We start from the raw sequence: 57671 nt of genomic DNA, 5'->3' as shown, positions 1-57671 counted from the left end.
GGGTATTGTATTATTTGACAGGCATTTTTGATGCTGTGGTATTTTTTGAATTTATTTTTTGAATTGTGAGAGGGACGATGCTTATAATTTAAAAACCCTCTTTTTACTGCAGTTTTCTCATTTTGAATTTTATCCCGGCGCAAGTGATAATCAGGTCATATGACTTAGTTTTTGGATTTAGTACAAAGTTGTAGCTGTTTTGTACTTCTGAATTCTCAAAAAATAAGGTCTCGCTGCCGGGAAGAATTATTTTGTTCCAATCGTTATTTGCTATAAAGAGCCGGTTGTTTTTTAGTGAAATAACAATCCGCTGTGAGGGGTCTGTGTCAAGTACAAATATGCCTGTATAACGCTGCAGTATTGTATCCTGAAGCCTGATTATTTTTTGTTTCCCATAAGAGGCATCGTTTGGGGAATTTTGATAAAAACCTTCATTGTAATAATAGGCGGCATATTCATAAGAACACAGATTATAGATCCATGTGAATCCAAATAAGGCAAAAGAGATAGTTATAAATTTAAAGAAAGCCATGATGCTCCACCTTTTCATTAAACTATTGCTGTAAATTCTACTATCTCTCATGCTTTTTTATTGAATTACCATGCTTTTGGAAGCAGTGGTATGGGCAGAAAAATAACCTAATGCCCCGTTGTTTATATTACTTGGCGGATTGGCGGGGGTCACACTGCCCCCCGGGCCGCCGCCGCCGGAGATCTGGATCAGGGCACTGTAATAGGTATATATATTTTGATCGATACACTGCATCTCTACATTTATAATATCACCTGGTACAATTTCGTCATCGTCGTCCAGGGACGGCATTATAGTTCTTTGATTTACCATACCGTTGTTGATATTGTCGGAAAACACCTGAAGGGTTTTATCTGTTTTGCCGTCAATGGTCAAAATGAACAGATAACGGTTGCCCAGAAAAGAGGGATCGGTATAAACAGGCAGAATATTATAAGTGGTTTCACCTGCTATGGTAATGGAGTCCTGAATCAGGCCGTCAAGGGTAACAGGGGAGGGCATTGTGCTTTGTGCAGTGTAATTTACCCCGTCAATAAGGACATTGAGCGTATAGGTATTACCTGGGCTTGAAACCAGACTGCTTGTCTTGTAGCGCCCGTCTCCTTCATATTGCAGAGTTTCACTCTGTCCGGTATTGTCACTAATGGTTACTACAGCATCAGTAATAGCCGGGTATTGGTTATCTTCGGTAAAAGCCACCGATCTGGTGATACGGACATAGTAAGATCCCTGCTGGTCTGTGATATTTCCTTCAATGACAATGGTGCCGCTTTTGTCATCCAGCTGCAAATCTATTTCTTTTTCACAGCTGCTGAAAAGCAGGGCGCAGAATAGTATAAAAAGTATATTTTTCATTTTTAAAATTTGAAGTTATAAGTTACGTTAGGCACCCATCTAAAGAGTGATGTCTGCATGGCACGGGTCGTGCCGGGCTTATCAGGATTGTCTTCAAAAGTTATGGTGTATGCATTCTCACGACCGTAAACATTGTAGAGGCCAAAAGTCCAGGAGCCGTGGAATCGCTTTTTTTTATTTGGTTCGTAGGTAGCGCTCAGGTCCATTCTGTGATAATCCGGCATCCTGTCTGCATTACGGCTGCTGTATTGAAAAACCGTCTGTCCGTTAAGTTCGTATTTTCCGGTAGGAAAGGTCACGGCATTTCCGGTGCTGTAAACAAAGAGTCCGGACAAAGACCATTTAGGATTAAGGGTATAAGTGGCTACTACAGACAGGTCATGGGTTTTATCCAGACGTGTATTATACCATTTATCACTATTAATACCGTCTATCTTTCGCTCTGTTTTTGATAAAGTATAGGATACCCATCCGGTTAATTTTCCGCTTTTCTTTTTTGCAATAAGTTCGACACCGTAAGCCCTTCCTTTACCAAAAAGCAGTTCGCTTTCTACATCTTTTCCTGCATCAAAAGTGATTTCTGCTCCATTTTTATAATCAATCTGATTCTGCATATCCTTATAATACACCTCAGTATTTATCTCGTAGTTGTTATCGGAAAAGTTTCTGCTGTACCCCACACTGAACTGATCGGCAATTTCAGGTTTTACTGTATAACTGCTTCCTATCCACTGATCCGAAGGACTGCCCGAGCTGCTGTTGCTTAATAAATGCAGGTTTTGTGTATTTCGGGAATATCCGGCCTTTACACTGCTGAGTTCATTAATACGATAATTGGCTGTCAGACGCGGTTCAAGATTAAGGTATGTTTTGCCCAGAGTGCCTTTCTCAAGTACCCTGCTGTCGGTAAGCTCGCCATTTTGATAAATATTATAGGTATCCCCGCCGATAACTGTAAAGGCAGAAAGCCTTAATCCGTAATTGACAGTCAGCTGCTCCGAGGCTTTGAAATCGTCATTAATATATAAGGCATTCTCCCATGAGTACCTGGTTTTTTTAGGGTAGCTGTCCACACTGGTACCTGAAGACTTGCTGGGTGTTATGCCGTGATATATGGACTGAAGCCCAAATCTAACGGAATGTTTACTGCTGGCAAACCATGAAAAATCCTGTTTGAGGTTATAATCTTTAATTTGAGAATTAAGCCCCAGATTACTGCCTGCACTTTCAAAATTTAATTTATAGTCGTAATTGCTGTATATGAGTGAAGTATTTGAAAAGAGCTGGCTGCTGAGAATACTGTTCCATCTAAGTGTCGCAGTAGTATTTCCCCAATCGGTGCCAAATGTACTTCCCAGTCCCAGTACATCACGTCCGAAATAACCCGAGAGATAGATACGGTTATTGTTGTTGATCTGGTAGTTGGCTTTGATATTAAGGTCATAGAAGTAGAGTTTGCTGTCTTTGAAATCTTCGCTGCCCCTAAGAAATAAATCAGCATAAGTCCTTCTGCCTGATATTATAAAAGAGGACTTGTCTTTTTGGATAGGGCCTTCTACGCTCAGTCTGCTGCTGATAAGTCCGATGCCGCCCGTTACATTGTAGTCCTGATTGTTCCCATCTTTCATCTTCACGTCCATAACCGAGGAAAGCCGCCCCCCATATTGTGAGGGGCTGTTTCCTTTTATGATGCTGGCATCTTTTAAGGCATCACTATTGAAAGTGCTGAAGAATCCCAAAAGGTGGGAAGCATTATAAACGGGGGCCTCATCAAGTAAAATTAAATTCTGGTCAGCGGCACCGCCCCTGACGCTGAAACCGCTGCTGCCTTCGCCATTGCTTTTAATGCCGGGAAGCAGCTGAATGGTTTTCATTACATCCTTTTCTCCGAAGAGCACCGGCAGTTTTTCTATTTTTTTAATGTTTAGGGTTTCAATACCCATCTGGGCCTCGGAAAGATTCTTGTCTTTTTTAACAGAACTCACTACCACTTCATCCAGTGTATTTGTTGCCGGGGTGTCCAAAAGCCAGTCTAAACGTATATTTTTATTCAGGATAACGGACTTCTGCTGCTGGTCGAACCCTGCGTAACTGCAGAGTATGGTATACTCGCCCTCCGGCATTGAGAGGGAATAGAAACCATATTCATTGGTTATCGCTCCAGCAGCAGGATTTTCCGCTATCTGTACAGCAGCCCCTATCATGAGCTCACCGTTATTTTTATCTTTTATGGTTCCGCTTATGGTGTATTTCTGGGCCATTGCCACAGCGGAAGAGAAAAGCATTGCAGCTAATGCAAAATGCCTTATTAAAAATGTTTTCATTTATTACTGTGTTTTACAGCAAAAATGAAAAAGCATTACTAAGTTTTATGGATATTTTAAATGAAGTGGACAGAAAGGCATATAAAGTGGACAAAAAAAGTAAAATGCATCAATTTTGGGAAAGCCACTCCAGAAAGTCTGTAACTTTTTCTTTTCCTACGAGTATTTTTTCGGGAAAATCAATGTTTAAAGTCAGTATTATTTTGCGGTGAAAATACTGTGAAGCTGAATTGACAGCTTTGCGGTTAATCAGAAACTGGCGGTTGGCCCTATAGAAAAAAGGAAAAAATTTCTGCTCCAGGATATCCAGCTTTGGCCCCAGAACCCAGGTTTTTTTATCAAAAGTATAGGCAATAACGACATTGTCCTGAATGTAGAACAAGGCAATGTTATTTCCTGATATCGGAATGATTCTTTCTCCCTGATAAACAATAACAGAAGGCATTGACTGTGTTTTGAAGGTGCTGATTATTTTAGCAAAGTCAAGGGATGCTTTAGGCTGTAATAATTTAAATTTCTGCAGAGCTTTTGCAACGGCCTCATTAGAGAACGGTTTTATAATATAATCGATACCCATCGAATCAAAAGCTTCAAGTGTGTATTGATTAAATGCCGTACAGAATATAACGGGAACCTTATTGTCGACTTCTTTGAATATATCAAAACTTAATCCGTCTCCGAGTTTGATATCGGAAAAGATCAGGTCAATATCGGGCGATTTGGACAGGTATTCAATACCTTCTTCCACCGATGGTATTACGGCTTTAATAACGGCTTCTGGCATAATAGATAAGATTGTTCTTGAGAGATCTTCTGCCAGGGGTTTCTCATCTTCAATTATTATAATTTTCATCTATGGTATGGTTGGAATTATGACTGTGAAATTATCCTCAGTCTGATTTATTATTATTCCTTTATCGGTTATAAGAAGGTACCGGTTATTGAGGTTTGAGAGTCCGGTATGGTTTTGTTCGACATGTTTTGCCGGGATTTTAATATTGCTTACCATTAAATTACCCTGGAGATATGTAATTGAAAAATGCAGAGGCCTTTTCTTTGTAAAATGATTGTGCTTGAAAATGTTCTCAACGAGTGTCTGTAAAGCAAATATGGGAATTTTGTGATGGAAAACTGCCGGCGGTATATCAATGCTGCAGGAGAAGGCATCCTCAAAGCGTACTTCCTGCAGGGCAATATAATCCCTCACAAATTCAAGCTCTTTTTCCAGAATTACTACATCTTCTTTTTGGGAATGAATAGAATACTGCAGAAAATGGGACAGCCGTATGGTATATTCAACTGCTTTTTTCTCATTTGTAGAGATGAGCGACTTTAAAACCCCAAGGGCATTGAACAAAAAATGGGGCTGGAGCTGCTGTGTTAAAACCAGTTTCTGCGCCTCACTGTTTTGAAGTCTTAGTTCCTGAACTTCTTTTTCGGCAGCGTTTCTTTTAAAATCAGCCACTATAGTCAGGCATAAGATCATAATAACGGCATTAGGGAGCAGCGAGATGAAAATACTGTAGGCGAGATGCTGATTTTCTATAGAGTATCGGGAAAGATCCTCAAAAGGCAGCATAGCCTGGGAAATCAATCTTGTTAAAAAAATGACAGTATGGGCAATTAAGAATTTCCATACCAGATGCAGATGAGGAAGGTTTAATGCTAAATAGATATGGGCTGCCCACAGTATAAGGGTGGCAACGGTAATAATAGCAAAAAAAAGAAGGGAGAAGCTTAAACTGAGATTATCTACAAAATATGCCGGGCTTGCCGCATATAAAGCAATTATCGGAGATATAAGGAAAGCATTGAGCCAGAGTTTCTTTTTCATAGATTTGATTATCAAATGTGACAAAATTATACTTTTCTCTTAAATATTGCTTTTGTTTAAGAGAAGATTAACCATAAAGTATTGTTTTGTATTTATCTGCGGAATTTAATTTTTAATTACCTGTTTATTAGTGTGTTAATTGTTTTGGTTCAAATTAAAAAACTTTTTGAAATCGATATAGATTTAAAATTTTCATAAATTTGAGATATAAGTTTGCAGAATAAAATTAATATTCGACATTTGTGTCGAACAAAAAAGTCGAACACTATGTTATATGATGAATCTGCTTCAGATACCAAGACGCTGATTAAAATTGCGGCAAAAAAGATATTTGTAAAGAGAGGTTTTGCCGGGACAAGGTTAAAGGAAATTGCAGATGAGGCTAAAATCGGGCGTACAGCCCTGCATTACTACTTCCACAGTAAGGAGAACCTTTTTGCTGAGGTTTTAAAAGATTTTTTCTCAGCGATTGGCTCCAGAGTTACCAATTACGGCGATCTGGACAGGCCGGTTATTGACATTATGAAACAGTTTGTAGGGGGATATATTGAAAGTGCGATACACACACCCGAAATAGATTTATTTATGCTTAATGAATTTAATGAAAATCCTGAACTTATGCTCATGGCAAGAGACAGTGATGATAAGGACCTTCCAAGTTATTTGATGAGCGCCATTCAAAAAGCCTGCGCTAATGGAGAGCTTAAAGGAAATCCGGAGCAGATATTTATTTCGTTAATGTCAATGTGTATGTTCCCATTTGCCGGTATGGGAGCGATAAAAACCTTTATGAAGCTCACTGATGAAGCTTATATTAATCTGATGAATGAACGCAGGGAATACCTGCTTAAGTTTGTTGAAACGGCATTTCTGCCGTAATATTTTTTTGCTCTGTATTCGACAAAAAAGTCGAACAAAAAAGTCGAATATTACATTTGACCTGTAAGAAGAGGCAAAAAATTTTTATACATAATTCGACAAAAAAGTCGAACAAAAAAGTCGAACCTAATAAACCCAATAAATAAAGATTAAAATAGTATGAAACACAAGATTTACATCTTCTACTGGACTATCTTATCTACGATAGTGATAAGCGGAAGCCTGCAGGCTCAGGAGACTTATACCCTTGAGCAGTGTACAGCCACAGCACTCAGAGAGAGTCTTCAATTAAAAGCAGATGCCCTGGACCTGGATAAAACAAATGCCTCCATAAAGCAGGCGTACAGTGCACTGCTTCCCAGTATTAATCTCAACGGAAGTTATCAATATTCCCCTAAGGTGCAGACTTCGGTGCTGCCGGGAGAAACATTTGGGGGGCAGGCCGGGACTTACTCCGCTGCCCAGCTGGGTGTAGCCCAGAATACATCGGCTACTGCAGAGCTTTCCCAAACCCTTTTTAATGCTTCTGCAGTGATAGCCTTAAAGGCGGCAAAACTTCTTGTGGCGGGCAATCAGCTTCAGATTAAAAGCAGCCAGGAAGATCTGGTGTATAATGTGGCGGCTACTTATTACAGTATCCAGTCGCTTTTAAAACAGGAAGAATTAACAGGGCTCAGCCTGCAGAACACGGAAGCGCTATTAAAAAGCAGTATGGATCAGCTCGCAGCAGGGCTTGCCACAGAGACAGATGTGGACCGGCTTACTGTAACCCGTGATAATACCAAAGCAGACCTTGCCGGACTTCAAAACAGCAAGGAAAAGTACTATAACCTGCTGAAAGTTTTAATGAATATGCCGCTGGACCAAGTGGTGAGAGTTTATCCATTTAAGGATGAAGAATTGATTTCAGCATCATTGAATGACTTTGATGCGGCGCAGAAAACCAATTACCTGCAGCTGGTGCAGAACAAAAAAGTTTCCGAACTGGAGTATAAAAATATTAAAGCAGGCTACCTGCCTACACTTTCGTTTTTTGCCAATTATGGTGTAAACGGCTATTATAATGATTTCAGCCCTTTTAAGAATATAAACGACAAATTCTATCCAAGCTCTACTTTGGGCGTGAAATTAAAAGTACCTGTTTTTGACGGCTTCAGCATAAAGTACCAGGCGAAACAAAAAGAGATAGAAATCAGCAAATTAGAGGTACAGACTAAGCAGACCCTGCAGCAGAATGAGAAGGATGCGGCTAATGCACTGGCAGATTTAAACAGTAACCTCATTACGTATCAAAACCAAAAAAGAAATCTAGCCCTGGCACAGAAAGTAATGAATGATATCAATGTACAGTATCAAAGCGGGCTTGTAAAAGTAAGTGATGTGATTAATACCACCAGTGACCAGCAGACAGCACAAAACAATTACGTAACGGCGCTTATCAACATTAAGCAGGCTGAACTGGACCTTAAAAAAGCAAAAGGAAAACTCCTGCCTTGATAGGGACAGGCATATAAATTTTAAACTAGAAGCATTAAAATAAATATAAAAATGAACAGATCAACCAAATTAATTATTACAGTAGTGATTGCAGGGGGCATGCTTGCCGCAGTGGTTTTCAAGCTTATTAATAATAAAAAAGAAGTAGTTTCAAAAGTATACCACCCCGATGTGAATACGGCTGTAATTGTTCAGGCCGATACAGTAAAATCCGGCCGTTTTGACCTTACAACCTCTTTTACGGGGTCATTCAGTCCAAACAGGGAAGTGATTGTCGGCTCGGAGATATCAGGAAAAGTGGTTAAAGTAAATGTAGAAGAAGGATCCCATATACAGGCCGGGCAGGTCATCGCCCAGCTGGACAATGATCTTATCCGTGCCCAGCTGCAGTCTGCACAAGCCAGTTATGATAAAGCTTCCAATGTCCTGAGACGTTATCAGCAGGCCGTATCAGGGGTTACACAGCTACAGATAGACAATGCCAAAACAGATGTTTTGACCTCTAAGGCCGAGATCGACCAAATGAAAAAGCAGTTGAACCAGCATACCATAAGGGCGCCCTTCAGCGGTATTATCACTACCCGTAATTTTGACCTGGGGGCTATAGTGTCGCCAAGTATGGAAATGGCTGCTTTAATAGATATCAGCTCTGTAAAACTTGAAATTAATGTTCCTGAGAAGAGCGTTTCCCAATTCAGATCAGGGCAGAGTATTTCAATCAGTACCGATGTGCATCCCGGAATCTCTTTTCAGGGAAAGGTTGACCTGATTGCATCAAAAGCAGATGCTTCGCATAATTTCATGATACGAATCCTTGTCCCTAATGCCAAGTCTTTATTAAGATCGGGTATGTACGGCACTGTTTCACTGCAGAGCACAGTCTCGGACCAGGCCCTTACAATTCCAAGATCAGCCTTAATCGGATCATCTATAAAACCGCAGGTATATGTGATCGAGAACGGGGCGGCAAAAATCCGTAATATTCAGACAGGCGGAGGAAATGAAACCCGTATAGAGGTTACTGCAGGACTCGACAAAGGCATGCAGGTTGTATCGGGCGGGCTGGTGAACCTAACCAACGGGACTAAAGTATCCATTGCAAAATAAGTTTAATTGTACAGGCCGGATGCACCGGTATGTATCAAAAGTTAAAAAAATAACAATATGACATTAACCGAAATATCAATCAAAAGACCGTCGCTGATTATTGTAATCTTTGCGGTTCTTCTTTTAGGCGGGGCCTTCTGCTACACCAAGCTTAGTTATGAGCTTATGCCCGATATGAGCCAGCCTACACTTGTCGTTACGACCCAGTATCCGGGAGCTGCACCGGTGAATGTCGAGCAGACCGTAACCAAGGAAATAGAGGATGTACTGAGCGGGGTTGACGGGATTAAAACAATATCCTCTCAGTCACTGGAAGGAAACTCCATTATCACAGCTGAGTTTAATGTGGGAACAGATATCGACAGCAAGGAACAGGAAGTCCAGAGAAAAATTAATAATATTTTAAGCGACCTTCCTGATGATGTAAAAACGCCGAGTATCTCCAAGGTTACCCCGAGTGATTCTCCTATTATGCAGCTTACCGCTACTTCGAACCTGACCAATGCGGCGTTTTATGATGTTATGAAAAATGAGATCAAACCCCAGCTTCAGCAGATTGGAGGCGTAGGTGAGATTACTTTAATTGGAGGCCAGGAAAGGGAAATTCAGGTAAATGTCATTAAGGACAAACTGGATTATTACGGTCTTTCGATATTATCCATTACACAGGCGATCAATAATGCCAATGTTGAGTTTCCGGCCGGTAAAGTTAAATCTGAAGGCAGTATTGGGCAGATGACAGTGCGCCTTGCGGGAAAATTTACCTCAGTGGAGCAGTTAAAAGAAGTTATTGTTGCACTTCCTGCTGCGGGAAGCCCTGTAAAATTAGGTGATGTAGCTACGGTTTCCGATGTCACCAAAGACCCGAGTTCGGTCTTCCGCTATAATGGGCAGAACGGGATTGGGATTTTAATCAAAAAGCAGGGTGATGCCAATGCTGTGGATATCAGTGAACAGGTAAAGCAGAAGATCGGCACGATAGAGAAAAGATATTCGAAAAGCGGGGTAAAATTCATCATTGCAGATGATTCGGCAGATTATACGCTGGATTCAGCAGATGGTGTGGTGCATGACCTTATAATTGCGGTGTTTTTGGTTGCGGCCATTATGCTGTTATTCCTGCACAGTCTCAGGGATTCGCTTATTGTACTGGTTGCCATTCCGACCTCGTTAATATCCACTTTTATAGCCATGTACCTTTTTGGGTTTACACTAAATCTTATGAGCCTCTTGGCATTGTCACTGGTTATTGGAATTCTGGTTGATGACAGTATTGTAGTGCTGGAGAATATTCACCGGCACCTGCATATGGGCAAAGACAAACGAACTGCGGCGCTTGACGGGCGAAATGAAATCGGTTTTTCAGCCCTGGCCATCACAACAGTAGACGTTGTGGTATTTGGCCCGCTGTGCCTGATACAGAATACGATAGGGGATATACTGCGTCAGTATTCCGTTACCATTGTAGTTGCCACCTTAATGAGTCTGTTTGTATGTTATACACTCACTCCCTGGCTGGCATCACGTTTTGGGAAGATTACTATTTTAAACAATGACAATTTTTTCCATAAACCTCTGGTATGGTTTGAAAAAATAATTGATGCTCTGACCCATTGGTATGTCGGCGCCCTTAAATGGACACTGCAGCACAAGTTAATTATGAGCGGTTTTATACTGGGGCTTTTTCTAAGTATCACTGCAGTTCTAAAGCTGGGTGTTATCGGAAATGAATTTGTTACCCAGAGTGATAAAGGGCAGTTCAGGCTTGCTTTGGAGTTTGATAAAAACCTGACGGTAAAACAGAATAACCTGCGCAGTCTTGAGATTGAAAACTACCTGCGCAGACAGGCTGATGTAACCACAGTTTTTAGTAACGTTGCCGGAAGCAGCACGTCTTCTGTTGTAGCGGGAGTAGGGTCAGATTACAAAACTGAGCTCACAGTAACGGTGATTGATAAAACCCAGCGCACCAGCAGCACCGAGCAGCTGATGCTCAAAAAAAGCCAGGAGATAGCGCAGCATTTTCCGGGAGTGAAGGTCAGCCCGAGTATGGTGAGCATGATTAACGGGGGAGACCCGATCCAGATTGTATTAAACGGAGAAGACAAGGAAAAATTAATGGAAGCTGCCAATGAGCTTAAATCACGTATAGCGGTAATGCCCGGGGCCATAAGCGCGAGTCTGAGCGTGGAGGCTGGGAACCCGGAGGTTGAGGTAAAAATTGACCGTGACAAGATGGGGCAGCTTGGCCTTACCATCAACAGCGTGGGGGCTACATTGCAGAATGCCTATGCAGGGGACGACGAGGCAAAATATCGTGTGGGAAACAATGAATATGACATCAGGGTAAAATTTGATGATTTCAATAAACATGATGTGGAGGATGTCAGAAACATTTCCTTTATTAATGATTCAGGAAAACTTATAACCTTGTCACAGTTTGCTGAAATCTCCCAAACCAGCGGCCCAAGTGTATTGGAGCGTAAAGACAGGCGTTCTTCTGTTACGGTAAAAAGTAATATCCTTGGGATCACATCGGGAGAACTGGTAGACCGTATCAATAAGTCGCTGCTGGAGAAACCTCTGCCGGAGGGTATCGATATACGATGGACAGGGGATGCCGAGCGTCAGGCAGATTCTTTCAGCTCACTTGCTGCTGCCATTGTAGCGGCTTTACTGCTGATGTATCTGGTAATGGTGGCGCTTTACAACAATTTTGTATATCCTTTTGTAGTGTTTTTTGCCATACCTGTGGCTTTCCTTGGGGTATTCCTTATTCTGGCACTGACGAAATCTTCTATGAGTATTTTTACCATACTGGGTATGATTATGCTTTTGGGGTTAGTGGCCAAGAATGCGATTTTGATTGTCGATTTTGCCAATCACCGCAAAGAACATGGTGATACTACCTGGACAGCTCTGGTAGAAGCCGGCAGAACCAGACTCCGTCCTATACTAATGACTACCCTTGCTATGATTATCGGGATGCTCCCAATTGCGACAAGCACCGCTGCGGGAAGCGAATGGAAAAATGGACTGGCATGGGTAATTATAGGCGGACTTACAACAAGTCTGTGTCTCACTGTTTTTATTGTTCCTATGGTTTACTATTGTGTGGACCGGGTTCGTGAGAAATGGGCAGGAAGATTTTCTTCCTAAAACAAAAATGTACCGGCGCAGCATCAAATTTACTGTTTTGTGATAATTAAGTAGCGCTAATGACTGCACACTGAGTCTGGATTTGAAAGTACGCACCGGTATGTTTTATTTCGGAGGGATGAAAATCCTTCCGAATTTTTACTTCTATGATGTTTTAAATTAATATGAATTTTAATTAATAATCAGTAAATAATGGAAGAGCTTTCTGCAGACAACAATTATCAAGAGCTGTACCGGATAAAAAAGGAACCCAAAAAGATGCTGCATACTTATATGCGCAACCAGAATAAATCGTATATCAATTCCTTCAATATGATTGACCGCAAGGCAGCTATTATGATTAGGATGAATACAACGGTCATTTCAGCTGTTATGTTTTTTTTCAAGCATATTGTGATTATTCCATATGGAAAATTCATTGGGATTTCCCTGGCTATAACCTCAATTATTTCCCTTGCATTTGCCATGGAAGCTTCCCGTCCTATGGTCTTTGATTATATCTTAGGATTTAAAAAGAAAATGAAAAACCAGTATCAGAGACTGGAAGAAGATGTTTTGCCATTGGAATGACACCGGAAGTGTCTTTAGAACAGCACGAGCAGGCCTATGATAAGCTGGTCAGGAGCCAGGAACTTCAAATAGGGGCACAAGTAAGGACTATGTACCTTTTTGAAAAAAAAATAAAAAAATCATTCATTACAATGGAGCTTTCTTATACACTTTTCATTTTTGGATTTTTCATTGCAGTGACGGTATTTGTAATAGGGAATTTATAGAAACCGGATTTATTTTTTAAGACCCAAAAAGACCCTGCAGGATTTACTTCGAGGGGTTTTACAGCTGCACTAAAACGTATAAACATTATAATCCATAATAACCCCAAATCAGCAAATAGAGGACTATTATGAAAAAAAAGATAATCAGCAAGGCCTGTGAGCTGTTCCTAAAACTTGGGTTCAATAGTGTTACCATGGATGATTTAGCCAGCGAATTGTGTATATCCAAAAAAACACTATATAAATTTTTTATCAATAAAGAAGTGCTTGTGCAGGAAGCCACTTATATTTTGGAAAAACAGTTTTATGACAAAATCAATCAGGTTATGAGCCTTAATTATAATTCTGTAGAAGAACATTTTGAAATACACAGATTGTTTAAAGGACTCGTCAAGACTGTAGGAGCCCTGCCCTTGTATCAGCTAAAGAAGAAATATCCTGATATATACAAGTATGTTATATCGAGCGAGCATAAGATGTTTAATTTATTTATGCGAAGGAACCTTGCACGTGGTATTGAGCAGGGATATTATCGATCCGATGTTGAAACAGAGGAGTATATCGGCTTTTATTACACAATAAGATTTCATATTAATGAGAATGTGACAGATACAGTACAAGTGGACAGGCTTGAACTTTCGGCCCTTGTTTACCACATTCAGGCAATTACTACCGAAAAAGGCAGATATGAACTTAACAGGCAGTTATCAATTAATGTGTAATACATTTCTAGGAACAAAAACGCAGCCAGTTCACATTGTCTGACTTTCTGGGACACCTAATATGAGGATTCTCAAATAAAACAGCCAGATGTTAGCGTGTGCTACTAGTTTGAAAAACATAATGTGCTTTTTATAAGATGTTTACTTTTTCATATTTCATGATTCAGTTAAGGTTATCACTAATGAAAATTATGATATTAAATACGCAGATTATCAAGTCAGCTATAGAGGTCAATGTATCATTGAAAGTAGTTTTTGTTTCAGTGTTTCATCATAATCTGCTGAAGTTTTTTAAGAGACTGCCTTGCTCTCCGGTTTCTTTTCTGTCGGAAATATCATTTTTGATTAGTATTGATAATTTTAAAACTGGCAGCTATATGGGATTGTGTCAGATAGAGTATCAATATTATTTTTCCCAAAGTAAAAGTAGACACTCTAGATATATTTTTTAATTATTTAAGAAATGGTCTAACAGTCTTTAATTTCGAATTATTTTCTTTTTTCTACAGGACGGATAACTATTTCAAATCCAATTTGGGTTTTTTCAAATAAAGCATCAATATCTGAGCGTCTAATTAAAGTTTTTCTTTTTGAAAAATTATAAGAATTAATTTTTTTAGCGTTAATCAATCTATAAACCGTTCTGATTGAAAATCCTAATAATAAAGAAAGTTGCTTTACTGTTAAAAATTCCTTGAATTTAAGTTCTGTTAGAGGTTGGTTTTTGATCTGAATAGTTTGAAGATTTGAGTTCGCAATTTTCTCTTCTTTTATTCTCTTTTTATATGCTTTGCTTGAACATCTCAAGGAGCAATATTTCGTTGTGGTTGTCTTAGCTATGAAGCTAGAACTACAAAAACTACAGATTCTTTCTATTTGAATATTTGAGCTCATTTTCCAAATTTTTGAATGGAAATATAAGAAGTTAAAAACTGGTTTTAAATATTTTATTAAGTTGATCTAAGAGTAATTAAGTGCCATAAATTGCCGAATAAAATAATTAACAAATATTTTTGTTTTTGAGGTACAATTTAGATACAAAAAACATGTTAATTGTGATTTTTTAACAATTATTTGTAGGTTTTAAAGTATTATTTTATCTTAAATTTAACTATTTTTAACATAATTTAACATTTTATTTGCCGATACAGAAATTAGCAAAAATATTCCCCAACAGCTCGTCGTTAGAAACCTGACCTGTAATAAGTCCAAATTGATATAAAGCCTCACGAATATCAAGAGCAATTAAGTCACTGGAAAGATTGATTTCAAGACCAAATTTTACTTTTTGTATTTCATCTAAAGCTTTTAGTAAAGAATCATAATGTCTTGTATTTGTGATAATAGTTTCGTTGTTGCGTAAAGCCCCGGTATTTACAAAAGACAGTAGTTTATTCTTTAATTCATCAACGCCAATGTTTTCTTTTGCACTTAAAAATATTTGTTTCAAGTTTAAAGTTTCAAGTTCACGCTGAACATTTTGAAGTTGGTTTTGATTAAGCTGATCAATTTTGTTGCAGACAATTAAAATTTCTTTTCCAGGATATTTGTTTTTAATTCTTTCGATTTCAACTATAAATGAAGAACTTGAAACTTGAAACTTTAAACTATCCATTAAGTATATAACTAGCTGTGCTTGTTCAATTTTTTCGAAAGTTTTTTTGATTCCAATGCTTTCTACAACGTCTTTAGTTTCGCGGATTCCCGCTGTATCAATAAATCTAAAACCAACCCCGCCAATTACTAATTCGTCTTCAATAGTATCACGCGTTGTTCCGGCAATGTCAGAAACAATAGCACGTTCCTCATTTAATAAAGCATTCAATAAAGTCGATTTACCAACATTAGGCTCACCGACAATGGCAACCGGAATTCCGTTTTTAATAACATTTCCAACCGCAAACGAATCTATTAAACGTTTTAAAACAAATTCAATACGGTTTAATAATTCATGAAACTGTGTTCTGTCTGCAAATTCAACATCTTCTTCAGCAAAGTCTAATTCCAGTTCAATTAAAGACGCAAAATTCAAAAGTTCTTCACGTAATTTGGCAATTTCATTACTGAAACCACCTCGCATTTGCTGCATGGCAATTTGGTGAGACGCTTCATTATCAGACGAAATTAAATCGGCAACAGCTTCAGCCTGAGATAAATCAAGTTTCCCGTTTAAGAAAGCTCTTAACGTAAATTCACCCGCATCGGCCATTCTGCAGCCTTTTCTCAATAATAACTGAATAATCTGCTGTTGAATATAAGTAGATCCGTGACAGGAAATTTCAATAGTATTCTCGCCTGTATACGAATTAGGGGCTTTAAAAACAGAAACTAAGACTTCATCAAGTGTTTTTTCATTATCTACAATATGCCCCAAATGCAAAGTATGGGTTTTTTGCTTCGTTAAATCTTTATTTTTTATGGATTTAAAAACAGAATTTCCTATTGAAATGGCTTCAGCGCCAGAAATACGGATTATAGCAATAGCTCCCGCTCCGGACGGAGTTGCTAATGCCACTATAGAATCTTGATTTATCATGCCGCAAAGGTAAGAAAAAAGCAGAAATTTCTAAAGTCTTAATCATAGGTTAGTTATCCAGATATACAGATTGAAAACGGTAATTTATTAAGAAATGATTAACTGTTAAATTCCTGATAATTATCAGGTTGTTTTGTGTTTAGAATGATTAAATTTGAATAACAAACCTATAATCTGAAATAAAATGAAAAAGATATTATTTCCTACCGATTTTTCTGAAGCCGCAACAAACGCTTTTGTACACGCTTTAGAATTTGCAAAAGTTGTTAAAGCGGAACTTATTTTATTGCATACATTTGAGATTCCGGTTTATGACAGCCAGTTTTTTCCAGAAAATTATGCATCGATATACAGTTCTATAGAATTGGCAAAATTTGAAATGTTTAAGGATGAAATCCCAAAACTTCGGGCTATTGCAGCCGAACGCAACCTCGATGATATTGTAATAAAACACCGACTGATGGATGGTGATTTGATTTATAACCTGAGAAACGCTGTTGAAGAAGACGAAATTGATTTTGTAATAATGGGAACCACAGGTGTTTCTGACTGGACAAAATTCTTTACCGGATCTAATACAAATTCGGTAATTTCAGAAGTAAAAGTTCCGGTTTTATGTGTTCCGATTGATGCTAAATTCAAGAAAATCAAAACAATTGGTTTTACAACAAGATACCGAGAAAAAGATAAAGCCGAACTTAGAAAAGTACTTAAAATTGCAAAAAAAACAAATGCAAAGGTTAAAAGCTTATATGTTAGGTCTTCTAATACTGATGTTTCTGATATGACTATTAAAGAATGGGAAACAGAATTTGCCAATGAAAATGTAGAATTCCTGGTTTTACCAAGTGATGAAGTAAAGGAAACAATTCTTGATTTTATATTATTCAAGGATATTGACATCTTAACGACAATTACCCATAAAAGATCTTTTTTTGAATCTATTTTTGATACAAGCTTTAGTCGAAAAATCACAAAAGAAGTTTCTATTCCTGTTTTGGTAATGCATGAAAATTGAAATTCTACTTTAAATGAATAGCTTTTTTGTAAGTGTAAAACCTATATTTGTATTTCATTAAATTTAAAAAATGGAAGTATATTTAAGTAAGGTCGAACATTATTCAAAAGTTTTTAATCAAACCAGCAAAAAGTACAACAGCATAAGTCTTTTAAGGCTTTTAAGCATATTTTTTTGTCTGTTTATGTTGTTTTACTACATCAAAACTAATGAAACAGGGTATGCCGTAACTGCTTTTTTATTTTTTGCCGGTTTTCTTTTTTTAATGCGGATCCATTCGAAACTATCTTTTAAAAGAGAGTTGACAAAAGCCATTTTAAAAATCAATGAAGATGAAATATCCTATTTAAAAAGGGAAAAACTTCCCTTTGAAAACGGAATTGAATTCAACGATTTTCATCACCCGTATGCGTATGATCTGGATATTTTTGGAGAACATTCCTTATTCCAAAATTTAAATAGAACGGCAGTTTTTATAGGCAAAAAAACATTAGCAGAGAAGTTATTAAGATTATCATCTAATGAAGTTATTCTAGAAAATCAGGCAGCAATAGATGAATTAAAAACTAAAATAGACTGGCGTCAGGATTTTGAAGCTCTTGCTATTGTCAGTACTGACAGTAAAAGTTTTTACGACTCATTAATTCATTGGATTTCATTTAAAAATAATTCTTTATCTAAAGTTTTAATTTCACTTTCTATTATTTTCCCAGCGCTATTTTTTGGTTTTGTAATTGCTTATTTTATCACTTCAAAAGCAATACTGTTATCTTATGCGACTTATATTTTTATTTTCAATTTGATTATTTTGGGAAGATCATTAAAACGAATCCAATCTGAAATTGCAAAGGCTGATAATATTGATAAAACTATTAAGCATTATAGTCTATTAGTGCAAAAAATTGAATCGGAAAAATTTGAATCTAAAAAGTTAATTGAATTACAAAAACAGCTTGTTTCTAAAAATGCTTCGGCGAGTTCTCATTTAAAACAATTATCAGAGCTGTTCTCAAGAATGGACACCATCAGTAATTTTGTGACAGCCATTGTTTTCAACGGATCGTTTTTATTTAATCTGCATGTTTTAAAAGCCCTTTTAAAATGGAAAGAAGATTATGCGCATGAACTAGAGAACTGGATTAACATTATTGGAGAATTTGAAGCCTTAAATAGTTTGGCAAATTTAGCGTTCAACAATGCAGATTTTGTTTTTCCGGAAATCAATTCAGAATATAAAATTGGATTTGAAAATTTAGGACATCCGTTATTAAATCCTGCGACAAGAGTAGGGAATGACACTCATTTTTATCCGGAATCTTTTATGATTTTAACCGGATCTAATATGTCCGGAAAAAGTACTTTTTTAAGAAGCTTAGGAATCAATATGGTTCTTGGTGGAATTGGTTCAGTTGTTTGTGCTTCAAAAGCTAATATTCATCCACTTCCAGTATTGGTTTCAATGCGATTATCAGATTCTTTGGCAGACAGCGAATCGTATTTCTTTGCTGAAATTAAACGTTTGAAACAAATTATGGATGCTTTGGAAGAAGGTCCTGCTTTTGTTTTATTAGATGAAATTTTGAGAGGAACAAATTCTGATGATAAACGTAACGGAACTATTGAAGTCGTGAAAAAAGTAATAGCTAAAAAAGCAATTGGTGCGATTGCAACACACGACATTGAAGTCTGCTTAACTACTAATGATTATCCTGAAACTTTAACGAATCAATGTTTTGAAGTTGAAATTCAAAATAACGAACTGCATTTCGATTATAAACTCCGCAGCGGAATCTGTAAAAACAAAAGTGCGACTTTTTTAATGCAGAAAATGGGAGTTATTTAGAATTTTAGATTTTAGAATGTAGATTTTAATTCCGAACTGAATGTTTTTTTAATGCAAAGCACGCTAAGGGTTTACAATAGAAGGTTTTATAAAAAAACAAAGTTCAAAAAGCTTAGTCAGTACAAAGCTTTGCGAACTTTGCGTATTCTAAATACAATCTATTGTAAACCCTTAGCGTGCTTTGCATTAAAATTGCACATCAGGATTGAAACTTGAAACCTCAAACCTGAAACAAAAAAAATACTTATAAAAATGCCTGACGAATACTAATATTCTTCAGGCATTTTTTTTTTGCAATTTTCGGACAGTTTTTACTTTATTTTTAAAATTCCCTAAAAATTAAATTAAATATTTTTTATCGTTTTTTTTAAAATGACATAAAAGAGCAGCATTTTACCACATCAAAAACTCATCAAATCAGCATAAAAACCATCAAACTGATATTAAAAGTCAAAATGACAATAACTAGATAAAATCCTGTAATTACTGATTATTTCGTTTTATTTTGGCAATAAATTAACGATTTATTAAAAATAAATTTTACTAAAACGTTTTTGTAAGTTTCGTTTGCTATATTTGCGATGTACTAAAATATGCAACAATAAATATAATACCTGATGAAAAAGATTACAATTAGAGATATTGCTAAACAGGCAGAAGTATCTATTTCTACAGTGTCTTTTGTTATCAATGGAAAAGGGGAGAAAATGGCGATAAGTCCGGCTGTAATAAAAAAAGTTCAGGACGTAGCACAAAAACTTCAGTATAAGCCAAGCATGATTGCCAGCAGTTTGCGAACCGGAAAAACGAGGTCAATTGGGCTTATTGTTGAGGATATATCAAACCAGTTTTTTGCAGATTTGGCCAGAGTAATTGAAGATGAAGCAAAAAATATAGATTACAGGGTTTTTTATTGTAGTACCGGCGATGATAATCACCGTTCTGAAGAACTGGTTCAAAGTCTTCTGCAGGCAAATGTTGAAGGTTTTATTATTACACCAACCAGAAATTTAGAGAAAACAATTGGCATGCTTTTAAAAATGCAAAAACCCGTTGTATTGATCGATAGGTATTTTGCTAATCAAAAAGTAAGTCACGTTTTGATGGATAATTATGAAGGTTCTCATTCTGCTGTTAAATATTTGATTGAAAAAGGCCGAAAAAATATAGCCGTTGTAAATAATAAATCTGGAATGATCCAGATGAAATTAAGAGAAAAAGGATATATAGAAGCGTTAAAAGAAGAAGGAATTTATAATGAGAATTATACGCTGCAATTAGATTACCACTCGAGTGAAAAAAATAGAATTGATGCGATTATAAGTTTTTTTAAAGAAAACCCGGGGATTGATGCCGTACTATTTTTGGCCAATTATCTTGGGCTTGCAGGACTTCAGGCTTTTAGGACTTTAAAATATAAAATTCCAGATGATATTTCTGTTATCAGTTTTGATGATCACGACAGTTTCAAACTGCATACGCCTACGATCACAGTGATTGCTCAGCCCATAGAAGATATAGCAGTTAAATCAATACAACTGCTCATGGGACAAATGACAAATTATGATGATTTTAAAATTGAAAAAATCCTTAAAAAAGGAACATTGATTATAAGAGAATCAGTTTGACATAAATAAAAAATGGCAGAAAAAGTTAAAGCTTTTTTTTTAATCATTTTACTAAATCGTTTTAGTGAAAATATTCCTAGACTTTACTGTTTTTTCAGCAGGATTTTTTAAGAATTATTTATATAGTAAAAACCGTAAAATAACTGCGTTTTTTGAATATTCATCGCATTATTACATGGTTTAATATCCAAAATTAAGTTCAAAATTTTATTAATTATTTAAAGCAGACAAAACAAAAACACAAACGAAACAAAACAAAATCCAAAACCAATAACCAAAAAGAATGCTTATGAAACGAATATTAGCAGTGTTAGCAATGGTATTGTTGAGCAGCTTAAGTGCAGCAGCGCAAAACCGATTAATAACAGGCATAGTAACAGATGCAGAGAACAAAGGAATTGTAGCTGCATCAATTGAAGTTCAAGGAAAACCATTTAGTGCAGTTACAGATGCCGAAGGGCGTTTTAGAATGAATGTTCCTGAAGGTAAAGTTACCCTAAACGTATCTTCTATAGGATTTGAGTCAAAGTCAGTAGTACTTCAGGAAAATGAAACAAGAGTTGCTGTTACATTAACAGAGACTACACAAGAATTAAAAGATGTTGTAGTAACTTCTTTCGGGGTAAAAAAACAAAAGAAAAGTTTAGGTTACGCCGTAGGGGAACTTAAAGGCGAAGACCTGACAAAAAATAAAGAAATTAACTTAGGAAACGCTTTGCAAGGTAAAATTGCAGGGGTAAACGTTTCTGCGCCGGTTACAGGACCATCTGGTTCTAGCCGTGTTGTTATTCGTGGAGCAACTTCTGCATCAGGGCTTAACCAGCCATTGTATGTCGTTGACGGAATTCCGATTGACAATACGCAGCAAGGAAATGCCGGAATGTGGGGAGGTGCCGATAAGGGTGATGGTATGTCTTCTTTCAATCCAGATGATATTGCTTCAATGTCTGTATTAAAAGGTAGTGCCGCTTCTGCTCTTTACGGGTACAGAGGATCAAATGGTGTTATCTTAATTACAACTAAAAAAGGTAAAAACAGAACAGGAATAGGGGTTGATTTTAGTACAAATTCAACTTTTAATACTCCGGCGAGCCTTTTGAACTGGCAGGACCAATATGGTGCGGGAGCTCCGAATGCAAGCGGCGTTCCAACAAGATTTGCTAATTTACAGGAACTTAGAGATTCGTACTATTTTGCCTGGGGTGACAAATATGACGGAACACCTTCTATAGCTCTGGATGGTTCGACAAGACCATACAAAGCATACGGAAAAGATAATGTTGAAAATTTCTACAGAACTGGATATTCTTTCAGTAATACGTTAGCAGTTTCTGGAGGAAATGAAACAACAAATTTCAGATTGTCGTTCGGAAATACTAAAGACGAATCTATTATGCCGGGAACTACTTTTGGTAGAAACAACGTAGCATTAAGTTTAAATTCTTCTCCAAATAAAAAAATTACGGTAGAAACCAATGCCCAATATATTTCTGAGAAAAGTCATAACAGGCCTTATTTAAATGACTCGCCAAGAAACCCATCTTTCCCAACTACTTTCATGACACCTGGTACAGATATTAGATGGTTAAGTAATCCATACGATGCAAATGGTGGTGAAGAAGATTTCTTAGGGGCAAACGTTTATCATACAAACCCTTATTTTGCTGTAGATTCGCCATTAAATGATGATCTTAGAAAGCGTTTTATTGGTTCTGCACAAGTAACTTACAACATTACAGATAAGATTTATGCAAAAGGTGTAATTGGAATTGATGATATCAATTATGAATATACTGAAATTGAGCCTACAGGAATTAATTACAGCCCCGGAGGATCTTATGAAAACAGAGTAGAAAACCGTTCAGAAGTAAATGCTTCAGGATATTTGGGATACAAAGGTGATATCGTCAAAAATCTTTCATTGGATGCGTTTGTAGGAGCAAACCGTCAGGATAACAGATACAGCGGTATCAAAATGAAAGGAAATAATTTTATTGTTCCGTTTGAATATTTCTATGCTAATACACAGCCTGACAGAACTGAAAAATTATTTTCTGAAAGACAGGTAAACTCTCTTTTTTATTCGGCAGATTTAGGGTATAAAGATTTCTTATATCTTAGTTTGACAGGCCGTGAAGATTGGTTTTCAACTTTAAATATTGAGGATAACAGTATTTTTTACCCTTCTGTAAGTACGAGTTTTATTTATTCTGAAGTTATTAATTTACCAGAATGGATGTCTTACGGTAAACTTAGAGCAGGATGGGGTAACGTAGGAGGCGGCTTGCAGGAAGCTTATGCCTTAACATTGACTTACACTACGCCAGATGGACAAACTGATTCATTAGGACAGCCAATTTTAGGTATTAATGGTGATACAGTTCCAAACAAATACTTAAAACCTTATAATGTAAGTACAATCGAATTTGGTTTTGAAAATACATTCTTTAATAATAGAATTAGTACTGATTTGACTTTCTATCAAAAGAAAACAACAAAAGATATTGCTGATGCAGATATTTCTATGGCTTCTGGTTTTAGAACTACAAAAATCAACGTTGGAGAAATCATGAATAAAGGGGCGGAGTTTGCTATTACTGCAAAAGCAGTTAAAACACCAAATTTTTCATGGAGTGTAGGGTATAATTTTGCTTATAATGATAGTGAAGTTATTAGTCTTTCTGATAAAATTACAACAAAATCATTAGAAGGAAACAGAGACGGAAGAGCTTCTGTGGTTTTAGAAAAAGGACAGCCTTTTGGAGTAATTAAGGCTTATGATTATTTAAGAGATGCAAATGGAAATATTGTTATTGATACAAATGGCAAGTTTATGCGAGGAAATTTAATCATTGCCGGTCAGGGTGTAGCGCCTGCTTCAATGGGACTTTCGAATGATTTTTCTTATAAAAATTTTACACTTTCGGTTTTTGTAGATGCTAAATTTGGAGGAGAAATTTATTCTGCTACAAACCAGTTAGGAACTCGTTACGGATTATCTGAAATTACACTTCCTGGTCGTGAAGGCGGTGTAGCGGTAAGTGGAAATGATGTTAACGGAAATTCGGTTAACACAACAGTTTCTGCCTACGATTACTGGAGAAGTTATAGTGATGTAACATCAAACTTTGTATACGATGCTGATTTTGTGAAATTAAGAGCGATTTCTTTTGCTTATAATTTTCCAAAAATGTTTTTACAAAAAACACCGTTTCAGTCTGTTAGTTTAGCATTTTCGGCTCACAATTTATGGACAATTTATGACAAAGTGCCAAACATTGATCCAGAGTCAAACTATTCTAATAGTAATGCACAAGGTATGGAGAGAGCTTCAATGCCATTGACAAGAAATTATGGTTTTGCTCTTAATGTCAAATTCTAATACTAAAAAAGATGAAAAATAGATATATCAAAATATTTTGTGCCGCAATTGTTGGTGCTTTAACATTAGCTTCATGCGATAAAGGGTTCGAAGAAATGAATACGAATCCAAATGCCTTAACAGATCCGGCTGTAAAATCAATGTTTACACTCGCTGAGATTTATGTAGACGGACAGGATTTTTCTAACACAAGAGGGAATAACATATACGCAGCGCAGATTGTACAGCAATTTTCGTCACCTACAGGTGCAGGTTCAAAGTACACTTATTCTTCTGAATATTCTGCCGCGCTTTTTGGTGAAACTTATGGAAAAGGATTAAATCAGATTTTCCAATTGTTATCTGTTCTTGAAGATACGCCTGAGAACTCAAATATGATTCAAGCTTGCAGAATCATGAAGGTTTTCTTGTTCCAAAAATTGACAGATACTTACGGTGAAGTTCCTTATTTTGAAGCAGGAAAAGGATATAACGGAAACGTTTTTTCTCCAAAATACGATACGCAGGAAGCCATTTACAACGACCTTCTAAAAGAATTAGATGAAGCTGGAACTGCTTTAGATGCGACTAAACCTTTTGTAGGCAATGCTGATTTGTATTACCAAAGTGATGTTGCAAGATGGAAAAAACTTGCAAACTCTTTAATGCTTAGAGTTGCAATGCGTTTGTCTAAAGTAAATCCTGCAAAAGCAAAAGAATATGTAGAAAAGGCCTATTCAAAAGGAGTTTTTACTTCAAATGATGACAGTTTAGTTTTGAAACATGATGCAGGTCCTGCTGGGGTTAAAACAAACCCAATTACTTCTTCATGGGTTAGAAATGACTTAAATGGTGGAGAATCAAACATCAAATTCAGTAAAACATTTATCGATTTATTGAAAAATACAAACGACCCGCGTTTAAGAATTTATGCAAAATTAGAAGCTACAGGAGATAACAATCCGGCAAGTCAGCAAGGTCTGGCAAATGATGCAAAAGAATTTCCGGGCGGAGACAAAAAAATATTCTCAGATCCTAATACATCAACAGTATTACGTTTAGATGCACCTACCTTAATTATGTCTTATGCAGAAGTACAATTTTTATTGGCTGAAGCAGCAGTAAAAGGCTGGAGTGTTGGCGGATCGGCACAGACTTATTACGAAAACGGTGTAAAAGCAGCGATGAACATTTTAACGATTTTTGGGGACAAAGTACCTGCAGTTACACCAGCAGAATACAATACTTACATCACAGCGTATCCTTTTAAAACTGCTGGAACAGATGCTCAAAAAATCGAACAGATTATTACACAAAAATGGATTGTTTTATTATTCAATGGGTTTGAAGCTTTTTCAGAATACAGAAGAACTGGTTATCCAGTATTAGTTCCGGTAAATGACCCAACGGGAGAGACAAATGGAACCATCCCAAGAAGATTAATTTACGATCAGTCAGAGCTTGTAACAAACGCGGCTAATTATAGAGAAGCAATTCAACGTCAAGGTTTAGATTTAATGACTACTAGAATCTGGTGGGATAAATAATTTTTAAATTGGTTGGTTAGTTAAGATAAGTCGGGCATGAGCAGGCCCGGCTTATTTTTAAATCTCTTTATTAATAATCCTAAAAACAGCTGCTATTAAATGAGTTTGATTTGTTGATCTAAATGCCTTTTTTTTCGCAGCAGCAAAGAGTGCTTCTGCTGAAAAAGATGGGATTATTTTCAAAAATTAAAAAATCTCAAAAAAATACAGATGTTTTAAAGTTCATTTATAATCAGATTTAAAATAACCCGCATCACATTAAATAAAATATAAGGCGGTAGTAAAGGAAAATATTTCGAGTTGTTTTTTGAGTTAATAACGAAAAATAAATTCTAAGGAGAAGGAATAACTTTAGTACGTTCAGTTCCTTCTCTGAACTGCCAAATGACTAAATTGTTGTACCTTTTTAGGAATTTTAAAGGCATTAATATTATTACTCAGTAAAATGAATTCTGATAAAAAACTTTTTTGGTTAATCTTCCTTTATCTTTCAAATTTTTCATTGGCAGCCTTTGCACAAAATGTTGATTTGAAGAATAATTGGAGTTATCGGGAAGAAAAAACACAAAAGTGGTTTCCAGCGACAGTTCCGGGAGAAATCCACACCGATTTACTCAACAATAAATTAATTCCGGACCCATTTTACAGGGACAACGAAAAAAAGTTATTGTGGATAGAACGTAAAAACTGGGAATATAAAACCACATTTAAGGCTACAGCAGCAATGCTGAAAAAGAAAAACACAGAATTGGTTTTTGACGGATTAGATACATATGCATCTGTATATTTAAATAATCAGCTGGTTTTAAAAGCCGATAACATGTTCCGTCAATGGCGGGTAGATGTTAAAAAAGTACTCAAATCAGGAAATAATAATTTAGTTATAGTATTTAAATCGGCACAAAATGTGGTTGATTCACTTGCTAAAAAAGATTTACCTTTTGAAATACCGGACAATCCTCGTGCTTATGTTCGCAAAGCGCAGTATCATTTTGGATGGGATTGGGGACCAAAATTCACAACCTGCGGAATTTGGAAAACGCCAAGGCTTGAGGCTTATGATGAAAAAGCTCCAGAGAAACCATACATTCTTAATCGTAAAATAGAATTAATACAAGAACCGGATAGTCTTGGCCGATCTTTTTATTTTAAAATAGATGGAAAACCTGTTTATATGAAAGGCGCCAATTATATTCCGTCAGATGTATTTCTTTCCCGGGTAACCAAAAAAGAATATGAAAAAGTAGTTTCTCTTGCCAAAGATGCCAATATGAACATGCTTCGTGTTTGGGGCGGCGGAATTTATGAAGACGATTATTTCTATGATTTATGCGATAAATACGGCATTAATGTATGGCAGGATTTTATGTTTGCCGGCACAATGGTTCCCGGAGATAAAGCATTTTTTGATAATGTAAAAGAAGAAGTTCAGTATCAGGTAAAACGTCTGCGTCATCATCCAAGTATAGTTTTGTGGTGCGGTAATAACGAATCTGATGAAGCCTTTAAAAACTGGGGCTGGATGAAAAGCATGAAATTATCAAAACAAGATTCAACCCGTTTGTGGCACGATTACGTTCGTTTATTTCATGATAGTATTCCAAAATGGGTTAAAGAAGTCGATGATAAACGTCCGTACTTAAGTTCTTCACCTTTACATCATTGGTCAAAACAAAAAAGTATTACCGAAGGAGACAGTCATTATTGGGGTTTATGGTGGGGATTAGAAGATATTGAAGCGGTACAGAAAAAAACAGGACGGTTTGTAAGCGAATACGGAATGTTGTCTATGCCGAATTATTCGTCTACAGAAAATTTCACATTGCCGGAAGACCGACATTTATATTCAGATGTAATAAATGCGCATCAAAAATCAGGTAAAGGATTTATAAAACTGAATTCGTATTTGAACCGATATTTTATCGATTCAACCAAAATAAAAAAGATGAATGTGGAAGATTATACGTATCTGACACAATGTTTACAATATTATTCGATAAAAAATATTGTAGGCATTCATCGGTCTAAAGCGCCTTATAATATGGGAACTTTAGTCTGGCAGTTAAACGATTGCTGGCCCGTTGCAAGCTGGAGCATAACGGATTATGATGACCGACAGCCAAGAGCGGCCTGGTATGCTATTCGTGAAGCGTACAGAGATGATAAAACACCAGAAATTGATCTTACACGCCCAATAAATTTAAAATTAGAAGACCCAAAAATAAGCTGGCAGATAAAAGGAAATAAAGTATTTTTAAAAGCCCAAAAAACTGCAAAATATGTCTATATTTCGATGAAAGATTATACCGGAAAATGGAGTGATAATTATATAGATTTAGCCGCCGGAGAAGAGAAAATAATTTCATTTGAAGGGAAAATTGTTAATCCGGAGATTAAGGTTTTTTCATTATATGAGGTTTTAGGAAGGTACTAAGAGGCTAAGGTTCTAAGTTGCTAAGAAAGAGACAAAGGTTCAAAGTGACAAAGGTTTTCCGTAGAGACGCACAGCAGTGCGTCTAACACACAGAAATTAAAACATTCGTGTAAATCAGTTTAATCCGTGTCGTCTGCGGGCTAAACCAATATAATAAAAGCGACAAAGATTTTCCGTAGAGACGCACAGCAGTGCGTCTAACACACAGAAATTAAAACATTTGTGTAAATCCGTTTAATCCGAATAACCTGTGGGCCAACCGATATACATTGAAATAATAAAATAAACGAAATGATAAAAAAATACAATAAAATAGCATTTAGCGGTATTCTGGCTTTAAACCTACTTTTTGCCAATCCAGCAATATCACAGCATAAAAAGGGAAAACAAACAAAACAACTAAAACAAACGGATATAAATTACACACAATATGTAAATCCGCTGATAGGATCTGCAGGTCACGGTCACGTATTTGTTGGCGCTAATGTTCCGTTTGGAGCTGTGCAGTTAGGGTCTGTAAATGTTTTTGAAGGCTGGGATTGGTGCAGCGGATACAATTATGCGAGCAATACAATTTTAGGGTTTACGCATACCCACTTAAGCGGAACAGGAATTGGCGATTTGAATGATATTTTACTTTTGCCAGTATCTGGAAAAGCAGCGCTTACCAAAGGAACAAAAGAAGACATGGCAACCGGTTATGGCTCTTATTTCTCCCATAATAATGAAATTGTTAAACCTGGATATTACAGCGTTTTATTAGATAAATACAACATCAAAGCAGAATTAACAGCGAGCGAAAGAGTAGGTTTTCATAAATATACTTTTGACTCAGCAGATGATGCTCATATTTTAGTAGACCTTGCAGACGGAATAGGCTGGGACAGACCTGTAAAAACCTTTATAAGAAAAGTTGATGAAACTAAAATTGAAGGTTACCGTTATTCAGCAGGCTGGGCAGCAGATCAGCGTATTTATTTTGCAATGGAATTTTCAGAACCAATTGCAAATATTACTTTACATGACAGTACTGCAGTAGTAAGAGGTAATGGAGGTGAAGGTTTAAAAATGAAGGCAGTATTAGACTTTAATACCTTAAAAAATAAACAAGTTCTGGTAAAAGTTGGAATATCTCCAGTAAGTTCAGAGAATGCTGGTGCGAATATTAAAGCCGAGATTCCGAATTGGGATTTTGATAAAGTGGTAAAAGAAGCCAATTCAAAATGGAATAAAGAACTCAATAAGTTTCAGATAAAAGGAGACGAAAAAACAATGAAAGTTTTTTATACTTCATTGTATCACACCATGTTTGCGCCATCTATTTTCAATGATGCGAATGGAGATTATCTGGGAACAGATAAAAAAGTTTACGAAAAAGCGAATTTCACAAACTACACTACTTTTTCACTTTGGGATACGTATCGCGGTTTACATCCTTTATACACGATTACACAACCGGAAAAAATTAATGATATAGTTAAATCATTTTTGGCAATTTATCAGCAGCAGGGAAGATTACCCGTTTGGCATTTAATGGGCAACGAAACCAACACAATGAACGGAAATCATTCAATTGCCGTTATTGTCGATGCTTACTTAAAAGGTTACCGAGATTATGATACCGAATTAGCTTACGAAGCCATCAAAAAAACAGCCATGCAAACCCGTGACGGAATGGATTATGTTCAAAAACTAGAATATATCCCAGCGGATAAAATGCTTGAATCTGTTGGAAATGCGCTTGAATATGCAATCGACGATTATTGCATTGCACAAATGGCAAAAGCTTTAAATAAAACAGAAGATTACGCTTATTTCACCAAAAGAGCCAATTTATACAAACCTTATTTTGATAAAGAAACGACTTTCATGAGAGGTAAATTAACCAATGGAAAATGGAGAACGCCATTTAATCCGCTTTCATCGGCACACCGAAAAGATGATTATGTAGAAGGAAATGCGTGGCAATATACTTGGTTGGTTCCTCAGGATCCGTATGGTTTAATTGATTTGTTTGGAAGTGAAGAAAGCTTTTTAAACAAACTGGATGCTCTGTTTTTAATAACCGATAAAGTTGAAGGAGAAGATGTTTCGCCAGATATCAGTGGTTTAATAGGCCAGTACGCTCATGGAAATGAACCAAATCATCACATTCCGTATTTGTATGCTTTTGCAGGACAGCCTTGGAAAACGGCAAAATTAATCCGTGAAATTGATGATAAATTTTACTCCACAAAACCAGACGGATTATGTGGTAACGAAGATTTAGGCCAAATGTCGGCTTGGTATGTTTTATCATCAATGGGATTTTATTCTGTAAATCCTGCAAACGGAATTTACGTTTTAGGAAGCCCGTTAGTAAATACAGCAGTTATAAATTATAAAAAAGGAATTTCATTTAAAATAAATGCAATTGATAACAGCGCAGATAATATTTACATTCAAAGAGCAGAGTATAACGGACAACCGTATACAAAATCATATATCACACAAGAAATGATAGCTCAAGGCGGAGAATTGAAATTATACATGGGAAGCAAGCCTTCATTGACATTTGGAGTAAAAAAAGAAAACAGGCCTAATTGATTTTAGATTTTAGATTTTAGATTTAAGAGTGTAGATTTTAGATTTTAGATTTTAGATTTTCAGTTTAAAGCCTACAGCCTAAAGCTTAAAGCGTATAGCATAAAAAAAAACAAAAACTATGAAAATAAAAAGTTTATTTTTTTTTGGATTAATACAGTATTGCATTTCTGTAAATGCGCAAGTTAAAGAACCCGTAGAATATGTAAACCCGCTAATGGGAACGCAGTCGCTGCATAATCTTTCAAACGGAAATACCTATCCCGCAATATGCAGACCTTGGGGAATGAATTTTTGGACACCGCAAACCGGTAAAATGGGCGACGGATGGGCGTATACGTATACTGCAGAAAAAATAAGAGGATTTAAACAAACACATCAGCCTTCACCGTGGATGAACGATTACGGTCAGTTTTCGATTATGCCTGTTACAGGCAAAGTGGCTTTCGCCGAAGAGGAAAGAGCGAGCTGGTTCAGTCATAAAGCAGAAGTTTCAAAACCTTATTATTACAGCGTTTATCTGGCAGATTATGATATAACAACCGAAATTACAACAACAGAACGCGCGGCTCATTTTCAGATTACATTTCCGGAAAACGAAAAATCTTCAATTATAATTGATGCATTCGATAAAGGATCTTATATCAAAATAATTCCATCAGAAAATAAAATTATTGGTTATACAACCCGTAACAGCGGCGGAGTTCCGCAAAACTTTAAAAACTATTTTGTTTTAGTATTTGATAAACCATTTGCAGCTAATTCAACCTGGATTGACAAAGCGCAGACAAAAGACAAATTAACAGCAGTTGGTTTTCATACAGGCGCAATAGTTGAATTTAAAACCCAAAAAGGAGAAAAAGTAAACATAAAAGTCGCTTCTTCTTTTATAAGTCCGGAGCAAGCTGAACTGTCTTTAAAGAACGAATTAGGTTCAGCATCTTTTGAAGAAACTCTAGCACAGTCTAAAAATGAATGGAATAAAGTTTTAGGAAAAATTACGGTTGAAGATACAAATGAGGATCAATTAAAAACTTTCTATTCTTGTTTATACCGCACCGTTTGTTTTCCACAAAAACAATATGAAATAAATAAAGACGGTGAAATTGTACATTACAGCCCGTATAACGGAAAAATTCTGCCGGGATATATGTATGCAGGAACGGGATTTTGGGATACTTTCCGTGCTTTATATCCTTTGCTAAATTTAGTTTATCCTTCTATGAATAAAGAAATGCAGGAAGGTTTAATAAACGATTATAAAGAAGGCGGATTTTTACCAGAATGGTCAAGTCCGGGTTTTAGAAATGTTATGGTGGGAAATAATTCTGCCTCAGTAGTTTCTGATGCTTATATGAAAGGATTACGTGGTTATGATATTAATACCTTATATGAAGCATTGCAGCACGGAGCCAATAATGAGGGGCCGCTTGAAGCTGTAGGCAGAAAAGGAGTGCAGTATTACAATACCTTAGGATATGTTCCTTATGATGTTGAGATTAATGAAAATGCAGCCAGAACACTTGAATACGCTTATGATGATTTTGCAATCTGGAAATTAGCCAAAGCTTTAGATCGTCCGAAAAAAGAAATCAATCTGCTTGAAAAGCGAATGATGAATTATAAAAAGTTGTTTAATCCATCTATCGGATTGATGAGCGGACGCAATAAAGACGGCAGTTTTCCACCAAAATTTAATCCGTTTAAATGGGGAGACGCTTTTACAGAAGGAAACAGCTGGCATTATAGCTGGAGCGTATTTCACGACATTCAGGGTTTAATTGATTTAATGGGCGGTGAGAAAAAATTTACTTCAAAATTAGACGCTGTATTTTCAACACCTCCGGTTTTTGATGACAGTTATTACGGTTCTGTTATACATGAAATTCGAGAAATGCAGATTATGAATATGGGGCAGTATGCACACGGAAATCAACCCATTCAGCATATGATTTATTTATACAATTATGCAGGCGAGCCTTGGAAAACGCAATATTGGTCAAGAGAAGTTATGAACCGTTTGTATAAACCAACTCCTGATGGATATTGCGGTGATGAAGATAACGGACAGACTTCTGCATGGTATATTTTTTCTGCAATGGGATTCTATCCGGTTTGTCCCGCAACAGAAGAATACGTTTTAGGTGCGCCATTATTTAAGAAAACTACTTTACAGCTTGAAAACGGAAAACAGCTTATTATAAATGCCCCAAATAATTCAGATGTAAGCAAATATGTAAATGAATTGAAATGGGATAATGCAGCTTATACTAAAAACTATATCAATCATTTTGATGTATTAAAAGGCGGAGAACTAAATTTTGATATGACGAGTTCTCCAAATTTAAAAAGAGGTACAACATCAGAGGCGTATCCGTATTCTTATTCAACTTCAAAATAAAACTTATGCAGTCACGTAGAAAATTTATAAAAAACACAGGAATTTTTTCCGCAGGATTATTAGCACTTCAAACAGATGCTTTTGGACTTAATTCAGATACATTTCAATTTCCTTTAAAAGATTTTATCAGTAAAAGACCTCCGCTTGCCGAAAGAAAATTTACAAGTAAAGCAGTCGAAGCGGCAATTGTAAGAATCAAAAAACAAATAGCAAACCCGGAATTGGCATGGTTATTTGAAAATTGTTTTCCAAATACACTAGACACTACAGTCGATTTTGAAATCATCGACGGAAAACCTGATACATACGTAATTACCGGAGATATCGACGCAATGTGGCTGCGTGACAGTACAGCACAGATCTGGCCTTATATTCCATTTGTAAAAGAAGACCCAAAATTGGCCGAATTAGTAAAAGGAGTAATCAACCGTCAGGCAAAATGTATTTTGCTTGATCCTTATGCGAATGCTTTTTATAAAGATTTTACTAAAGAAAGTGAATGGAAAAACGACCTGACTAAAATGCAGCCCGGAATTCACGAAAGAAAATGGGAAATTGACAGTTTATGTTACCCTGTTCGATTAGCACACGGCTATTGGAAAGAAACCGGAGACATCAGTTTGTTTGATGCAAAATGGAAAGAAGCCATGCTGTTGATTCTGCAGACTTTTAAAGAACAGCAAAGACTTGATGGAAAAGGCGGCCCATATAGTTTTCAGCGTCAGACTGCCTGGGCTACAGACGGAGTTCCGTTAGGCGGTTACGGCTATCCGGTAAAACCTTGCGGCTTAATTGTTTCTACTTTCAGGCCAAGTGACGACAGTACTTTGTTTGGGTATTTGATTCCGAGCAATATGTTTGCGATTGAAATATTAGGTTATTTAATCGAAATTTTCTCTTTACCGGCTTTAAAAGACAATGATTTGGTTGCCAAAGCTACAGAGTTAAGAGATCAGGTTCAAAAAGGTTTAAAAGAAAACGGAATCATCGAACATCCAAAATTCGGAAAAATCATTGCTTTTGAAGTAAACGGATACGGCAGTTTCCATATGATGGATGATGCTAATGTTCCTTCACTATTATCACTTCCATATTTAGGTGCGATTGCTCCAAATGATCCTTTATATCTAAATACCCGTAAAGTGGTGTTGTCAGAAAACAATCCGTTTTTCTATAAAGGAAAAGCCGGAGAAGGAATTGGCGGCCCGCATACCGGAGTTGATACCATTTGGCCAATGAGTATTGTTTTGAGAGCGATTACAAGTGTAGACGAAAAAGAGATTAAAACTTGTATCAGCAATTTGATTAAAACAAATGCCGATACCGGATTTATGCACGAATCCTTTCATAAAGACGATGTAAACAAATTTACCCGTAAATGGTTTGCATGGGCAAATACACTATTTGGAGAAATGATTGTGCACACCAGTACCCATTATCCTCAAATTTTAAAAGACAAAAATATCTAGTACTAAAAAGCTAAACGATTAAAAATGAATACATCATATGCCATTGGGCTAGATATTGGAGGAACACACATTACAGCAGCAGTTATCAATAAAACAGAAATGAAAGTTTTGGAATTTTCATTATTTAAAGAATCTTTTGATTCTAATTTACCAGTAGATCAGGTGATGAATATTTGGAGAGATGTGATTAATACTTCAATAGAAAATTCAAAAGTTGAAAACATAAAAGGGATTTCCATATGCATGCCCGGCCCATTTGATTATGAAAAAGGGATCTGCTGGATTAAAGATCAATCTAAATACGAACATTTTTACGGATTGAATGTTAGAGAGTTGCTTTTAGAAAGTTTAAATTTTTCAAATGATTTTCCGGTGCTTTTTGAAAATGATGCTGTTTGTTTTGGAAAAGGAGAAGTTTTTAAGCAGCAGGAAAATCTTTCTAAAAAAGTAATGGCAGTTACTTTAGGTACAGGTTTAGGAGCTTGTTTTATTGATAAAGGTGTATCAATAAGTACAGGAAATCAGGTGCCGACAGATGGGGAAATTTACAATCTTGAATATAAAGAAGGTATTGCCGAAGATTATGTTTCTGTGAGAGGTCTTTTGTCTCATTATAAAACTTTAAGTGGTTTTACGCTTAAGAATGGTTTAGAGCTTTATGATTTAGCTGTTAATGGAGATCAGCAAGCTGTAAAAGTATTTGAAACAATGGGAGAAGATTTGGCAGCAGTAATAATTCCGTGGATAAAAAAATTCTCAGCAGATCACATCATTATTGGCGGTAAAATTGCCAATGCAAGTAATTTATTTTTGTCTTCATTTAATAAAACTATAAAAGAATCAGGTTTAGAAACAAAGGTTTCTATTTCTACAGATAATGAAATTGCGGCTTTGTTAGGGGCAGTAAGCTTTCTTCGGGATTAGATTAAAAACAAAACGGATGAGCAATTTACTCATCCGTATTTATTTTACTATTTCAAATTTAAATTATTTTAAACCTTCTTTGATTGTCTGGACAAAAGCTTCAACTGGCTGAGCGCCCGAAACAGCATATTTTCGGTCAAAAACAAAAAACGGAACGCCTTGCACGCCAATTTCCTGTGCTTCTTTAATATCGCTTTGAACTTCTTTTAAATATAAACTTTCGCTTTCCAGAACTTCTAAAACATCATTTTTACTCAGTCCCGCTTTTTCAGCTAATTCAATTAAAGTTGGACCGTCGTTTAAATCTCTTCCTTCTGTAAAATAAGCTTTAAAGAAGATTTCCTCCATTTCATCGCCTAATTTTTTTGTTTTAGCCAATTGGATGATTCTATGCGCTTCTAAAGAATTTGAAATAACCGCTTTATCAAAGTTGTAATCTAAACCAACACTTTTTGCGCGATCTGCGACACCTTTATGCATTTCTTTTGATTGTTCAACAGACATGCCTTTTCGTTCTGCTAAATACGTATAAACATCTTTTTCTGGCTGTGGTGTAATAGATGGATCAAGCTGAAAGCTTTTCCACTCAATTTCAAATTCATTATCTGGAAACTGTTCTAAAGCTGTTTCCAATTGTCTTTTTCCGATATAACAAAACGGACACATGATGTCCGACCAAATTTCTATTTTCATAAGTGCAAAGTTAAAGAAAAATTTGTTTCAGGTTTAAAGTTTCAGGTTGCATAGCTTGTGTAATTTTTAACGCAAAGCACACTAAGATTTTTTAATAAGCTAGGTTTTTATAAAACCGCAAAGTTCGCAAAGCTATATGAACACAAAGCTTTGCGAACTTAGCGCATTGTAAATGCAATCTATATCAAAAAATCTTAGTGTGCTTTGCGTTAAAAATACAGCACAAAGTTTAACCCTGCAGTTGAGATTGCTTCGTTTCTCGCAATGACCGAAAATAAAAAACCGCAACTCTTTTAAAGAATTGCGGTTTTTAGGTATAAAAAATGGTTGGTTAATAGCGATATTTTTTTTTACAATGATATGTCTTTAATTTTAAATTAAAAAAAATCCCTGTAACAAAAAGAAGTTTTGATGTTAACTATTTAACATTACAGGCATTACCAGCATTGTTACTGTTTCACCTTCTTCTAAACCATCAACAGGCGTTAAAATACCAGCTCTGTTTGGCAACGACATTTCTAACATAATCATATCTGACTGCAGGTTTGTCAGCATCTCGATTAAAAAACGAGAATTGAAACCAATTTGTAAATCATCACCTTGATAATCACAAGTCAGTCTTTCTTCTGCTTTGTTTGAGTAATCGATATCCTCAGCAGAAACATTTAATTCAGCTCCTGCAATTTTTAAACGAATTTGGTGTGTAGTTTTGTTTGAGAAAATCGCAACACGACGAACAGAACTTAAAAATAAAGAACGGTCGATCATTAATCTATTTGGATTTTCTTTTGGAATTACCGCTTCGTAATTAGGGTATTTTCCGTCGATTAAACGACACAGTAAGATATAATTATCAAATGAGAAAGTCGCATTCGAATCGTTGTATTCAATTTTTACTTCAGCGTCAGAACTTCCTAAAATACTTTTTAAGATATTCAAAGGTTTCTTTGGCATGATAAAATCTGCAACCTGAGATGCTTTTACATCTGCACGGGCATATTTTACTAATTTATGAGCATCTGTAGCAACAAAAGTTAAACCCTCTGGAGAGAACTGGAAAAATACTCCAGACATTACCGGACGTAAATCATCGTTTCCGGCAGCAAAAATTGTTTTGCTTACTGCAGTTGCCAAAACATCTGCAGGAACTAAAGTTACAGACGGATCTTCAAGATGTACAGACTTAGGGAATTCTTCTCCGGCAGCATATGCTAATGCATATTTCCCTGAGTTAGAACTAATCTCAACTGTATTATTGTCTTCAACAGTAAAAGTTAAAGGCTGCTCTGGAAATGTTTTTAAAATTTCAAGTAAAAGTTTTGCCGGTACAGCAACGCTTCCTTTACTTTTAGAATCGATTGATAATGTAGCCGACATTGTCGTTTCGAGATCTGAAGCCGAAACAGTCAACTCACTATTGTTTAGTTCAAATAAAAAGTTGTCTAAAATAGGCAACGTATTGTTACTGTTAATTACACTACCTAAAACTTGTAATTGTTTTAATAAGTACGAACTCGATACTATAAATTTCATCTCTTTTGTTTTATTTTTTGAGGTATTACCAAGCATTTAGGCGCTGGGCATACGGATTACAAATATATCGTAAACATTCTTAAGTTTCGCAATTTTTTTATTAACATCTATCGGCTGTATTTCTTTTTTCTGATAAAGGTAAATACTAATCCAAAAACCAATAAAATAAGGATTGGAAGCCCGATAGTTATGAATTGCGTTGTCGTATAATTTTCGTAAACTTTTTCTTTATCCAATAATGGCAGTTCAACATCTTTGCTTCTAATGTTAATAAGTCCTGTATCATCAAGCAGATAATTGACACAATTCATCATAAAATCTTTATTGTCATAAAGGTTTCCGGTTCTTTGGTCATAGCCCAGTTCCACAGGCATCATGTTTTTATCCAATTGATTTCTGGCAATATCTCCATCGGCAACAACAATCATTTTGGTTGGTTTTCCTTTAGCCTGAAATGAACTTTCTTTAAAAGGTAAAACACGATTTTCAAATGCTGAATGAAAACTTCCTTCTAATAAAACAGAAAGATTTATATTTCCTTTATTAGCATAATCTGCTGGTGTAGTTTTTTCTGTTACAATATTCAGATTAATTTCTGATGGCGTTCCAATTGTTTTAGAATATTGAGATGATTGCAATAAAACGGTTTTTTTGATTCCGTTTTTTAAAGTGTCAATCGGACTGGCAAAATCAAATTTGATTCCGCCTAAATTTTTCACAATTGGGTGCTGGCTTGAAGGTTGAACTAATGGCGCAAATTTCCAGATAAAATCCTGATATTGTGTTGCACTTCCTTGTTCTCCTGTTGCTAGTTTTATTGGGCTTCCGTTTTCGTCTTTAACCAAATCAGGATTAATTCTGAATCCGTATTTGAAGAACATATCGTTTAAATTCAAATCTCGTGGATACGCCAAAGTCGCACCAGCCTGATTGTATAAACTGTCCATATCAGCCGCAACCTGATCAACCAGCCATAACGTTTTACCGCCGTTCATAATAAACTGATCCAAAACTTGTTTTTCTTCGTCTGAGAATTTTTCAGTTGGTTTTGAGATAATCGCTAAATCATATTTTTCAAGGGCATCTAAAGTTCCGTTTGGATCTTTAGCAACAGAATCTAAAGTAAAAGGTCCGATATAATAACTTTCCTTAATTTGTCTTAGTAATTTACCAATATGAATTTCAGACAATTCGCCATTTCCTTTTATAATCGCAACTTTCTTTTGTCTGTCTTTGGTAATTTTATTGATAGCATCGGCAATCGAATATTCTAAATGCTGAATCGATCCAATTACTTTTTGCGTAGTCGAAGCTCCCATAATGTTTTTCAACAAAGGAATATTAACTTCTTTATTATTGTAAACTGCAACAGCCCAAGGAAAAACCATTTCCTGAGATTGTTTGCCTTTATCGTCAACGGTTATGTTTATTGGCGTAAGTCCTTTTTGATAAAGTGATTTTACAACTTCCATATTGTCTTCTCCGTCTTCCATTGGGTTAACGAATTCAAAAACAATATTGCTGTTGTAAGCCTGAAATTCTTCCAGTAATTGTTTAGTTTCCAGTTGTAAACGTCTGAAATCTGCAGGAAGTTCACCCTGCATATAAATCTTAATCGACAGCGGATTTTTAACCTGTTTTACAATTTGTAAAGAAGTTGGTGATAAAGTATATCTTTTGTCTTTCGTTAAATCAAAACGATGAAAGAATAAGCTTCCGAGAACATTTAAAACAATTAAAATAAAAATTGTAATGCCTAATGTCTTTAAATTTAATTTATTAGATGCTTTCATTACGCTTTAAAAGATTTTAATTGATAAACGGTAAAAGATAAAAATAAAACGCTGATGCTTAAAAAGTAAATCACATCGCGTGTATCAATAACGCCTCGGCTCATACTTTTAAAATGATCCTGCATTCCAAATGCCGAAATAATGTTTGATTGTCCCGGAACTAACGATGCCAAGCCTTCAAATCCAAAATAAAACAAAAAGCACAAAAAGACGGCAATAATAAAGGCTACAATTTGATTTTCTGATAGAGTAGAAGTAAAGATTCCAATTGCTGAATAAGAAGCAATTAAAAACAACAATCCGAAATAAGAACCAATTGTGCTTCCCATATCAATGTTTCCTTCTGGCAGGCCTAAACTCGAAATTACTTTTACGTAAATGAAAGTTGGAATTATAGCCAAAATAATCAAGAAGAAAGAACCTAAAAATTTTCCATTTACAATTTCCCAAATTGATAATGGTTTTGTTAAAAGTAACTCAAGAGTTCCTTGTTTTCTTTCGTCAGAGAAACTTCTCATGGTTACAGCCGGAATCAGAAAAATTAAAATCCACGGTGTTAAAGTGAAAAACGGAGTTAAATCGGCATAACCTGTATTCAATATATTGTAATCTCCTTCAAATACCCATAAAAACAGTCCGTTGCTGATTAAGAAAATCGCAATGACTAAATAGCCAATAGGAGAGCCAAAAAAGGATTTTATTTCTCGTAAAATGATTGATTTCATGTATAACGTTTATTCGTTTATTTGTTTAATCGTGTAATTGTTTTTTTAACCGCAAAGAGCGCAAAGTTTTACGCAAAGTTCGCAAAGTTTTTTTCTCAACGCTTTGCGAACTTTGCGTTTTTATAAAACCTTTTTAATATAAATCTTTGCGCTCTTTGCGATTAAATCGTTCATTAATTTAAGCTGACCAGTTTATCAACGCTCCACGCTTCTGGTTTTGCCTTGAATAATTTCTTTGTAAAATCCCAAACTGTATTAAATAATTCAGACTGTCTGTAGTTTTCTAAATCTTGTTCGGTTTCCCAATAACTATAGGTAAAGAAAATACATTTATCATTTTTATCCTGATACAATTCTAAAAAACGATTTCCGTCTGCATTTCGTATTTTATCTTTCACCGATTCAAAATTCTCCAAAAAATCAGGAATTTTTTCTTCGTGAAAACTCATTTTTACTATTCTTACGAACATATTATAATTTTAGATTTCTGATTTTAGATTTTAGATTGAAAATCGTTTACAGGTGCGCAAAAATACCAAAATTGATTGTTCTTTTTAAGAAAAAATAAAATATTATAATACATACTTTTTAGGCAGTGATATCATAAAGTATTTCAAATATAGCCCGCGGTTTCGACCGTGGGAACACTATGCATATCACGATACGTATAATAATGTGTTCAGAATGCGTTCCCGTGGTTGAAACCATGGGCTATGTTTATAAGGCAATGAATAATTGAGAATAACAATAAAGTGAATAAACATCAGTGTAAATCCGTTCAATCCACAAAATCTGCGAGCCATTTAATCTAAAGTCTGAACTTTAAAATCTAAAATTAATTACGAAAACTTAATCGTAATTACATCACGATAATTCAATCCCAACAAACTATTTGCAGAACCCACTTTAGAAGGATTACTTCTAAAAATAGCAATTTCAAGAAAACCAGCTTCATTGAAAATCGCCAGTTTTTCACCTTCATAAGTTTTAATTGGATATTTGTCTGAAGTTGCAATGTCAGAATAATTTGGCAGAATCGTTTTGATACTTTTAGGTTTCATCACAATTTCATACGGACGCCCTTTTGCCACTTCTAAAAATTGTTGTTTTGAAATATTAGTAACAACGTTCCCAAAATGATCAATATAAATAACGTAGCCTTTTAATGAATTTCCATCTGCAGCAACAACAGCTTGTAATTCGGTTACTTCTTTAACTGCTGGAATTTCTTTGCCAATAACATTCAGTAAACCGCCTTTTGCAATATGGCAGGCCACCTGAATAAAAATATCCAAATCGCTGAATTCAATAGGAAAACGGTCATGAATATTAATTTCTACAATTTTTTGCGGTACAATCTTCTGCGTAAGCATGCTTAAGATTCCGTTATCGGCGCAAATAAAATAGTGATCGTTCCATTGCATAGCGATATGCTGGTTCTCTTTATTGCGTTCAATATCAACTCCAATTAAATGTACTGTCCCTTTTGGAAAACACAAATAAGAGGCTCCAATAATGTAACTTGCTTCGGCTGTGTTAAATGGATCAATGTCATGCGAAATGTCAATGATTTTTGCATCTGGAAGTTCAGAAATGATTTTACCCTTCAGCGAACCAACAAAGTGGTCCTTTAAGCCGTAATCAGTAGTGAGGGTAATTATTGACATCATTTTGTTTATAACTATTGATAGTATTTAACTCGAATTTTCATTAAATTTGAGAAATGCAAATCTAGTAATAGTAAATGCAAATTGAAAGAAAGAAAATACAATTATTATAGTCTCAGTTTTCAGTTTCAGTTATCAGTCTAAAATATAGAGTTAATTTTTTTTGAGAAAAACTGCTGCTGCATTCTGCGACTGCAAACTGTGAACTAAAAAAATACCCGACAGCAATAGATTTACAAAACAAATTTATTTTTAATTTAAATTTATCTCATTTGAACGAAAGAATTATCGAGCTTATAGACATCGCTCCAAAAGACTTTTGGGGCGCGCAGGATTCTCATCTTGAAATAATTAAAAAGTACTACCCAAAGCTTAAAATCGTAGCGCGAGGGACAACTTTAAAAGCCTTTGGCGAAAAAGATGTTTTAGATGAATTCGAAAAGAGATTTCAGAGGCTTATGCTTCATTTTACCAGATACAACAACATTGATGATAATGTAATTGAACGTGTAATAATGAGTGATGGTCAGGATGAAAAAAAAGCATACGATCATGACAAAATATTAGTTCACGGAGTTGGCGGTAAGATTATTAAAGCCATGACACCCAACCAGCAGTTACTGGTAGATACAATCAGAAAAAATGATATGGTATTTGCAATTGGACCTGCCGGAACAGGAAAGACTTACACGGGTGTTGCAATGGCTGTTAAAGCACTTAAAGACAAAGAAGTAAAAAGGATCATATTAACGCGTCCGGCGGTAGAAGCAGGAGAAAACCTTGGTTTTTTACCCGGCGATATGAAAGAAAAACTAGATCCTTACATGCAGCCTCTTTATGATGCTTTGAGAGATATGTTACCAAACGAAAAACTCGAAGATTACATTTTAAAAGGAATTATTCAGATTGCGCCTTTGGCATTTATGCGCGGGCGAACGCTAGATAACGCCTTTGTAATTCTGGATGAAGCGCAGAATACAACGCACTCACAAATGAAGATGTTTTTGACCCGTATGGGAAAAAACGCCAAGTTTATGATTACGGGAGATCCTGGTCAGGTCGATTTACCACGCAGAACTATTTCGGGTCTTAAAGAAGCCATTTTGGTTCTTAAGGATATAGACGGCATCGGAATTATTTATCTTGATGATAAAGATATCGTACGCCACAGATTAGTCAAAAAGGTAATCGACGCTTATAAGCAAATAGAAAACCACGACTAATTTCGTGTGTAGATGGTTAGTGAATGTTTAATAAATTCTGCCACAGATTAAAAGATTAAAAAGATTCTCACAGATTATAAAAATCATTTTAATCTTTTAATCTGTGGCAGAATAAATAAAGCTATAAAGTATTCGTTTTATTCATGTTATTTAGAACTGAGTAAAACGAATATTTTTTATATCAAAAAAAATGAAACAACTAGATGATTTCTACCTAAACCAAGAAGAACCCATAAAAGGAACATTTCTGGCATTAAAAGATATTATCTTAAAACAAGACAAAGACATTACACATGTTTTAAAATACGGAATGCCATTTTTCTGCTATAAAGGAAAAATGTTCTGCTATTTATGGATTCATAAAAAACTGAAACAGCCATATATTGGAATTGTAGAAGGAAAACATTTTAAAGAATCTTTTTTGATTCAGGAAAAGCGTTCCAGAATGAAAATTATGATGTTTAATTCTGAGGAAGACTTGCCTTTAGAACAGATTGGATTGGTTATTCAGAAAGCAATAAATTTATACAAATCTGGAATTATTAAAGTTTAATTGTTTAAAATGCAGTATTTAACGGAATAGTTAAATAAATAATAAACTTGCCTCATTTTTGGCTTTCAAGGCTTGTAATCTTTGCTCAGCTGAGCGTAAAGCCGTAAATTTGCACATCATAAATATTTGATATTGATATGACAAAACTTAAAAATATAAAAGTTGTAGTAAGTGATTTAGATGGAACTTTACTCAACACTCAGCACAAAATTTCAGATTATACCAAATCAATTTTTCAGGAACTTCACAATCAAGGTTATCTTTTAGTTGTTGCAACTGGCCGCCATCATCTTGATGCAATGGCTATTGTTGAAACGCTTGGAGTTCCCGTTTATTTAGTGAGTTCAAACGGAGCAAGAATTCATTCGCCAAATAAAGAAGAACTTTTTGCATTTAACTTAGATAGTGATATTGTAAAAGCAGCTTTAAATGTTGAAATCGACTCTGAAATCACTGTTGTTTTATTTAAAGAAAATGTTTGGCAGACTAATAAATGGAACGAAAGACTTAATTCTTTTCAAGCGGAATTAAAATACCGCCCAGAATTAGTAGATTATAAAACGCTGGAAGATTTTGAAGCTATTAAAATATTCTTTTCATGTGATAACCATGAAAAATTAGTAAAGCTAAAAGATGCCGTTTTAACCAATTCATCAGAATATTTACACCATGCTTTTAGTTTACCAACTTGTTTGGAATTTATGGACAAATCGATAGATAAAGCTGTTGCAATTGAGCAGGTTTTAGAAAAAGAAGGTTTTACTTTGTCTGAAGCAGTTGCATTTGGAGACGGTTTCAATGATCTTCAAATGTTATCAGCATCTGGAAAAGGTTTAATTATGGGAAATGCTCCAGCACTATTAAAAGAAACTTTGCCAGATTTAGAAGTTATTAAAACAAATGCCGAAGATGGAGTAGCAAGATATATTGCTTCAAAAATATTAGACAAAGAACTAGTCTAGAGTTTTTTTGCCACTAATTACACAAATTTCCACGAATTATTTATTGAAGTAATCAAACCGATTTAGCTGCTAAAAAATTCATGAAAATTTGTGTAATTCGTGGCAAACCAAATACAAATTATCATATTTCTTATTTATCTTTTTCTTTGATGATGTAACTCTCTGAAATAATTTTAAATTTGCATTCATAAAAAACAACACAACTAAGATAATGAGTAATACAATTACAACCACCAATTTTAATTTCCCGAATCAGAAATCAGTTTACCGCGGAAAAGTTAGAGAAGTTTATAACATCAATGACGATCTTTTAGTAATGGTAGCAACTGACAGACTTTCGGCTTTTGACGTGGTTTTACCAAAAGGAATTCCGTACAAAGGACAAATTTTGAATCAGATAGCGACAAAATTTATGGAATTAACGCAGGATATTGTTCCGAATTGGTTAATTGCAACTCCAGATCCAAACGTTGCTGTTGGACATTTATGCGAGCCTTTTAAAGTAGAAATGGTAATTCGCGGTTATCTTTCGGGACACGCAGCACGTGAATATGCAGCAGGAAGAAAACAAATTTGCGGCGTAACTATGGAAGAAGGTTTAAAAGAAAATGATAAATTCCCGGTACCAATTATTACACCAACTACAAAAGCAGATAATGGTTCACATGATGAAGATATTTCTCGCGAAGATATTCTGGCAAAAGGAATTGTTTCAGAAGAAGATTATTTGGTTTTAGAAAAATATACTCGTGCTTTATTTCAAAGAGGAACTGAAATAGCTGCTTCTCGCGGATTAATTTTAGTTGATACTAAATATGAATTCGGAAAAACTAAAGACGGCGTTATTGTTTTGATTGATGAAATTCATACACCGGATTCTTCTCGTTATTTTTATGCTGAAGGATATGCTGAAAGACAAGAAAAAGGAGAGGAGCAAAAACAGCTTTCTAAAGAATTTGTCCGCCGCTGGTTAATCGAAAATGGTTTTCAAGGTCAGGAAGGACAGCAGATTCCTGATATGACAGATACTTATATTGAATCAGTTTCTGAAAGATATATTGAATTGTATGAGAATATTTTAGGAGAAAAATTCGTGAAAGCAGACATTGATAATATTGACCAGCGTATTAATAAAAACGTATTACAATACTTAGCCTCTAAATAGTAATTCTTTGGCTTAAACTAACCTTTAAGCCATGAAGTTTATTTCAAATAAAAAATGCCCTGTTATCAATATTTATGATAACAGGGCATTTTCTTTTTGCGCAGATTGATAAAAATGTCAAAAAAGAAGCCAAAATTCTATGTTATAAGAACCAAACAAATCAAATACAAAATTAGTAACTGATTTTAAAAATATTTATAAGAAGGAATCATTACGATAATTGCCTTTTTTAAGTTTTTTGATATGTTAAAAAAGGAAAACTATTTCGTTATATATTATGATTTTTCTTACTTTATGTATTTGTATTGAAAGTTTTTTATTTTAGTGAGAAATATACAAAATCTTGCTTAAAAATTTTGTTTTAATGAAAAATTTCTGTCTTTTTTGCGCATAATAATACTGTATAGTTAAAAAGATAGAGTATTGCTTTTAATTTTTCTTAAAAAATCTGCTGTCAAAATTGAAAAAATATTTGAATTCGTGTAACATTTCTACATTTGCAGCGTCTTTTATATAGAATTTCAATTTTAGAAAGTCAATATTTCGAATTCATTAATAAAACGTTAAGAATTAGTTAAAACAAGGTACTTTGTAATGCAATGTACTGAAATTAGATTACATTTGTCAAGGATTTAAAATCAATTCATTATCAATCAAATATTTATCAATCAATTTAACAAACCCAATCATTATGAAAAATTCAATTATTTATTTAGGATTAGCTTTAGTAACATTTGCAAATGTTGCAGCAGCTTCAAATAACACATCTGCTGTTAAAAATCAAGTTGCAGTATCAGCTGTATACGATGACGGAACACCTCTGGTAGTTGCAGTAAGCAAAGGAGATATCGATACTGTTAAGAAATTTATTGAATACGGAGTTAATGTAAACGAAAAAGCAGATGATATGTCTCCATTAATGACTGCTGCCCGTTATAACAAAGCAGAAATCATTAAAGTTTTATTAGCAGCTGGTGCTCGTCCATCAGATAAAAATGAAAAAGGATATACAGCTTTAAAATATGCACAATTATCAAATGCAACTGAAGCTATTGCACTTTTGAAAGATTTAAAATAATATAGTTTAAAAAGTTTGAGTTAGTATACAAACAGCCTTCTTTGAGCGGAAGGCTGTTTTTTTATTTAATAATTCCAGAAATCAAAAAGAGGCTGTCTCAAAAGTCAGAGCAGCCCCTATTTATTTTACACGTTTCTTTGTTCCGTAGGAACATTTCATAGGTAGAAATTATATTATTATTATCGTTTACGTTCCGTAGGAACGTTTGATATACCAGATTATTAAAAAACGATGTCAAAATCAAACGTTCCTACGGAACGTAAATGTGGATGACCTCTATTTTTTCTACCTATGAAACATTCCTAATGGAATGAAACCCGAAATCAAAAAATAACAAGTTATATTCTTGAGGCTGTCTCAAAAGTCGAGACAACCTCTTTTTTATTCGGATACCTATCGGAGAAATTTTCCATTTACGCGATTCTCAACAGCTTGATTTTACTTTTGAGACAGCCTCTTTCATTTGTAGAAACAAGTTAAGTTTGCTTTAAAAACAAACAAATAATTATAGTAAAAGAGCTGTCTTGACCTTTGAGACAGTCTCTTTTCTTTTTTTAACCAAAATTAACCTAACCAAATTAATTCTATCTTAAATACCTCTATTCTATAGGAGCATGTTTTTTCTTGTTGAATATCCAGAATAAAATTGGGAAAACTAATAACGTCAGGATTGTTGCTGTTACCAAACCTCCAATAATAACAATTGCAAGAGGTTTTTGAGACTCAGAACCAATTCCTGTTGAAATTGCTGCTGGCATTAAACCTATCGAAGCCATAAGCGCAGTCATAACTACGGCTCTTGTTCTGGCTTTTACGCCCATAAAAATGGATTCTTCAAGTGAGAATTTTGCCTTGAGATTATGATGAAATTCTGATATCAGAATTACACCATTCTGAATACAAATTCCCAGTAAAGCAATAAATCCAACTCCTGCCGAAATTCCGAAATTCATTCCGGTTAAGTGCAAAGCAATAATTCCTCCAATTACAGCAAACGGAACATTAGTTAAAACTAACAGCGAATCTTTGATATTTCCAAACAAAATAAACAAAAGCACAAATATTCCAATTAAACTGATTGGTACAACCTGAGCTAAACGCGCACTTGCACGAACCTGATTTTCAAATTCTCCAGTCCAGCCTGTTGTATATCCTGGCGGCATTTTTACTTCTGCCACTTTAGATTGTGCTTCGGCAATGGTACTTCCTAAATCTCGGTCACGAACAGAGAATTTTACTCCAATAAAACGTTTTGTATTATCTCTGTAAATAAATGCAGGACCAGTTATCGTTTTAATGTCGCAGATTTCTTTCAATGGAATTTTTGCACCGCTTATGGTTGGTACTTTTAACTCGGCTAAATCTTCTTCATCTTTACGATATTCTTTAGAAAAACGAACTCGAACATCAAATTTCTTTTCATCCTCATATTTTTGTGTTGCTGTTTTTCCTCCAAAAGCCAACTCTAAAACTGCCTGTGCATCGCTTAATGTTACGCCGTAAGCAGCCATTTTTTCTCGATCCAGAATTACACTAATTTCCGGCTGCCCGACATTTCTAAGAATTCCGACATCTTTGATACCGGGAATATTTTTAATTTTTTCCAGAACCTGATTGGACAATTCATCTAATTTATCTAAATCATCACCATAAATCTTAACCGCATTTGAAGCTTTAAAACCAGCCACAGACTCGGCAACGTTATCAATTACAGGCTGAGAATAATTATACGTAATTCCTTGATGAACTTTCAGTTTGTTATCCATTTCATTAATTAATTCATCCATACTGATTTTTCGTGTCCATTCTGATTTTGGTTTCAAATCAACCTGAAGCTGAATAAATCCAAATCCATTTGGATCTGTTCCGTCATTACTTCGTCCGGTTTGCGAAAGCACATTTTTAACTTCAGGAAAACTTTCCAGATCTTTTCTAATCATTGCCGCAGTTTTCACACTTTCCGGCAACGAAGTACTCATCGGTAATTCAGCCGTTACCCATAATGCACCTTCATTTAACTGAGGTAAAAACTCTGTTCCTAAAAAAGTTGCAGAGAAAAAAGTAGCAGCAATCACACTTAATGAAATAACTAAAGTTTTTACTTTATGCTTAAATGTCCAGGCAAAACCTTTTGCCACATTTCTGTCCCAAAAGTTTACAAACGGATTATTTTTTTCTTTTACATTTTTATTCAATAAAATATGAGATAAAACCGGAACCAAAGTCAAGGTAAAAAGTAATGCTCCCATTAAGGCAAAACCTAACGTATAGGCAAGGGGAGAGAACATTTTTCCTTCTACTTTCTGGAATGAAAATATGGGTAGTAAAGCGGTAATAATAATTAATTTAGAGAAAAAGATGGCTTTACCCATTTCTGTTCCTGTTTTCTTAATAATGCTTCCTTTTGCAATTTTATTATAAGCTTTCATTCCTAATTGATGCGCTCGGTGATCGAGTACAACAAATAATCCTTCGACCATTACAACCGCACCATCAATGATAATCCCGAAATCGACCGCACCTAAACTCAGTAAGTTGGCGCTCATTCCCATCATTTTCAAACATAAAAAGGCAAATAATAAAGAAAGCGGAATTACGATAGAAACCGTAAAAGTAGTTCTCCAGTCGGCCATGAAAAGAAACACAACGCACGTAACCAGAATAATACCTTCAAATAAATTATGCATTACCGTTTCGGTAGTGAAATTCATTAAGTTATCACGATCATAAAAAGTTTCAATTTTAATATCCTTCGGAAGAACATTATCATTCAAATCCTTTATTTTATCTTTAATCAAGGCTAAAGTTTCTTGCGCATTTTCTCCTTTACGCATTACAACAATCCCTTCAACGGCATCATCATTTTTACCAATTCCGGTTTGCCCGACTCTTGGCATCGAGCTTTCATAAACAGAAGCTACATTTTTTACCAAAATTGGATTTCCTCCAGCGTCATCTACAATAATATTTTCAATATCCTGAATCGACTTAAGAAGTCCAACACCTCGAACTACAAATGCCTGTCCGTTTTTTTCAATAATATCACCCCCAACATTTAAGTTTCCGGCATCAATAGCATTATAAACCTGAAGCGGCGTAATATTGTATTTAGCCAATTTTACCGGATCAACACCAACTTCATAAGTTTTTGTTTGTCCTCCAAAAACGTTCAAATCAGCAACTCCCGGAACTGCACGTAATTGTTTGTCGATAACCCAGTTTTGGTAAGTCAGCAATTCGCGGCTGTCGCGGCTATTACTTTTTACAATATACCTGAAAATTTCACCAGTTGGTCCATAAGGCGGTTGAACGTCTGGTTCAACATCATCTGGAAGTGTTACATTTTTAAGTAAATTGTTTACCTGAAAGCGAGCAAAAGTATCATCAACACCATCATCAAAAATAATTTTGATAACTGATAAACCAAACATGGTAATACTCCTAACACTTGTTTTTTTCTGCACCGAGTTCATTGAGATCTCGATAGGAGTAGTAACAAAACGTTCTACTTCTTCGGCGCTTTTACCATTCCATTGCGTAATGATGATAATTTGAGTATTCGTTACATCGGGAAAAGCATCAATAGGCATATTTTTGAAGGAAATAAATCCGGCAACCGCCAATATTCCAACCCAAAAAAAGGTAAATGCTTTATTCTTAAGCGAAAAAGCAATTATATTTCGTATGAATTTGTTCATGTCTTAATCGTTTAAAGCGCGATAAATAAATAATTGATTATTAGTAATGACTTTTTCATTTTCCTTTAAACCGCTTGAAATATAAGTCGTGTCGCCAACAACTCTGTAAACTTCAACCTGTCTTGTTTCGATATTATGACGATCTTTAAAAATCATAACAAAATTTTTATTTTTATCAAAAACAATCGCATTGCTTGGAATTGCAATCATTGTTTGATTTTCGTTATATGATAATTTAATATTCGCATTCATATCAGGTTTCAATAAAAAACCAGGGTTTTGAAGTTTAATACGCGCCTGCATAGCTTTGGTTTCAGGATCAATTACATTGAAAATTTTATCTACTTTTCCTTTAAAAACTTTATCAGGATAACTTAAGGTTGTTACATTGGCATCAATTCCCAGTTTAATTTTATTAATGTCGATTTCATTAATATTGGCCATAGCCCAAACTTCACTGATTTCAGCTATATCAAAAATATTTTCAGAACGGTCAGAACGTAAAAGCATATCCTGATTGATACTTTTTTGAATAATAAACCCGCTGATTGGTGCTGTTACTTCATAAATAGAACCCGCTTTAATATTATAGATTTTATAAGTTTCCTGAATTTTACTCAATTGAGACTGGGCTTTATTTACTTCAGCTTTTGCCTGCAGCACATCACTTTCAGAATTTAATTTCCCATCAAATAATTCTGTTGCCACTTTTAAGTTATTTTTTGCAACCAGTAAATCACTTTTAGCATCGATAGACTGTTTTTCGAAATCAGCAACATCGGTACTTTTTATCGTTGCTAAAACTTGTCCTTTTTTTACATAATCTCCAAGTTCAACATTTACTTTAACCACATTTCCACCAACAAGCGGATAAACGTCAATTAATTTATTATTGTCGGCTGTGATTTTTCCGTAAAAATTCAATTCGTTTTTTACAGTTTGTTTTTCTGCAGTTGCTGTACTTGTAGTTTTTAGCATACTATCGCTTAAGGCGAAAGAAGTATTAGTTTGAGGATTTTCTACTTCCTTTTTACAGCTGGTAAGCGATAAGCTTACAATTGCAATTCCTATAATTAGTGTATGTTTCATTATTATTTAATTTTAAAATAAATCCTTGTTGATGGTAGTATTAAATTCTTCACCAGATAGAGCCAGTTTTTTCTTCAATTCATTTAGCTGAATATTAGCCTGATTATAACTTTCCATAAAATCTGTAAATTCTAATAAGCTGATATTTCGCTTTTGAAAATTGGTTAAGATTCCATTGTAAACAGCTTCAAAATCTGAGTTTACAGTAGGTTTAATAACCGCATAGTTTTTACGGGATTCGTCCCATTTATTCCATGCCGATGTAATTTCAGTTTCCAGTTGAAGTTCAAAATTTTGTTTTTCTACTTTTGATTGAGCTAAGACGACCTGAGCATTTTTAATATTTCCTTTATTTTTGTTCCAAAGCGGCAGCGGAATTCCAATAGTAACATTAGCTTCTTTGTTAAATGCGCCGCCTCTTTGATCATAGTTTGCACCTAATGTAAGATCAGGAACTGAAAGAGATTTTTGCCATTTAACATTCAATTCATTTGCTTCAATTTCTTTTTGTTTAGCTAAATAATCAGGACGATTGGCAATCGCTTCGTATTCAAGAGATTTTAAATCAAACGGAATAACTTTTAAGTATTTATTAAAATCGTCTTTAGAAATATCCGGAATTATCGTTTCAGTCGAATTCAATAACAATTTTAAATTTGCCTGCTCTTCAATGCTGCTATTAACAACTTCCATTCTTTCATTTTTAAAATTTAAATACAGAGATTGTAAACGAACAACATCTCGCAAAGGAATATTTCCTTTTTGAGCCTGAATAGAGTAGGAGTTGATTAAGTCTTCAATATGAACAAGCTGTTTATCTGTTATTTCAAGACTTTTAGTGTTGTAATAAACCGTGTAAAAACTCTGGCGTAATTGCAGTTTTAATGTTCGAAGCAAATCATTAAACTGAAGCTCTGCTAATTGTTCATTAGTCTGTGCCAGTTTAACTTCATTGCGTTTTTTTCCGCCTAAATAAATTAACTGCTCGATACCAAATACCTTTTGTCCTTCTTTCCCAATATCAAAGAATTTATCCCTTTCAGGATTGTAGGCATTTAATTCTGCAGTAATTGTTGGATTGTCCCATATTCGGGCTTGAATGGTCATTGCTTTTGCGGCATCGATATTATAATGAGATGCTAACAAAAAAAGATTATTTTTAAGAAACTGACTCTCACAATCCTGAAGTGTGATTGTTTTTTGAGCCATGACTACCTGATTAAAGAGTACAAGTAGTAATAATGCATATAGTTTTCTCATTGTATCTATTTTATTTTGTACAAATATGCTATCGCCAGACTTTAAGAGTGCTTAAAATCTACCTTAAAATTAGCTTAAAATAAAATATTAATGAAAGAATAATTGGAATAAATTTTCTTTACTGTTTGGTATACTGTAAGTTATATAAGATTTGTGCAGCGTTAAAATACGGTTTACAATACGTAAACCAAGACCAAAACCAGATGTTCCTTTAGAATTTTTTCCGCGCATAAAAGGCTGAAAAAGATTTTTTTGTTCCGTTTCACTTAAAGTTTTTCCGGTATTTAAAACTGAAATAACCAAATGATTTTCCTGAGTGCTTATTTTTACTAAAGCCTGTTTATTATCTGAGTAAACGCAAGCATTTTTTAAAACATTAATTAAAGCAATCTCCAAAAGGTTTTTATTTCCTTTAATTTCTAATGCCGTATCTAAATTGTCGCTTTCTTCAATTTCAAATAAAATGACAAAATCAGGAAAGCTTTTCTTTAAATTTTCAATAGCAGAGAATAGAATTTCATCCATTCTATGAACTTCATTGTCCTCGTTATTTTTATTGTTATCAATTTTTGACAATATCAATAAAGAACTAATCAATTCCGTTAAATGATTTACATCAGATAAAATAGTAGTTAAGAAAGATTTTCCTTTTGCAGATGTTGCAGGATCAGCAACTGTATTTTCTATTTGAGCGGTAATTCTCGAAAGAGGCGTTCTAAGTTCGTGCGATGCATGAGCTGTAAATTCTTTTTGCTTTTGATAGGAAACCTCAATTCGATCCATCATGAAATTAAATTCATTGGCAATCAAATCAATTTCATCTTTATTACTTTTTGAAGCAATACGAGTATCAAGATTATTTTCGTTGATATTCTTTATTTTCTGATGAAATAAACTCAGCGGATTCATGGCTTTTTTAACCATAAATGAAGTTAAAACCCAGCAGATACATGTAAATAGAATATAAGATATAATGAGAGTATATCTCAAAAAAAGTAGTTTTCTCTTTCCGTAATCATCCGTAGCCGAAATTAAAGCATAAAAATCTTTATCCTTCGTATCATAAAAAACACCATAAACTTCATAATCACCTTGCTGTTTAAAAAAGGTTTTATGTTTTTTTAGATATTTTAAATCCTCAACAGACCAGTTTATTTTAGCATCGTCAATACTGCTGTAAATAAGTTTAAAATGAGAATCAAAAACCAAAGTCTTTTCGTCATATAACTTATTGATTGAGTTTTGATCGATAATTTTCAAAAGCTGATCATCAACTTCTTTTACATTAACTAAAAGTTTAATGTTCGAAAGTGCTTTAATCTCTAAACGATCCCGAAATTCTTCTTTTCTAAAATTAGAATACAAAACAAAAATCACCGTAGAAGCTAACCCAAAAAGGATTGTAAACAGTAAACTTACTAAAAGTGATATTCTGTTTTTTAAAGTCATTCTTCGTTGCTTAAATAATATCCGTAGCCAATTTTGGTACGGATAAGTTTTATCTCGTGATCTTTATCAATTTTTTTTCGAAGGAAATTAATATAAACTTCAATCGTATTTTGATTCGTTTCGATATGATAATCCCAAAGTTTATCAGCAATAAATTGTTTTGACAAAACTTTTCCTTTGGCATGAGCCAAAATTAAAATCAGTTTAAACTCTTTTGGAGTAAGCTTAATTTCTTCACCAGAACGAAAAACCTTCATTTCCTCTTCCAGAATTTCTAAATCTTCAATAATGATTTTCTTTTCTGTTTGCTGCGGAATTTCCTTTCTCCTTAATAAAGATAAAATTCTAGCGTATAATTCGTCAAAATGAAAAGGCTTAACCAAATAATCATCGGCGCCATTATCAAAAGAAGCGAGTTTATCTTCAATTTCGCTAAAAGCCGTCAACATTATAATAGGAGTCTTTTTATCAACCTCTCTAATTCCTTTGCAAACATCAATGCCGTTTGTTCCGGGAACATTAATATCGAGAATGATTAAATCATACTCGTAAGGAAAATATTTTTTTAATAATAAAGAACCATCATAATAAGGTATACACTCGAATTCTTTAATAGTAAAGAATGCGGAGATTTCTTTGGATAAAGTAAAATCATCTTCGAGTAGTAAAATTTTCATGCTTTGTTTGTTTATAAATTCGGCTGTTTATTTTAACAGCCGAATTTATGTTTCTAAAAATATTATTGGAAATAAGAAAAACTCTGATTGTTTTCTATTTTCAAAAGCGATTCATAAATCAGCTGAATCACATTTTCTACATCTTCTTTGTGAACCATTTCAACCGTTGTATGCATATAACGCAACGGAAGAGAAATCAAAGCCGATGCCACACCGCCATTGCTGTAAGCAAAAGCATCAGTATCAGTTCCCGTTGCTCTCGATGTTGCATGACGCTGAAACGGAATTTTATTTTCTTCGGCAGTATTTACAATTAAATCGCGAAGTTTATTTTGAATTGCCGGAGAATATGCAATAACAGGACCTTTTCCCATTTTTAAATCACCTTCAACCTTTTTATCAATCATTGGAGTAGTGGTATCGTGACAAACATCAGTCACAATTGCAACGTTTGGTTTAATCGTATGTGCAATCATTTCAGCACCACGAAGACCAATTTCTTCCTGAACCGAGTTTACAATATATAATCCAAAAGGAAGTTTCTTTTTATTTTCATGCAATAAACGAGCAACTTCAGCAATCATAAAACCCCCCATTCTGTTATCAATTGCGCGGCATACAAATTTGTTTTCATTCAAAATCATAAATTCATCAGGATAAGTAATCACACAACCCACATGAACACCCATTGCTTCAACCTGCTCTTTAGTTTCGCATCCCAAATCAATAAAAATATTGCTTAGTTTCGGAATTTCTTCTTTATCACGCAAACGGGTATGAATTGCCGGCCATCCAAAAACACCTTTTACAATTCCTTTTTTAGTATGAATATTAACCCTTTTAGAAGGAGCAATCTGGTGATCAGAACCACCATTTCTTATTACATATAATAAACCATCATCCGTAATATAATTTACATACCATGAAATTTCATCAGCATGCCCTTCAATTACAACCTTAAAAGGAGCCTCTGGATTAATAACTCCCACAGCCGTGCCATATGTATCAGTAATAAAAGTATCAACATAAGGTTTTAAATAATTCATCCATAATTTTTGCCCTTCACTTTCGTAACCAGTCGGCGAAGCGTTATTTAGATAGCTTTCCAGGAAAGCAACAGAAGTATCATTTAAGATAGATTTTGTACTCATAAAAATATTTTTGCGCTAATTTATAAATTTGGTATTAGAGTTGTGTATAAATATATAATTTTACATTTAAATTAAGACTCCATGAGATTTACCTATAGTATTTTGTTTTTAGTATTGATTGCATTTACAAGTCAAGCCCAGGTTACTCCAAAAGAAAATCAGGAAATGGGTTATATATTAACCGAGCAAGACTCTATTTTGAGTGATACAATTCAGCTCCCTGAGATAATCATTTCGAAAGGAGAAAAGATGAGTGCCGAGGAAATGAAGCAGTTTCAGATCCTGCAAAACAGAGTTTATAAAGTGTATCCGTATGCAAGACTGGCTGCAGATAGATTGACAGCACTTAATAATGGAATGGCGCGATTGAAAACCAATCGTGAAAAAAAGAAATATTTTAAGATTGTAGAGGACTACCTTAATAATGAATTCGAAGACAGACTTAAAAAGCTTTCCAGAAAACAAGGGCAGATTCTTGTAAAACTAGTGCATCGCCAAACCGGAAAAACAACTTATGAGTTAATCAAAAACCTAAAAAGTGGTTTCAAAGCCTTCGTTTCAAATACAACAGCCAATTTATTCGATATAAGTTTAAAGACTGAATACAAACCCTACGAAGTAAACGAAGATTATTTGATAGAAACAATCCTGGTACGAGCATTTGAATCTGGACGTCTATTGAATCAAACTCCAGCCAACCCTGTAAATTATAATAACCTTATGGAACATTGGGAAACAAAAGCCAAGGAACTCAATAAAAAATAATATATATAAGAGTGTAAATTTCATTCAAAGAACCCGACAGATTTAAAAAACCTGTCGGGTTTGTTTTTTATACATATATATGTATAGATAAATTGAATCCCAATTTTCCGTAGAGACGCACAGCAGTGCGTCTACGTCACGTATAAAGAAAATTTAATTCACGATACTATACTATATAGTAATGTCCGGCTGAGCGAAGTCGAAGCCCTTTTGAGTTTGGAATTTAAAAAATTTGGAATTTACTTTCAATAAGGAGCTATTTCCCGCTATCCGTTCCAATCTTTTATTTTGAACTCCAACATAAAAGGATTTCCACTACTATCGGGACTGGGGCATGAGTTTCCAGAATAAAATTCCCGAAGGAAAAGACAATCTCAGAAGAAAAAACGAAGAAAAAAAAGAAAACTCTTCGTCTTTGCGTCTCTGCGAGATTAAAAAGAACCCCGAAAAAACCAGACTTCGAGATTTACTGCCTTCGCGGCAGAACCGGACCAAGCAGGGCAAAATGGCTAAAAACCGCAATAGAGATAAAACGATGAAAAAAACTTTGCGTTGTAAAAAACGCAAAACCAGCGGTTTATAAAAAAGATTAAAAATAGTTTGAGAAAAGGCTTGCGTAACTGGAATTGTTGTGTACTTTTGCACCCGCAACAGCGAAAGACGTTCCCTGAAACACTGGCAAGAAATGAAAATCAAAACTGAAAAATTTTTCAGAAAAAAGATTAGAAAAAGCTTGTGAGATTTGAAAAATGCTTTTACAT

42 protein-coding genes are annotated in these 57671 nt (G+C 34.9%); 22 read left to right on the top strand and 20 right to left on the bottom strand.

All coding sequences use genetic code 11. The features are described 5' to 3' along the window. Window positions 1-103 precede the first annotated feature (103 nt). From LUU93_RS14755 to LUU93_RS14735, 5 genes are all read right to left on the bottom strand, one after another. Window positions 104-583 (bottom strand): hypothetical protein, encoded by a 480-nt coding sequence (locus LUU93_RS14755; RefSeq protein WP_232681917.1) that lies wholly within the window; start codon window positions 581-583, stop codon window positions 104-106. Window positions 584-589: 6 nt separating this feature from the next. After that, on the bottom strand, window positions 590-1387 hold the full coding sequence (locus LUU93_RS14750) for a DUF4249 domain-containing protein (protein WP_232681916.1): 798 nt from the start codon (window positions 1385-1387) through the stop codon (window positions 590-592). 2 nt (window positions 1388-1389) lie between these two features. After that, window positions 1390-3711, bottom strand: a complete 2322-nt coding sequence (locus LUU93_RS14745) for a TonB-dependent receptor (protein WP_232681915.1) — start codon at window positions 3709-3711, stop codon at window positions 1390-1392. A gap of 109 nt (window positions 3712-3820) precedes the next feature. Further along, the gene (locus LUU93_RS14740; RefSeq protein WP_232681913.1) at window positions 3821-4564 is read right to left on the bottom strand and encodes a LytR/AlgR family response regulator transcription factor; all 744 of its coding nucleotides are present in this window, start codon (window positions 4562-4564) and stop codon (window positions 3821-3823) included. Beyond that, the gene (locus LUU93_RS14735) at window positions 4565-5545 is read right to left on the bottom strand and encodes a sensor histidine kinase (protein ID WP_232681912.1); all 981 of its coding nucleotides are present in this window, start codon (window positions 5543-5545) and stop codon (window positions 4565-4567) included. 267 nt (window positions 5546-5812) lie between these two features. Here LUU93_RS14735 and LUU93_RS14730 point away from each other — a divergent pair, with 267 nt between their 5' ends. The 6 genes from LUU93_RS14730 (at window position 5813) to LUU93_RS14705 (ending at window position 13685) form a co-directional block, all read left to right on the top strand. Beyond that, on the top strand, window positions 5813-6424 hold the full coding sequence (locus tag LUU93_RS14730; protein WP_232681911.1) for a TetR/AcrR family transcriptional regulator: 612 nt from the start codon (window positions 5813-5815) through the stop codon (window positions 6422-6424). Between the two features lie 159 nt (window positions 6425-6583). Next, window positions 6584-7921 (top strand): TolC family protein, encoded by a 1338-nt coding sequence (locus LUU93_RS14725; RefSeq protein WP_232681910.1) that lies wholly within the window; start codon window positions 6584-6586, stop codon window positions 7919-7921. Between the two features lie 51 nt (window positions 7922-7972). Then, complete coding sequence (locus LUU93_RS14720) at window positions 7973-9028, top strand: efflux RND transporter periplasmic adaptor subunit (protein ID WP_232681909.1); 1056 nt, start codon at window positions 7973-7975, stop codon at window positions 9026-9028. Between the two features lie 57 nt (window positions 9029-9085). Next, the gene (locus LUU93_RS14715) at window positions 9086-12187 is read left to right on the top strand and encodes an efflux RND transporter permease subunit (protein WP_232681908.1); all 3102 of its coding nucleotides are present in this window, start codon (window positions 9086-9088) and stop codon (window positions 12185-12187) included. A gap of 192 nt (window positions 12188-12379) precedes the next feature. Further along, window positions 12380-12757: a hypothetical protein gene (locus LUU93_RS14710; RefSeq protein ID WP_232681907.1), complete on the top strand. Its 378-nt coding sequence runs from the start codon at window positions 12380-12382 to the stop codon at window positions 12755-12757. A gap of 334 nt (window positions 12758-13091) precedes the next feature. Then, window positions 13092-13685: a TetR family transcriptional regulator gene (locus tag LUU93_RS14705; protein ID WP_232681906.1), complete on the top strand. Its 594-nt coding sequence runs from the start codon at window positions 13092-13094 to the stop codon at window positions 13683-13685. Between the two features lie 489 nt (window positions 13686-14174). Here the strand turns inward: LUU93_RS14705 and LUU93_RS14700 are convergent, their stop codons facing one another. Both LUU93_RS14700 and mnmE read right to left on the bottom strand, forming a co-directional pair. After that, window positions 14175-14579, bottom strand: coding sequence for a helix-turn-helix domain-containing protein (locus LUU93_RS14700; protein ID WP_232681905.1), 405 nt, complete (start codon window positions 14577-14579; stop codon window positions 14175-14177). Window positions 14580-14820: 241 nt separating this feature from the next. Next, the gene (gene mnmE, locus LUU93_RS14695) at window positions 14821-16221 is read right to left on the bottom strand and encodes a tRNA uridine-5-carboxymethylaminomethyl(34) synthesis GTPase MnmE (protein ID WP_232681903.1); all 1401 of its coding nucleotides are present in this window, start codon (window positions 16219-16221) and stop codon (window positions 14821-14823) included. A 184-nt stretch (window positions 16222-16405) separates the two neighbouring features. On the opposite strand from mnmE, the gene LUU93_RS14690 reads away from it, so the two are divergent. The 10 genes from LUU93_RS14690 to LUU93_RS14645 all read left to right on the top strand — a co-directional run bounded on the left by LUU93_RS14690 (window position 16406) and on the right by LUU93_RS14645 (window position 35429). Continuing rightward, window positions 16406-17239 carry a universal stress protein gene (locus tag LUU93_RS14690; protein ID WP_232681902.1) on the top strand — a complete coding sequence of 278 codons (834 nt, stop codon included), beginning with the start codon at window positions 16406-16408 and terminating at the stop codon, window positions 17237-17239. Window positions 17240-17309: 70 nt separating this feature from the next. Further along, window positions 17310-19082: a MutS-related protein gene (locus LUU93_RS14685; RefSeq protein WP_232681901.1), complete on the top strand. Its 1773-nt coding sequence runs from the start codon at window positions 17310-17312 to the stop codon at window positions 19080-19082. Between the two features lie 617 nt (window positions 19083-19699). Beyond that, window positions 19700-20710 (top strand): LacI family DNA-binding transcriptional regulator, encoded by a 1011-nt coding sequence (locus tag LUU93_RS14680; RefSeq protein ID WP_232681900.1) that lies wholly within the window; start codon window positions 19700-19702, stop codon window positions 20708-20710. 289 nt (window positions 20711-20999) lie between these two features. Beyond that, window positions 21000-24092 carry a SusC/RagA family TonB-linked outer membrane protein gene (locus LUU93_RS14675; RefSeq protein WP_232681899.1) on the top strand — a complete coding sequence of 1031 codons (3093 nt, stop codon included), beginning with the start codon at window positions 21000-21002 and terminating at the stop codon, window positions 24090-24092. 11 nt (window positions 24093-24103) lie between these two features. Then, window positions 24104-25618, top strand: coding sequence for a SusD/RagB family nutrient-binding outer membrane lipoprotein (locus LUU93_RS14670; RefSeq protein WP_232681898.1), 1515 nt, complete (start codon window positions 24104-24106; stop codon window positions 25616-25618). A gap of 445 nt (window positions 25619-26063) precedes the next feature. Further along, complete coding sequence (locus tag LUU93_RS14665) at window positions 26064-28052, top strand: beta-mannosidase (RefSeq protein ID WP_232681897.1); 1989 nt, start codon at window positions 26064-26066, stop codon at window positions 28050-28052. Window positions 28053-28343: 291 nt separating this feature from the next. Next, entirely contained in the window at window positions 28344-30638 is a 2295-nt protein-coding gene (locus tag LUU93_RS14660) for a GH92 family glycosyl hydrolase (RefSeq protein ID WP_232681896.1), read from the top strand. A 118-nt stretch (window positions 30639-30756) separates the two neighbouring features. Then, a complete protein-coding gene (locus LUU93_RS14655) occupies window positions 30757-33036 on the top strand; it encodes a GH92 family glycosyl hydrolase (RefSeq protein WP_232681895.1) in 2280 nt (759 codons plus the stop codon). Between the two features lie 5 nt (window positions 33037-33041). Further along, the gene (locus LUU93_RS14650) at window positions 33042-34505 is read left to right on the top strand and encodes a glycoside hydrolase family 125 protein (RefSeq protein ID WP_232681893.1); all 1464 of its coding nucleotides are present in this window, start codon (window positions 33042-33044) and stop codon (window positions 34503-34505) included. A 24-nt stretch (window positions 34506-34529) separates the two neighbouring features. Continuing rightward, window positions 34530-35429: an ROK family protein gene (locus tag LUU93_RS14645; RefSeq protein WP_232681892.1), complete on the top strand. Its 900-nt coding sequence runs from the start codon at window positions 34530-34532 to the stop codon at window positions 35427-35429. Between the two features lie 63 nt (window positions 35430-35492). On the opposite strand, the gene LUU93_RS14640 is transcribed toward LUU93_RS14645, so the two are convergent. The 6 genes from LUU93_RS14640 to LUU93_RS14615 form a co-directional block, all read right to left on the bottom strand. Continuing rightward, on the bottom strand, window positions 35493-36122 hold the full coding sequence (locus LUU93_RS14640) for a DsbA family oxidoreductase (RefSeq protein WP_232681891.1): 630 nt from the start codon (window positions 36120-36122) through the stop codon (window positions 35493-35495). A 414-nt stretch (window positions 36123-36536) separates the two neighbouring features. Then, a complete protein-coding gene (gene dnaN, locus LUU93_RS14635; protein ID WP_232681890.1) occupies window positions 36537-37655 on the bottom strand; it encodes a DNA polymerase III subunit beta in 1119 nt (372 codons plus the stop codon). A 107-nt stretch (window positions 37656-37762) separates the two neighbouring features. Next, window positions 37763-39448, bottom strand: a complete 1686-nt coding sequence (gldG, locus tag LUU93_RS14630; protein WP_232681889.1) for a gliding motility-associated ABC transporter substrate-binding protein GldG — start codon at window positions 39446-39448, stop codon at window positions 37763-37765. Continuing rightward, window positions 39448-40173: a gliding motility-associated ABC transporter permease subunit GldF gene (gene gldF / locus LUU93_RS14625; protein ID WP_232681888.1), complete on the bottom strand. Its 726-nt coding sequence runs from the start codon at window positions 40171-40173 to the stop codon at window positions 39448-39450. Before gldF ends, gldG begins: the two co-directional genes overlap by 1 nt. Window positions 40174-40346: 173 nt before the next feature. Then, a complete protein-coding gene (locus LUU93_RS14620) occupies window positions 40347-40643 on the bottom strand; it encodes a putative quinol monooxygenase (protein WP_232681887.1) in 297 nt (98 codons plus the stop codon). Window positions 40644-41012: 369 nt separating this feature from the next. After that, window positions 41013-41840, bottom strand: a complete 828-nt coding sequence (locus tag LUU93_RS14615) for an SAM hydrolase/SAM-dependent halogenase family protein (protein ID WP_232682052.1) — start codon at window positions 41838-41840, stop codon at window positions 41013-41015. A gap of 272 nt (window positions 41841-42112) precedes the next feature. Between LUU93_RS14615 and LUU93_RS14610 the strand changes: the two genes are divergently transcribed. The 5 genes from LUU93_RS14610 (at window position 42113) to LUU93_RS14590 (ending at window position 46821) form a co-directional block, all read left to right on the top strand. Continuing rightward, complete coding sequence (locus LUU93_RS14610) at window positions 42113-43063, top strand: PhoH family protein (protein WP_053472652.1); 951 nt, start codon at window positions 42113-42115, stop codon at window positions 43061-43063. 190 nt (window positions 43064-43253) lie between these two features. Continuing rightward, window positions 43254-43616 carry a DUF1801 domain-containing protein gene (locus tag LUU93_RS14605; protein ID WP_232681886.1) on the top strand — a complete coding sequence of 121 codons (363 nt, stop codon included), beginning with the start codon at window positions 43254-43256 and terminating at the stop codon, window positions 43614-43616. 137 nt (window positions 43617-43753) lie between these two features. Continuing rightward, complete coding sequence (locus LUU93_RS14600) at window positions 43754-44578, top strand: Cof-type HAD-IIB family hydrolase (protein ID WP_232681884.1); 825 nt, start codon at window positions 43754-43756, stop codon at window positions 44576-44578. Between the two features lie 211 nt (window positions 44579-44789). Beyond that, window positions 44790-45743 carry a phosphoribosylaminoimidazolesuccinocarboxamide synthase gene (locus tag LUU93_RS14595; protein WP_232681883.1) on the top strand — a complete coding sequence of 318 codons (954 nt, stop codon included), beginning with the start codon at window positions 44790-44792 and terminating at the stop codon, window positions 45741-45743. A 691-nt stretch (window positions 45744-46434) separates the two neighbouring features. Beyond that, window positions 46435-46821 (top strand): ankyrin repeat domain-containing protein, encoded by a 387-nt coding sequence (locus tag LUU93_RS14590; protein WP_232681882.1) that lies wholly within the window; start codon window positions 46435-46437, stop codon window positions 46819-46821. Window positions 46822-47420: 599 nt separating this feature from the next. Here the strand turns inward: LUU93_RS14590 and LUU93_RS14585 are convergent. The 6 genes from LUU93_RS14585 to LUU93_RS14560 form a co-directional block, all read right to left on the bottom strand. Further along, window positions 47421-50519 carry an efflux RND transporter permease subunit gene (locus LUU93_RS14585; RefSeq protein WP_232681881.1) on the bottom strand — a complete coding sequence of 1033 codons (3099 nt, stop codon included), beginning with the start codon at window positions 50517-50519 and terminating at the stop codon, window positions 47421-47423. A 3-nt stretch (window positions 50520-50522) separates the two neighbouring features. Then, on the bottom strand, window positions 50523-51608 hold the full coding sequence (locus tag LUU93_RS14580; protein WP_232681880.1) for an efflux RND transporter periplasmic adaptor subunit: 1086 nt from the start codon (window positions 51606-51608) through the stop codon (window positions 50523-50525). A gap of 12 nt (window positions 51609-51620) precedes the next feature. Then, window positions 51621-52868 carry a TolC family protein gene (locus LUU93_RS14575; protein ID WP_232681879.1) on the bottom strand — a complete coding sequence of 416 codons (1248 nt, stop codon included), beginning with the start codon at window positions 52866-52868 and terminating at the stop codon, window positions 51621-51623. Between the two features lie 87 nt (window positions 52869-52955). Beyond that, window positions 52956-54317, bottom strand: a complete 1362-nt coding sequence (locus tag LUU93_RS14570) for a sensor histidine kinase (RefSeq protein WP_232681878.1) — start codon at window positions 54315-54317, stop codon at window positions 52956-52958. Further along, window positions 54314-54994 (bottom strand): response regulator transcription factor, encoded by a 681-nt coding sequence (locus LUU93_RS14565; protein WP_232681877.1) that lies wholly within the window; start codon window positions 54992-54994, stop codon window positions 54314-54316. Before LUU93_RS14565 ends, LUU93_RS14570 begins: the two co-directional genes overlap by 4 nt. Before the next feature lie 62 nt (window positions 54995-55056). Further along, the gene (locus tag LUU93_RS14560) at window positions 55057-56145 is read right to left on the bottom strand and encodes a M42 family metallopeptidase (RefSeq protein ID WP_232681876.1); all 1089 of its coding nucleotides are present in this window, start codon (window positions 56143-56145) and stop codon (window positions 55057-55059) included. An 81-nt stretch (window positions 56146-56226) separates the two neighbouring features. On the opposite strand from LUU93_RS14560, the gene LUU93_RS14555 reads away from it, so the two are divergent. Then, on the top strand, window positions 56227-56910 hold the full coding sequence (locus LUU93_RS14555) for a DUF4294 domain-containing protein (RefSeq protein ID WP_232681875.1): 684 nt from the start codon (window positions 56227-56229) through the stop codon (window positions 56908-56910). A gap of 318 nt (window positions 56911-57228) precedes the next feature. Here the strand turns inward: LUU93_RS14555 and LUU93_RS14550 are convergent. After that, window positions 57229-57671: hypothetical protein (locus tag LUU93_RS14550; RefSeq protein ID WP_232681874.1), on the bottom strand; the 443-nt coding region annotated here is incomplete at its 5' end.

Source organism: Flavobacterium soyae (assembly GCF_021245985.1).
GTDB classification, from domain to species: Bacteria; Bacteroidota; Bacteroidia; order Flavobacteriales; family Flavobacteriaceae; genus Flavobacterium; species Flavobacterium soyae.
The sequence above is the reverse complement of the archived record's forward strand: the minus strand, read 5'-3'. Positions and strand labels throughout refer to the sequence as shown.

What these genes read in the sequence shown, in the direction of transcription:
- LUU93_RS14680 (WP_232681900.1), top strand. Translation starts at nt 19,700, where the DNA reads ATGAAAAAGATTACAATTAGAGATATTGCTAAACAGGCAGAAGTATCT.
- LUU93_RS14730 (WP_232681911.1), top strand. Translation starts at nt 5,813, where the DNA reads ATGTTATATGATGAATCTGCTTCAGATACCAAGACGCTGATTAAAATT.
- LUU93_RS14700 (WP_232681905.1), bottom strand. Translation starts at nt 14,579, where the DNA reads ATGAGCTCAAATATTCAAATAGAAAGAATCTGTAGTTTTTGTAGTTCT.
- LUU93_RS14690 (WP_232681902.1), top strand. Translation starts at nt 16,406, where the DNA reads ATGAAAAAGATATTATTTCCTACCGATTTTTCTGAAGCCGCAACAAAC.
- gldF (WP_232681888.1), bottom strand. Translation starts at nt 40,173, where the DNA reads ATGAAATCAATCATTTTACGAGAAATAAAATCCTTTTTTGGCTCTCCT.
- LUU93_RS14710 (WP_232681907.1), top strand. Translation starts at nt 12,380, where the DNA reads ATGGAAGAGCTTTCTGCAGACAACAATTATCAAGAGCTGTACCGGATA.
- mnmE (WP_232681903.1), bottom strand. Translation starts at nt 16,221, where the DNA reads ATGATAAATCAAGATTCTATAGTGGCATTAGCAACTCCGTCCGGAGCG.
- LUU93_RS14650 (WP_232681893.1), top strand. Translation starts at nt 33,042, where the DNA reads ATGCAGTCACGTAGAAAATTTATAAAAAACACAGGAATTTTTTCCGCA.
- LUU93_RS14575 (WP_232681879.1), bottom strand. Translation starts at nt 52,868, where the DNA reads ATGAGAAAACTATATGCATTATTACTACTTGTACTCTTTAATCAGGTA.
- LUU93_RS14640 (WP_232681891.1), bottom strand. Translation starts at nt 36,122, where the DNA reads ATGAAAATAGAAATTTGGTCGGACATCATGTGTCCGTTTTGTTATATC.
- LUU93_RS14615 (WP_232682052.1), bottom strand. Translation starts at nt 41,840, where the DNA reads ATGTCAATAATTACCCTCACTACTGATTACGGCTTAAAGGACCACTTT.
- LUU93_RS14675 (WP_232681899.1), top strand. Translation starts at nt 21,000, where the DNA reads ATGAAACGAATATTAGCAGTGTTAGCAATGGTATTGTTGAGCAGCTTA.
- LUU93_RS14740 (WP_232681913.1), bottom strand. Translation starts at nt 4,564, where the DNA reads ATGAAAATTATAATAATTGAAGATGAGAAACCCCTGGCAGAAGATCTC.
- LUU93_RS14715 (WP_232681908.1), top strand. Translation starts at nt 9,086, where the DNA reads ATGACATTAACCGAAATATCAATCAAAAGACCGTCGCTGATTATTGTA.
- LUU93_RS14665 (WP_232681897.1), top strand. Translation starts at nt 26,064, where the DNA reads ATGAATTCTGATAAAAAACTTTTTTGGTTAATCTTCCTTTATCTTTCA.
- LUU93_RS14670 (WP_232681898.1), top strand. Translation starts at nt 24,104, where the DNA reads ATGAAAAATAGATATATCAAAATATTTTGTGCCGCAATTGTTGGTGCT.
- LUU93_RS14660 (WP_232681896.1), top strand. Translation starts at nt 28,344, where the DNA reads ATGATAAAAAAATACAATAAAATAGCATTTAGCGGTATTCTGGCTTTA.
- LUU93_RS14645 (WP_232681892.1), top strand. Translation starts at nt 34,530, where the DNA reads ATGAATACATCATATGCCATTGGGCTAGATATTGGAGGAACACACATT.
- LUU93_RS14685 (WP_232681901.1), top strand. Translation starts at nt 17,310, where the DNA reads ATGGAAGTATATTTAAGTAAGGTCGAACATTATTCAAAAGTTTTTAAT.
- LUU93_RS14585 (WP_232681881.1), bottom strand. Translation starts at nt 50,519, where the DNA reads ATGAACAAATTCATACGAAATATAATTGCTTTTTCGCTTAAGAATAAA.
- LUU93_RS14705 (WP_232681906.1), top strand. Translation starts at nt 13,092, where the DNA reads ATGAAAAAAAAGATAATCAGCAAGGCCTGTGAGCTGTTCCTAAAACTT.
- LUU93_RS14570 (WP_232681878.1), bottom strand. Translation starts at nt 54,317, where the DNA reads ATGACTTTAAAAAACAGAATATCACTTTTAGTAAGTTTACTGTTTACA.
- LUU93_RS14735 (WP_232681912.1), bottom strand. Translation starts at nt 5,545, where the DNA reads ATGAAAAAGAAACTCTGGCTCAATGCTTTCCTTATATCTCCGATAATT.
- gldG (WP_232681889.1), bottom strand. Translation starts at nt 39,448, where the DNA reads ATGAAAGCATCTAATAAATTAAATTTAAAGACATTAGGCATTACAATT.
- LUU93_RS14620 (WP_232681887.1), bottom strand. Translation starts at nt 40,643, where the DNA reads ATGTTCGTAAGAATAGTAAAAATGAGTTTTCACGAAGAAAAAATTCCT.
- LUU93_RS14655 (WP_232681895.1), top strand. Translation starts at nt 30,757, where the DNA reads ATGAAAATAAAAAGTTTATTTTTTTTTGGATTAATACAGTATTGCATT.
- LUU93_RS14580 (WP_232681880.1), bottom strand. Translation starts at nt 51,608, where the DNA reads ATGAAACATACACTAATTATAGGAATTGCAATTGTAAGCTTATCGCTT.
- LUU93_RS14595 (WP_232681883.1), top strand. Translation starts at nt 44,790, where the DNA reads ATGAGTAATACAATTACAACCACCAATTTTAATTTCCCGAATCAGAAA.
- LUU93_RS14600 (WP_232681884.1), top strand. Translation starts at nt 43,754, where the DNA reads ATGACAAAACTTAAAAATATAAAAGTTGTAGTAAGTGATTTAGATGGA.
- LUU93_RS14555 (WP_232681875.1), top strand. Translation starts at nt 56,227, where the DNA reads ATGAGATTTACCTATAGTATTTTGTTTTTAGTATTGATTGCATTTACA.
- LUU93_RS14605 (WP_232681886.1), top strand. Translation starts at nt 43,254, where the DNA reads ATGAAACAACTAGATGATTTCTACCTAAACCAAGAAGAACCCATAAAA.
- LUU93_RS14720 (WP_232681909.1), top strand. Translation starts at nt 7,973, where the DNA reads ATGAACAGATCAACCAAATTAATTATTACAGTAGTGATTGCAGGGGGC.
- LUU93_RS14725 (WP_232681910.1), top strand. Translation starts at nt 6,584, where the DNA reads ATGAAACACAAGATTTACATCTTCTACTGGACTATCTTATCTACGATA.
- LUU93_RS14560 (WP_232681876.1), bottom strand. Translation starts at nt 56,145, where the DNA reads ATGAGTACAAAATCTATCTTAAATGATACTTCTGTTGCTTTCCTGGAA.
- LUU93_RS14565 (WP_232681877.1), bottom strand. Translation starts at nt 54,994, where the DNA reads ATGAAAATTTTACTACTCGAAGATGATTTTACTTTATCCAAAGAAATC.
- LUU93_RS14745 (WP_232681915.1), bottom strand. Translation starts at nt 3,711, where the DNA reads ATGAAAACATTTTTAATAAGGCATTTTGCATTAGCTGCAATGCTTTTC.
- dnaN (WP_232681890.1), bottom strand. Translation starts at nt 37,655, where the DNA reads ATGAAATTTATAGTATCGAGTTCGTACTTATTAAAACAATTACAAGTT.
- LUU93_RS14590 (WP_232681882.1), top strand. Translation starts at nt 46,435, where the DNA reads ATGAAAAATTCAATTATTTATTTAGGATTAGCTTTAGTAACATTTGCA.
- LUU93_RS14755 (WP_232681917.1), bottom strand. Translation starts at nt 583, where the DNA reads ATGAGAGATAGTAGAATTTACAGCAATAGTTTAATGAAAAGGTGGAGC.
- LUU93_RS14750 (WP_232681916.1), bottom strand. Translation starts at nt 1,387, where the DNA reads ATGAAAAATATACTTTTTATACTATTCTGCGCCCTGCTTTTCAGCAGC.